Here is a 55037-nt window from a genome sequence, read left to right as displayed (position 1 = left end):
GCGGCACAAACCCCGACCGCTGACACTGCGCCGACTGATCCGACGCTCGATCCTTCTTTGCTGCCAGAACTTCAAGTTCTGGTGACGACGCCTGTTCCGGTTGCGGCGCCGGTGGTGGTGACTGCGCAGCCTCAAGTGGAGGTGCCTGCGGCCCCGGCAATCACCGCGGTGAAAACGCCCGCTACCGCACCGGCACCGGCACCTGCGGTGGCCGATGGCGATTTCGATCCCGAAGCCGATCCGCTCGATGACTTGCCGGCCGTGCGCCTGGCAATGGAGCAGAGTGGTCATATTTCCGCCTCCAGTCAGGCGCAACCAAAAGCAGCGCCGACGTCGTCACACGCTCAAGCGGATGGCGAACCCACCTCGGCGCAGAACTTTACAGCCGGCATGGCGAGCATGCTCGATGTGCAGACTGACAAGGACAGTACCGATCAGGGCGGCGAGAAAGCGTTCAGCGGGCTGATCGACGGTGGCCTCAAGGATCTGAAGTCGGCCAGCAGCGATACCCGCGTCGATGATTTCGCCAACCGTCTGGCGGCACTGACCCAGGCTGCCACGCCTAAGACCGCGAATGCGTTGCCGGTGAATCAACCCATTGCCATGCACCAGAGCGGCTGGACCGAAGAAGTGGTGAACCGGGTCATGTATTTGTCCAGCGCCAACCTCAAGGCGGCTGACATTCAGTTGCAACCGGCTGAACTGGGGCGTCTCGATATTCGGGTAAACATGGTTCCCGACCAGCAGACCCAAGTGACTTTCATGAGCGCAAACCCAAGCGTTCGCGAAGCGCTGGATGGCCAGATGCATCGCTTGCGTGACATGTTCACGCAGCAGGGCATGGGACAGGTCGACGTCAATGTGTCCGATCAGTCGCGTGGCTCGCAGGGGCAGGGTCAGCAACAGGCTCAGCAAGGGCAGCAGGGCCAGAGCGGACGCACCAGCGCCAGCGGCGGTCGCATCGATGGCATGGACGAAGAACTCGCGCCAACGGTCGCTGAAGTGACGGCCAATACGACTAGCGTGATCGGTTCGAGCGCTGTCGACTACTACGCCTGATCCACAGTTGAAATCCCCTGTGGGAGCTGGCTTGCCAGCGATGGCGGTCTGTCAGTGACATCTATGTCGTTTGGCACTCCGTCATCGCTGGCAAGCCAGCTCCCACAGGCTCGGCGTTCGCTGGACATTCGCTGTATCCCATCCCCCTCTGACATTTCTGGCATAACACTTGCTCTTGCCTTGCCGTGCGACTGTGAAAACCCGATTAGTGACGGATTATTGGCATGGCGAAGAGCGAAGCAGCAGTAAAAGACCCCGCAACCAAAGGCAAACTCAAGCTGATCATTGTGATCGTGGTGGCCCTGCTGCTGGCGATCGGCTTGTCCGTGGGAGCGACGTGGTTCTTCATGCACGGTGGCCAGAGCAAGCCTGATGTCGCGGCCGAAACCGCTCCGGCGGGCAAGCAACCTGCGATTTTCGAACCCATGGCACCGGCCTTCGTGGCCAATTACAACCAGAACGGCCGTCAGCGCTACATGCAGGTGAGCATCACCATGCAGGGCCGTAACCAAGCCGATCTCGAGGCACTCAAAGTGCACATGCCGGTGATCCGCAACAACCTGGTCATGCTGTTCTCCGGGCAGGATTTCGCCACGCTGGCATCGCCGGTCGGTCAGGAAATGTTGCGTCAGAAGGCCACGGCCAGCGTTCAGGAAGTGGCGCAGAAAGAACTCGGCAAAGTGGTCATCGAACAGTTGCTTTTCACTAATTTCGTACTGCAGTAGGAACACGACATGGCCGTGCAAGACCTGCTGTCCCAGGATGAGATCGATGCGCTGTTGCATGGTGTCGACGATGGTCTGGTACAGACCGATACCGCTGCCGAGCCCGGCAGCGTCAAAAGCTACGACCTGACTAGCCAGGATCGCATCGTCCGCGGACGTATGCCGACCCTGGAAATGATCAACGAGCGTTTCGCCCGTTACACCCGCATCAGCATGTTCAACATGCTGCGCCGCTCGGCGGACGTTGCCGTCGGTGGTGTGCAGGTCATGAAGTTTGGCGAATATGTGCACTCGCTGTACGTGCCGACCAGTCTCAACCTGGTCAAGATCAAACCGCTGCGCGGTACGGCGCTGTTCATCCTCGACGCCAAGCTGGTGTTCAAGTTGGTGGACAACTTCTTCGGCGGCGACGGCCGTCACGCGAAGATCGAAGGGCGTGAATTCACCCCGACCGAGCTGCGTGTGGTGCGCATGGTGCTGGAGCAGGCCTTCATCGATTTGAAGGAAGCCTGGCAGGCGATCATGGAAGTGAATTTCGAGTACATCAACTCGGAAGTGAACCCGGCCATGGCCAACATCGTCGGTCCGAGCGAAGCCATTGTGGTGTCGACGTTCCACATCGAGCTCGATGGCGGTGGCGGCGATCTGCACGTAACCATGCCGTACTCGATGATCGAGCCGGTACGCGAAATGCTCGACGCCGGCTTCCAGTCGGACCTCGACGACCAGGACGAACGCTGGGTCAATGCCCTGCGCCAGGACGTACTCGACGTCGACGTGCCGATCGGTGCCACGGTTGCCCGCCGCCAGCTGCGTCTGCGCGACATCCTGCACATGCAGCCGGGGGACATTATCCCGGTGGAAATGCCGGAAGAAATGATCATGCGCGCCAACGGCGTGCCTGCATTCAAGGTCAAGATGGGCTCGCACAAAGGCAACCTCGCGTTGCAAGTGATCGAGCCGATCGAGCGCCGCTGACCGGCGCTCGCCCACATTCGCTTTTAACTGACGGTTGCCCATACAAGGGTTGCCCGCCGAGGACACATGATGGCTGACGATATGAATACCCAGGACGACCAGGCACTGGCTGATGAATGGGCTGCAGCCCTGGAAGAAACCGGCGACGCCGGGCAGGACGACATTGACGCCTTGCTGGCCGCCGACGCTGCGAGCTCGCCGTCCAACCGTCTGCCGATGGAAGAATTCGGCAGCGTGCCGAAAAACAATGATCCGGTGAGCATGGAGGGTCCGAATCTGGACGTGATCCTTGACATCCCGGTGTCGATTTCCATGGAAGTCGGCAGCACCGACATCAACATCCGCAATCTGCTGCAACTCAACCAGGGCTCGGTGATCGAGCTTGATCGTCTGGCCGGCGAGCCGCTGGATGTGCTGGTCAACGGTACTTTGATCGCTCACGGCGAAGTGGTGGTGGTCAACGAGAAGTTCGGCATCCGCCTGACCGACGTGATCAGCCCAAGCGAACGTATCAAGAAGCTGCGCTGAGTGAAAAAGGTTCTGGGGTTGTTATTGGCCTTGCCGTTCAGCGTTCTGGCGGCCGAACCGGCAGCGACTGCGGCCGCGGCGGTTACACCTGCTGTCAGTAGCGGTGTGGCGGGGCAATTGACGCAACTGGTGCTCGGCTTGCTGCTGGTGCTGGGGTTGATCTTCTTCCTCGCCTGGATGCTGCGCCGGGTCCAGCAGGCCGGGCCTGCGGGCAAAGGGCAAGTGATCGAGCTGATCGGCTCCCGGGCGCTCGGCCCTCGCGACCGTTTGATGCTGGTGCAGGTCGGCAACGAACAGATTCTGCTCGGGTTGAGCCCCGGCAGCATCACTGCTTTGCATGTGCTCAAGGAGCCGGTGCAGGTGCCGGCCACCGAGAAAGCCACCCCGGAGTTTGCCCAGCGTCTGATGGAGCTGTTGGGCAAGGATCAGAAGGATAAGAAGTAATGGGTGCGCTACGCATCATTTTGACACTGGCCCTCGTGCTGGCCGCGCCGCTGGCGTTCGCCGCCGACCCGCTGTCGATCCCGGCGATCACTTTGGGAACCAATGCCCAGGGCGCTCAGGAATACTCGGTCAGCCTGCAAATCCTGCTGATCATGACCGCGCTGAGTTTCATTCCAGCGTTCGTCATGCTGATGACCAGTTTCACCCGGATCATCATTGTCTTCTCGATCCTGCGCCAGGCCTTGGGCTTGCAGCAGACGCCGTCGAACCAGATCCTCACGGGGATGGCGCTGTTCCTGACGCTGTTCATCATGGCGCCGGTGTTTGACCGTGTGAATCAGGATGCCTTGCAGCCTTATCTGGCGGAAAAACTCACCGCGCAGGATGCCGTGGCCAAGGCCCAGGTGCCGATCAAGGACTTCATGCTCGCGCAAACCCGCAGCAGCGATCTGGAGCTATTCATGCGCTTGTCCAAGCGCACTGACATCGCCACGCCGGATGCGGCGCCGCTGACCATTCTGGTGCCGGCGTTCGTTACCTCCGAATTGAAAACCGCGTTCCAGATCGGCTTCATGATCTTCATTCCGTTCCTGATCATCGACCTTGTCGTCGCGAGTGTATTGATGGCCATGGGCATGATGATGCTCTCGCCGCTGATTATTTCCCTGCCATTTAAAATCATGCTGTTCGTGCTGGTGGATGGCTGGGCGTTGATCATCGGGACATTGGCCAGCAGCTTCGGCGGTGTCTCGCCATGACGCCGGAAGTCGCGGTAGACATCTTTCGCGAAGCGCTCTGGCTGACCACCATGATGGTTGCCGTGCTGGTGATTCCGAGTTTGCTGGTGGGCTTGCTGGTGGCGATGTTCCAGGCCGCCACCCAGATCAACGAACAGACCCTGAGCTTTCTCCCGCGCCTGCTGGTGATGCTGGTCACGCTGATCGTCGCCGGTCCGTGGATGGTGCAGACTTTCATGGAATACATCGTGCAGTTGTACGGCAACATTCCTCGGGTCATCGGCTAAGCCATGTCTTTGCTGCAGCTGACCGATACCCAGATCAGTACCTGGGTCGCCTCGTTCATCTTGCCGCTGTTTCGCATCGGCGCGGTCCTCATGACCATGCCGATCTTCGGCACAACCCTCGTGCCATCCCGTGTGCGCCTGTACTTTGCTCTGGCAATCACGGTGGTCGTCGTGCCCGGCCTGCCACCGATGCCGCAGGTGCATGCGCTGGACCTGAGCGCACTGATGCTGATTGCCGAGCAGATCATTATTGGCGCCTTGATGGGCCTGTCACTCCAGCTGTTCTTTCAGGCTTTTGTCGTCGCCGGGCAGATCATCTCGATTCAGATGGGCATGGGCTTCGCCTCGATGGTCGACCCTACCAACGGCGTGTCGGCGGCAGTGATCGGACAGTTCCTGACCATGCTCGTGACCTTGCTGTTTCTCGGCATGAACGGGCATCTGGTGGTATTCGAAGTGCTGACGGAGAGCTTCACCACGTTGCCAGTTGGCAGTGCAATGCTGGTCAATCATTTTTGGGAAATGGCCAACAAGCTGGGTTGGGTGCTGGGCGCGGCGATGCTTCTGGTGATGCCGGCGATCACCGCGTTGCTGGTGGTCAACATCGCCTTCGGCGTGATGACGCGCGCGGCGCCGCAGCTGAACATTTTCTCCATCGGTTTTCCGTTGACCCTGGTGCTGGGCCTGGTGATTTTCTGGGTCAGCCTCGGCGACATTCTCAATCAGTATCAGCCGCTGGCCACCGAGGCCCTGCAGTTGTTACGTGATATGGCACAGGCGCGCTAGCCATGGCCGAAAGCGAGAGTGGTCAGGACAAAACAGAAGACCCCACGGACAAACGCAAAAAGGACTCCAGGGACAAGGGCGAGATTGCCCGATCCAAAGAGCTCAATACCCTGGCGACCATGCTCGCGGGCGCCGGCGGGTTGTTGATCTACGGTGGCGGGCTGGCTCAGGATCTGCTGGAAATCATGCGCCTGAACTTTTCCCTGCCAAGGGACGTGTTGCTTGATCCGGGGCAGATGGGCCAGTACTTGTTGCATTCGGGCAAGATCGCGATTCTGGCGGCGCAGCCGATCCTGCTGACTCTGCTGCTGGCCGCCTTTCTGGGGCCGATTTCCCTCGGTGGCTGGTTGTTCTCCCCCCAGTCCATGGCCCCGAAATTCAGCCGGATGAATCCGGCGGCGGGCCTAAAACGGATGTTCTCCAGCACAGCGTTGATCGAGTTGCTGAAGGCACTGGCCAAGTTTCTGTTGATCCTCTTCGTCGCCTTGTCCGTCCTGCGTTCGGACATTGATGATCTGTTGCGCATTGCCCACGAACCGCTGGAACAGGCGATTATCCACAGCGTGCAACTGGTGGGCTGGAGCACATTGTGGATGGCGTGCGGGCTGATCCTGATTGCGGCCGTGGACGTGCCGGTGCAGCTTTACCAGACCCACAAAAAATTGCTGATGACCAAGCAGGAAGTGCGAGACGAGCACAAGGATCAGGAAGGGCGGCCGGAAGTCAAACAGCGGATTCGCCAGTTGCAGCGCGAGATGTCCCAGCGGCGAATGATGGCTGCGGTTCCCGAGGCAGACGTGGTCATCACCAACCCGACTCACTACGCCGTGGCGCTCAAGTACGATCCGGAAAAGGGCGGCGCGCCGATGCTGATTGCCAAGGGCAGCGATTTCCTGGCGTTAAAGATTCGTGAAATCGCCGTAGCCAATGAAGTGCTGTTGCTGGAATCGCCGGCGCTGGCGCGTTCGATCTATTACTCCACCGAGCTCGAGCAGGAAATTCCTGGCGGGCTTTATCTGGCGGTCGCTCAAGTGCTGGCGTACGTCTACCAGATCCGCCAGCATCGCGCGGGCAAGGGCAAACGGCCGGAACCGCTCAAGGATGATTTGCCGATTCCGCCGGATCTGCGGCGCGATTCCTGATTTTTGTGCTGGTCGTGCTGACGCCTTCGCGGGCAAACCCACGAAGGCGTCCACCCAGACGATACAAATCCCCTGATAACCCCCTCTGTTCCAAACCCCCGCAAAAGTTGGAAGGCTTCTTGCAGTACCCCCTCTGCGCCTGCTTCGGGCGTCAAAAGTTTGCTTTAAGGAACGGGGAAAACCGGTGGATCGCTCTCAGTTTATCAACAGTGCCCGCACCAACGTCGCCGACCTGAGTCGGGGCAATCTGGGTGTGCCGCTGTTGCTGCTGGTCATGCTGGCCATGATGATGTTGCCGGTGCCGCCGTTCCTGCTGGACGTGTTTTTCACGTTCAACATTGCGCTGTCGATCGTCGTCCTGCTGGTCTGCGTCTACGCCTTGCGGCCACTGGATTTTGCGGTGTTTCCGACGATCCTGCTGGTGGCGACATTGCTGCGACTCGCACTCAACGTGGCCTCCACGCGAGTGGTCATGCTCCACGGTCAGGACGGCCACGCCGCTGCCGGTAAGGTGATCCAGGCCTTCGGTGAGGTGGTGATCGGCGGTAACTACGTGGTCGGTATCGTGGTCTTCGCGATTTTGATGATCATCAACTTCGTCGTGGTGACCAAGGGCGCCGGGCGGATTTCCGAGGTGAGCGCGCGCTTCACCCTCGATGCGATGCCCGGCAAACAAATGGCGATCGATGCCGATTTGAACGCCGGCCTGATCGACCAGAACCAGGCCAAACTGCGCCGGATGGAAGTCGCCCAGGAAGCCGAGTTCTACGGTTCCATGGACGGTGCGAGCAAGTTCGTGCGCGGTGACGCCATCGCCGGTCTGCTGATTCTGTTCATCAACCTGATCGGCGGCATGGCGGTCGGTATCTTCCAGCACGGCATGACCTTCGGCGATGCGGGGCGGGTGTATGCGCTCCTGACCATCGGTGACGGTTTGGTGGCGCAATTGCCATCACTGTTGTTATCGACAGCAGCCGCGATCATGGTGACCCGTGCTTCCGGTTCGGAAGACATGGGCAAACAGATCAATCGTCAGATGTTCGCCTCGCCCAAGGCGCTGGCCGTGGCGGCGGGTTTGATGGCAGTCATGGGCCTGGTGCCCGGCATGCCGCACTTCTCGTTCCTGAGCATGGCGGCCGTCGCCGCCGGTGGCGCTTACCTGTTCTGGAAAAAGCAGAACACCGTGAAAGTGCAGGCCCTGCAGGAGGTCAAGCGTCAGCAGGAACTGCTGCCATCGCCGGCCCGTGCTCAGGAAACCAAAGAACTCGGCTGGGATGACGTGACCCCGATCGACATGATCGGCCTCGAAGTCGGCTATCGTCTGATCCCACTAGTGGACCGCAATCAGGGTGGTCAGCTGCTGGCGCGGATCAAGGGCGTGCGCAAGAAGCTGTCCCAGGACTTGGGCTTCCTGATGCCGACTGTGCATATCCGTGACAACCTCGACCTCGCGCCGAGCGCTTACCGTCTGACCTTGATGGGCGTTATCCTCGCGGAAGCGGAGATTTACCCGGACCGCGAGCTGGCGATCAACCCCGGTCAGGTCTACGGTTCGCTTAATGGCATAACCGCCAAAGATCCGGCTTTTGGGCTGGAGGCGGTCTGGATCGAAATCAGCCAGCGTGCCCAGGCGCAATCCCTCGGTTACACCGTGGTCGATGCCAGTACGGTAGTGGCTACCCACTTGAACCAGATTCTGTACAAGCATTCCAGTGAGCTGATCGGCCACGAGGAAGTGCAGCAACTCATGCAATTGCTGGCCAAAAGCTCGCCAAAACTGGCGGAAGAGTTGGTGCCGGGCGTGGTCTCGTTGTCGCAGCTGCTCAAGGTTCTGCAAGCGTTGCTGGCCGAGCAGGTGCCCGTTCGCGACATTCGCAGCATCGCCGAGGCCATCGCCAACAATGCCGCCAAGAGTCAAGATACTGCCGCGCTGGTGGCCGCGGTGCGCGTCGGCGTATCCCGCGCAATCGTCCAAAGCATTGTAGGCACTGACTCTGAGCTACCCGTTATCACCCTGGAGCCAAGGTTGGAACAGATATTGCTCAATAGTCTTCAGAAGGCAGGACAAGGCTCGGAAGAGGGCGTTCTGCTGGAGCCAAGCATGGCAGAGAAGCTGCAGCGCTCGTTGATCGAAGCGGCGCAGCGTCAGGAAATGCAAGGTCAACCGGTGATTCTGCTGGTGGCCGGCCCGGTTCGCGCCATGTTGTCGCGATTTGGCCGACTGGCAGTCCCGGGTTTGCATGTGTTGGCTTATCAGGAAATTCCTGACAACAAGCAAGTGACCATCGTTGCGACAGTAGGGCCCAACGGCTGAGGTAGTGGTTTATGCAAGTTAAGCGTTTTTTCGCCGCCGATATGCGTCAGGCCATGAAACTGGTTCGTGATGAGCTGGGCGCTGATGCCGCCATCATTGGCAACCGCCGGATCGCCGGTGGTGTCGAGCTGACGGCTGCGCTCGATTACAAATTGTCGGCGCTGGCCCCGCGTGTTCCGAACATGGAACTCGAGGATGAGCTGCGCAAGACCCAGTCGCGGATCGTGACCGCCCAGGCCGAATTGAGCCTGCGCAGTGAAGGCGAGAGCGACAAGAGCACCAATCGCCAGTTGTTCGCCGGCCTGCCACTGACCGCCGCCGAGCCGCTGATCGAACCGACTTACGCTGAGCCTCGTCGCGCCGCACCGGCCCCTGCGCCTGCCTCGGGCGGTGTTGACCCGCGTGCATTCGACTCGATGCGTTTCGAACTCAACAGCCTGCGTGAACTGATGGAAGTGCAACTCGGCTCGCTGGCCTGGAATCAGCTGCAAGGCAGCCGTCCGGCTCAGGCCAACCTGTGGCGCCGTCTGCAGCGCATCGGTTTGTCCGGCCCGTTGTCCCGCGATCTGCTGGAGCTGATCACCGATATCGACGAACCCCGTCAGGCCTGGCGCATGCTGCTGGCGCATCTGGCGCGGATGATTGCCACACCGGAAGTCGAGCCGCTGGAAGAGGGTGGTGTGATCGCCATGGTCGGCCCTGCCGGCATGGGCAAGACCACCACGCTGGCCAAGCTCGCAGCCCGTTACGTGCTCAAGTACGGCGCGCAGAACATCGCGCTGGTGAGCATGGACAGCTACCGCATCGGTGCCCAGGAACAGCTCAAGACTTTGGGTCGAATCCTTAACGTGTCGGTGACCCACGTCGATCCGGGCCAGTCCCTGGTCCAGGCGCTGGAGCCGTTGCTGCGCAAACGCGTGGTGCTGATCGATACCGCGGGCCTGCAGGCCAGCGATCCGGCGCTGCGCATGCAGCTCGAAAGCCTGGCCGGTCGTGGCATCAAATCAAAAAATTACCTGGTTCTCGCAACCACCAGCCAGAAACAGGTTCTAACGGCCGCTTATCACAGTTACAAGCGCTGCGGGCTCGCTGGCTGCATCCTGACTAAACTGGATGAAACGGCAAGTCTGGGCGAAGTGTTGAGCCTGGCAATCAGTCATGAGTTGCCGGTGGCTTACCTGACCGATGGACCGCGGATTCCGGATGATTTGCATCTGCCGCGTCGGCATCAGTTGGTCAGTCGCGCCGTCAGCGTGCAAATGCAGGAAGAACCCAGCGAAGAAGCCATGGCTGACATGTTCGCTGATATTTACCACAGCCCGACCAAGCAGGTCGGCTGAGGTATCAATGAAAAGTTTTTGTACCTACATCGATGGTCTGCCATGCATTGTTCCGGTTGAGAACGCGCAGCCAGTAATGTGGCCTCCGTCTATGCAAGACAAGGTAAAGAAATAACATGGGCAGCATGCATCCCGTACAGGTGATCGCGGTGACCGGCGGCAAAGGTGGCGTCGGCAAGACTAACGTGTCAGTGAACTTGTCCCTGGCTCTGGCTGAGCTCGGCCGACGCGTCATGCTGTTGGACGCCGATCTGGGACTGGCGAACGTTGACGTTCTGCTGGGACTGACACCAAAACGTACCCTGGCCGACGTGATCGAAGGCCGCTGTGAGCTGCGCGACGTCCTGTTGCAGGGCCCCGGCGGCATCCGCATCGTCCCGGCCGCATCAGGCACCCAGAGCATGGTGCATTTGAGCCCGGCGCAGCACGCCGGTCTGATCCAGGCATTCAGCGATATCGGCGACAACCTCGACGTGCTGGTGATCGACACCGCTGCAGGTATCGGTGACTCGGTAGTCAGTTTTGTTCGCGCCGCGCAGGAAGTCCTGCTGGTGGTCTGCGACGAGCCGACTTCGATCACTGACGCCTACGCACTGATCAAACTGCTGAACCGCGACTACGGCATGAACCGCTTCCGCGTCCTGGCCAACATGGCCCAGAGCCCGCAGGAAGGCCGCAACCTGTTCGCCAAGTTGACTAAGGTCACGGACCGCTTCCTGGACGTCGCCCTGCAATATGTCGGCGCGGTGCCTTACGACGAAAGCGTGCGCAAGGCGGTTCAAAAGCAGCGCGCAGTCTATGAAGCTTTCCCGCGTTCCAAGTGCTCCCTGGCGTTCAAGGCCATCGCACAAAAGGTCGATACCTGGCCGCTGCCCGCCAACCCGCGCGGGCACCTGGAGTTTTTCGTCGAGCGCCTCGTGCAACAAACGGCAGGGCCCGTGCTATGACATCCAGCGGTTACAACCTCTACAAGAAGTCGGCACGTGACGCGCAGTACGAGCTGATCGAGCGTTACGCGCCATTGGTCAAACGCATTGCCTATCACTTGCTGGCGCGACTGCCGGCCAGTGTCCAGGTCGAAGACCTGATCCAGGCCGGGATGATCGGCCTGCTTGAAGTGTCGACCAAATATGACGCCAGCAAAGGCGCGAGTTTCGAGACGTACGCGGGCATACGAATCCGCGGCGCGATGCTCGATGAAGTTCGCAAGGGGGACTGGGCGCCACGTTCGGTCCACCGCAATACCCGCATGGTCAGCGACGCTATTCGCTCGATTGAAGCAAAAACCGGTCGTGACGCTAAAGATCACGAGGTTGCGGCCGAACTCCAATTGAGTCTCGACGATTACTACGGGATCTTGAACGACACCCTGGGCAGCCGGTTATTCAGTTTCGACGATCTGTTGCAGGACGGCGAACACGAAGGGCTGCACGAGGATGGCGCAAGTGCTCATCTCGAGCCGTCACGCGATCTGGAAGATGAACGCTTCCAGGCGGCGCTGGCGGACGCGATTGCCAATTTGCCGGAGCGTGAGCGACTGGTGTTGGCGCTGTACTACGACGAAGAGCTGAATCTCAAGGAAATCGGTGAAGTCCTGGGGGTCAGCGAATCTCGGGTCAGCCAGTTACACAGCCAGTGCGCGGCCCGTTTGCGGGGGCGTTTGGGGGAGTGGCGAGCGCGCTGAAGGCAGTGTGGGGACACTGCGAACGAGGCTGGTGTGGTGTTGAACTGCGCCGGTCTCGATCTGTTGTGCTCCAGACAGTCATCGAATGCTTTGCCGGATTGATTGAAATGGCGCGTCCAGGTGCTGGGCGCGTTTAAGACTGCTTGGAGGTCGAATTGGACAAGAACATGAAAATCCTCATCGTTGATGACTTCTCAACGATGCGGCGGATCATAAAAAACCTGTTGCGTGACCTTGGGTTCACCAACACGGTCGAGGCCGACGATGGCACTACTGCCATTCCGGTGCTCAACAGCGGCAGCATCGACTTTCTGGTAACGGACTGGAACATGCCCGGCATGACCGGTATCGACCTGCTGCGCCACGTGCGCGCCGATGAAAAGCTCAAGCACTTGCCAGTGCTGATGGTCACCGCTGAAGCCAAGCGCGAGCAGATCATCGAAGCGGCCCAGGCCGGTGTTAACGGCTATGTGGTCAAACCCTTCACGGCCCAGGCGTTGAAAGACAAAATCGAGAAGATTTTCGAACGCATCGGTTGAGAAGTTGCGCCACGGGGGAGCTATGGACCACAAAGAATCTTCACAGGGCGATTTTGAATCGACCCTGAAAAAACACGCGGTCGAACTGGTTGAGAGCCTCGAAAAAGGCAAGTTCGGCGACGCTGTGCAACTGATCCATGAGCTCAACCAGACCCGTGACCGCGGCCTGTATCAGGAAGTTGGCAAACTCACCCGTGAGTTGCATAGCGCGATCGTCAATTTCCAGATTGACCCGAACATGCCGCAAGCCGAGGAAGTGTCCCAGATCACCGACGCCACCGAGCGTCTGGGGTATGTGGTCAAGCTGACTGAGGCCGCGGCCAACCGCACCATGGACCTGGTGGAAAACGCCACGCCGCTGGTCAACCGCCTGAGTGATGAAGCCCAGGCATTGAGCACCGACTGGGGACGGTTCATGCGTCGCGAAGTCGGGGCTGAGGAGTTCCGCGAACTGGCCCGGCGAGTCGACGGTTTTCTACTGCGCAGCAGCGAAGACGGTCGCGCCGTGTCGAGCAACCTCAACGACATCCTGCTCGCCCAGGATTATCAGGACCTCACCGGTCAAGTGATCAAGCGTGTGACCCAACTGGTCACCGAAGTGGAAAGCAACTTGCTCAAGCTCGTACTCATGGCCAGCCAGGTGGACCGCTTCGCGGGCATCGAACATGACCGTGACGCGATGCTTGCAGAAAAAGATCCGCAAAAACATCTCTCTCAGGGTGAAGGTCCGCAGATTCATGCCGATAAAAGAGAAGACGTTGTGTCCGGTCAGGACGATGTGGACGATTTGCTATCCAGCCTAGGGTTTTAGAATTTTAGGTATTTTAGGTTTTTAGACCTGTTAGGAGCACCCCCTTAATGAGCTTCGGCGCCGATGAAGAAATCCTTCAGGATTTTCTGGTTGAGGCCGGCGAGATTCTAGAGCAACTGTCCGAACAGCTGGTCGAGCTAGAAAGCCGACCGGATGATGCGGATTTGCTCAATGCAATTTTTCGCGGTTTTCACACTGTAAAAGGGGGCGCCGGCTTCCTCCAGCTCAACGAGCTGGTGGAGTGCTGTCACATCGCCGAGAACGTGTTCGACATCCTGCGCAAGGGTGAGCGTCGCGTCGACTCGGAACTGATGGACGTGGTTCTCGAAGCGCTGGACGCGGTGAACAGCATGTTCACTGAAGTCCGCGAACGCAGCCCGATCACGCCTGCTACACCTGAATTGCTCGCGGCGCTGGCCCGTCTGGCCGAGCCGCAATCCGCCGATCAAGCCGCGCCTGTGGCTGAGCTGGAACAACCGGCTGCCGAAGCCGAATCGGGCGACATTACCGATAACGAATTTGAACAACTGCTGGACTCGCTGAACGCCGTCAAGGCTCAGGCCGAGGCGCCAGTGGCTGCTCCAGTCACTTCTGCCGATGCGGCAGCCAGCGATGAAATCACCGATGCCGAGTTCGAGTCGTTGCTCGACCAATTGCACGGCAAAGGCCAGTTCGCCGTAGATGCGGTGGCCGCATCGGCTGCACCTGCTCCCGCCGCGCCCGCTGCACCAAAAGCGCCAGGCGATAGCTCCGACATTACCGACGACGAATTCGAGGCACTGCTCGATCAACTGCACGGCAAGGGCAACTTTGCCGTCGATGCGCTGGAATCGGCGATTGCTTCGGTCCCGACCCCGGCTGCAACCGCCGCAGCGGCGGGCGGTGATCTGATCTCCGATCACGAATTCGAATCGCTGCTCGACGAATTGCACGGTAAAGGCAAGTTCACGGAAGTCGGCACCGGTTCTGCCGCGTCTTCGGTGGCAACGCCTGTCGCCAAAGCCCCGGCACCTGTCGCCAAGGCACCCGCGCCAAAAGCCGAAACACCCAAGCCTGCTGCCGCTGCTGCCGCTGCTGCACCGGCACCTGCCCGCGCACCGTCCGCGCCACCGGGGGAAAAACCGGCCAGCGAAGCCGAGACTACCGTAAGGGTCGACACCGCGCGACTCGACGAAATCATGAACATGGTCGGCGAGTTGGTACTGGTGCGTAACCGTCTGGTTCGCCTGGGTGCCAACAGCGCCGATGAGGCCATGTCCAAAGCCGTATCGAACCTTGACGTGGTCACCGCCGACCTGCAAACCGCGGTCATGAAGACCCGGATGCAGCCCATCAAGAAAGTCTTCGGGCGCTTCCCGCGCCTGGTTCGTGACCTGGCTCGCCAGCTCAAGAAAGAGATCAACCTGGAGCTGGTCGGCGAAGAAACCGACCTCGACAAAAACCTCGTCGAGGCCCTGGCCGACCCGTTGGTCCACTTGGTGCGCAACTCGGTCGATCACGGTATCGAAGAGCCGGCCGAGCGCGAAGCGATGGGCAAGCCGCGCAGCGGCAAAGTGATTCTGTCCGCCGAACAGGAAGGCGACCACATCCTGCTGTCCATCTCCGATGACGGCAAGGGCATGGACGCCGATGTTCTGCGCGGTATCGCGGTCAAGAAAGGCCTGATGGACAAGGATGCGGCAGACCGCCTCAGCGAGTCCGACTGCTTCAACCTGATCTTCGCGCCGGGCTTCTCGACCAAGACCGAGATCTCCGACGTGTCCGGTCGTGGCGTGGGCATGGACGTGGTGAAAACCAAGATCGCCCAGCTCAACGGCACCATCAATATCTACTCGACCAAGGGCAAGGGCTCGAAGATCGTCATCAAGGTCCCGTTGACCCTGGCGATCATGCCGACGCTGATGGTCATGCTCGGCAACCAGGCGTTTGCGTTCCCGCTGGTGAACGTCAACGAGATCTTCCACCTCGACCTGTCGCGCACCAACGTGGTGGACGGTCAGGAAGTGGTGATCGTGCGGGACAAGGCGCTGCCACTGTTTTACCTCAAGCGCTGGCTGGTCAGCTCCGCTGCTCACGAAGAGCAGCGCGAAGGCCATGTGGTGATCCTTTCGGTGGGCACCCAGCGGATCGGCTTCGTCGTCGATCAACTGGTGGGCCAGGAAGAAGTGGTCATCAAGCCATTGGGCAAAATGCTCCAGGGAACCCCGGGCATGTCGGGCGCCACCATCACCGGTGACGGCCGCATTGCGCTGATTCTCGATGTGCCGAGCATGCTCAAGCGTTACGCCGCACGGCGTATTTGATTCTGGAGGGCGCGGGGCGACTGAGCCTCGCTCCCGCCTAACGGAGTGTTTATGGTAGTCAAAGTCCTGGTGGTGGACGATTCGGGGTTTTTCCGCCGCCGCGTCTCGGAAATTCTTTCAGCGGATGCGAACATCCAGGTTGTCGGCACGGCGACCAACGGCAAAGAAGCGATCGATCAGGCACTGGCACTCAAGCCGGACGTGATCACCATGGACTACGAGATGCCAATGATGGACGGCATCACGGCGGTGCGGCACATCATGCAGCGCTGCCCGACGCCGGTGTTGATGTTCTCCTCGCTGACCCACGAAGGCGCCCGGGTCACCCTGGATGCGCTGGACGCCGGCGCGGTGGATTTCCTGCCGAAGAATTTCGAAGATATTTCGCGCAATCCCGAGAAGGTCAAGCAACTGCTGTGCGAGAAGATTCTCAGCATCTCGCGCAGTAATCGCCGTGTCAGCACCTACAGCGCGCCGGCCCCCGTTGCCGCGGCAGCTCTGGCAGTTCCGACACCTGCGCCTTCCAGCATTGGCAGTTATGGCCACAGCGCTGCGGCACGTCCGGCGCCAATTCCGGCTCGCGCACCTGTTCATGCGCCTGCTCATGCTTACGCACCGTCGTCGCCAGCGCCGAAACGCAAAGCCTACAAGCTGGTTGCCATCGGCACGTCCACCGGCGGACCGGTTGCCCTGCAACGCGTATTGACGCAATTGCCGGCGAATTTTCCGGCCCCGATCGTCTTGATCCAGCACATGCCGGCAGCCTTCACCAAGGCGTTCGCGGAGCGACTGGACAAGCTCTGCCGCATCAGCGTCAAGGAAGCCGAGGATGGTGACATCCTGCGTCCGGGCCTGGCGCTGCTGGCGCCGGGTGGCAAGCAAATGATGATCGACGGCCGTGGCGCGGTGAAAATCCTGCCGGGCGACGAGCGTCTGAACTACAAGCCCTGCGTGGACATCACGTTCGGTTCCGCAGCCAAAACCTACGGCGACAAAGTTCTGGCGGTCGTCTTGACCGGCATGGGCGCCGACGGTCGTGAAGGCGCGCGCCTGCTCAAGCAGGGCGGCAGTTCGATCTGGGCTCAGGATGAAGCGAGCTGCGTGATCTACGGCATGCCGATGGCAATCGTCAAAGCCGAACTCGCCGATGCGGTGTACGGCCTCGACGATATTGGCAAACACCTGGTTGAGGCGTGTATCTGATGGATGTATTGAGCCTTATCGGCATCATCATGGCGTTCGTCGCCATCATCGGCGGTAACTACCTGGAAGGCGGCCACCTCGGCGCGCTCGCCAACGGTCCGGCCGCGTTGATCGTACTCGGCGGGACCATCGGCGCGGCATTGCTGCAGTCGCCGATGAGCGCGTTCAAGCGTGCCATGCAGATTCTCGGCTGGATTCTGTTTCCGCCGCGGGTGGACCTGGCCGGCGGCATTGATCGCGTTGTGAACTGGAGCCTGACCGCACGCAAGGAAGGTCTGCTCGGGCTGGAAGGGGTGGCCGACGCCGAACCCGACAGCTACTCGCGCAAAGGCCTGCAGCTGCTGGTGGACGGTGCCGAACCGGAAGCGATCCGGAGCATCCTGGAAGTGGATTTCTACACCCAGGAAAGCCGCGACATCGAAGCCGCCAAAGTCTTCGAAAGCATGGGTGGTTACGCGCCGACCATCGGCATCATCGGTGCGGTGATGGGCCTGATTCACGTCATGGGCAACCTGGCCGATCCGACTCAGTTGGGCAGCGGCATTGCCGTAGCCTTCGTCGCCACCATCTATGGTGTGGCCAGTGCCAACCTGGTGTTGCTGCCGATTGCCTCCAAACTCAAGTCCGTCGCGCTGCGTCAGTCGCGTTATCGCGAAATGCTGCTGGAAGGCATTCTGTCGATCGCCGAAGGTGAAAACCCACGCTCTATTGAGTTGAAGCTTCAGGGCTTCATGGATTGATGGGAGTAATGGACTATGGCTCGTCGCAGGCAACCTGAAGAACACGTCAACCACGAACGCTGGCTGGTTTCCTACGCCGACTTCATCACGTTGCTGTTCGCCTTTTTCGTGGTGATGTACTCGATCTCTTCGATCAACGAAGGCAAGTACAAAGTCATTTCACAGGCGTTGATCGGCGTGTTCACCGATGCGGATCGTTCGCTCAAGCCGATTCCCATCGGCGAAGAGCGCCCGCAGACCGTGACCCCGGCCAAGCCGCTGGTCAAGGACAGCGAGCAGGTCGACGCCGGTATCGCCGGGGCCAGTGATCCGCTGAAGAGCATTGCCGACGACATCAGCGCCGCGTTCGGCGACTTGATCAGTTCCAATCAGATGACCGTGCGTGGCAACGAGTTGTGGGTCGAGATCGAACTCAACTCCAGCCTGTTGTTCGGCAGTGGCGATGCGATGCCCAGCGACGTTGCATTCAACATCATCGACAAGGTCGCCGGGATTCTGAAGCCGTTCGACAACCCGATTCACGTCGAAGGTTTCACCGACGACCAGCCGATCCGCACCGCGCAGTACCCGACCAACTGGGAGCTGTCCTCGGCCCGTTCGGCGAGCATCGTGCGCATGCTGGCGATGCAGGGTGTGAACCCTGGCCGGCTGGCGTCGGTGGGTTACGGCGAATTCCAACCCGTGGCCAATAACGCCACGGCGGAGGGCAGGGCGCGTAACCGCCGCGTGGTGTTGGTGGTGTCGCGAAATCTCGATGTCCGTCGCAGCCTCACCGGTACCGGAACCGCTCATGCGCAACCGGATGCCGCGTTGAAGCGTGCTGGCACACAAACTGCACCTGCTCCGGTCAAGTCGCCGGGACGAGAGAGCGCCGTCAATTCTCCGTCACCCGTATTAACACGCTGAGCTATTTCCCGGTCGATCCGACCGGGTGGAACAATCCGAATGAGAGTCTGGGCAGTCGCCAATCAAAAGGGTGGTGTCGGTAAAACCACTTCCTCCATCGCTTTAGCCGGGTTACTGGCCGAGGCGGGCAAGCGCGTGGTCGTGGTCGATCTCGACCCCCACGGCTCGATGACCAGCTACTTCGGTTACGACCCCGACACCCTGGAACACAGCAGCTACGACCTGTTCCTGCACAAGGGCAGCGTGCCGCAAGGTTTGCCCGGGCAGTTGCTGCTGCCCACCAGCCACGCGAGTATTTCCCTGCTGCCGTCGAGCACCGCGTTGGCGACGCTCGAGCGTCAGTCGCCGGGGCAAAGCGGCCTGGGCCTGGTGATCGCCAAGAGCCTCGCGCAATTGTGGCAGGACTTCGATTACGCGGTGATCGACAGCCCGCCGTTGCTTGGCGTGTTGATGGTCAATGCCTTGGCGGCCAGTCAGCAATTGGTCATCCCGGTGCAGACCGAGCACCTGGCGGTCAAGGGCCTGGAACGCATGATCAACACCTTGGCGATGATCAACCGTTCGCGCAAACAGCCGCTGGCCTTCAGCATCGTGCCGACCCTGTTCGACCGCCGCACCCAGGCGTCCCTCGGGACCTTGCGCGTGTTGCGCGACAAATACCCGGAAGAAATCTGGCAGGGCTACATCCCGGTCGATACCCGTTTGCGCGACGCCAGCCGGGCAGGCGTCACGCCTTCGCAATTCGACGGCAAGAGCCGTGGCGTGCTGGCTTACCGCGCATTGCTCAAGCACATGCTGATGCAGCAATCCGTTGCGCAGGTGGCCTGAGATGAATCGTCCGGTAAAAATTACTTCCCGTCCGCAACTGGCGCTCCAGTCGTATCTGGACAGCTTGCTGATGGACGCGACCGAAGAGTTGCCGGCGCAAATCGAAGCGATTCCCGAGGTGGTCGAGGCTGAAGCGGCGCTGGACGAGTTTCAGGCAGCGGTGCTAGAAGAGCAGGCCCGCGATGCGCAGAAACCGGCCGAGAAATCGCCAGCCGTTGCCGCGCCGATTGCCGCACCGGTCGTAGCAGTTGCCCCGGTCGACACAGCCCCGGCGGCGCTGACCGAGGCGCCGGCACCGGTTTTGGCGCCTGTCTCGACCATCGCGCCGCTGCTGCAAGCGTTGGTACCACCGATCGTCGAAGTTCACCTGCCACCGAGCAACACGCCGCCTCCGGTGGAAACCGACGGCCGCCCCGCGTGGGCCGCCGAGCCGTTCGAATGCCTGCTGTTCGACGTCGCCGGGTTGACCCTGGCCGTGCCGCTGGTATGCCTCGGTTCGATTTATTCGCTGGCGGGTCAGGAACTGACACCGCTGTTCGGTCAGCCGGAATGGTTCCTCGGAATCCTGCCGAGCCAGGCCGGCAACCTGAAAGTCCTCGATACCGCCCGTTGGGTCATGCCCGACCGCTATCGCGACGACTTCCGTCAAGGCCTTCAATACGTTATTTCGGTTCAGGGCTACGAGTGGGGACTGGCGGTGCATCAGGTCAGCCGCTCGTTGCGCCTGGACCCGAACGAAATCAAATGGCGCAGCCACCGTGGTCAACGGCCATGGCTGGCGGGCACGGTGATTGAACACATGTGTGCGTTGCTCGATGTATCCGCCCTGGCCGAGCTGATTGCCAGCGGTGGAGCGAAGCACATGGTCGGCCTCAAGCCGGTCCAAAAACCGACATAAAAACACGCGGGGCAAGCTGAATTGCCATCGCACAGAACACACACCGCCAGCGCGGTTTTTTCGAGGGGTCAGGGTATGAATGAGAAGGCGACGTCTGCAAAAGGTTCTGAAGATCCGATCCTGCAATGGGTAACCTTCAAGCTGGACAATGAAACCTACGGCATCAACGTGATGCGCGTTCAGGAAGTCCTGCGCTACACCGAAATCGCCCCGGTCCCGGGTGCCCCGAGCTACGTGCTGGGCATCATCAACTTGCGCGGTAACGTGGTCACCGTGATCGACACCCGTCAGCGCTTCGGCCTGATGAACGCCGAGATCAGCGACAACACCCGTATCGTCATCATCGAAGCCGACAAGCAAGTGGTCGGCATCATGGTCGACAGCGTGGCCGAAGTGGTTTATCTGCGTCAGTCGGAAATCGAAACCGCGCCGAACGTCGGTAACGAAGAGTCCGCCAAGTTCATTCAAGGCGTGTGCAACAAGAACAACGAACTGCTGATCCTTGTCGAACTGGACAAGATGATGAGCGAAGAAGAATGGTCGGACCTGGAGAACATCTGATTGATTCTTGAGGTGGCGGTCATTGTCCTGTTCCTCTTCTGGGCAGGCACCCTGGCGATGTTTCTGGCGTACATTCGCGGTCAGCGACACATCGCTGCGAAAACAGCCGAGGGCGATGCGCTGCGCGATCAGCGCATCAAGGACCTGGGCAAGCGCGTTGACAACTACCAGAGCGGCACCGTGCGCATGGGTGAAGACCTGCACGAGCTGCGTTCGGTGGTTGCGCCGTTGCCGGACAAACTGGCTCAACTGGAACAACGCGACCCGTCGAGCCTGTCGTTTGCCCAGGCGGCACGACTGGTCGGGATGGGCGCGAGTGTTGATGAACTGACTCAGTCCTGCGGGTTGACCCAGGCTGAGGCGGAGTTGATGAGCAAATTGCACAAGAACTGAAAGATCAAAAGATCGCAGCCTCCGGCAGCTCCTACGGGTGAACACATTCCCTTGTAGGCGCTGCCGGAGGCTGCGATCTTTTCATGCGTTGGCAAATCACCCCCAGCGAAACACTTAAAGCTCAGATTTGCCGGCATAGGAAATCAAACCATAAAGTGCTTTCTGTTCGCCGGTACCTCCTCTTTGCGGGTCTCCCCACGAAATCACTCTGCGGTCCGCCCTTAACGCCGTGAAAGTAAACGTCCCTCCATAGACCGCCCGCACATTGGTCAGCAGGTGTGCAACATCTAAATTGTCACCGCCGGTCGCGGGGTCTCCGAAGGCGATGGCTTCACCATTGCTACGCAGGACCGCGGCCGCTTCATGGTTGGTAGTGATCGCCACAATGTCCGACAGTCGCGCGATTGCGTCTGGCACCACAGATGTCATCCCGTCCCCCCACGCAACTACCTGGCCAGTGGCGCGCAATGCAATGAAAGAGTAGGAAGTACTTCTGACGTCAACGATGTCGAAGAGGTCGGCAATGTCCTTGGGTGGCGTGTCACGTGGCGTGGAACCCCAAGCCTTGACCTGCCCATTTGCCCTGCGCACCGCCAAGGCGCCAGATCTACCTTCGATACCAACGACGTCTTGCAAATCGGCAATATCTGGGGGTATCGGAGGAAGACCTGTCCTGCTTCCCCAAACGGCCAGCTTTCCATTGGCGCGGCGTACGGCGAAATTCCTGCCGCAGTGGGCTATTTGCACAACGTCCCTCAATTGGCGCACATCTTCAGATAATTCACCGCCATTGTCCGGGTCGCCCCACGCGTCGACTTGACCCGTTCGGCGCAAGACCGCAACCGCGTACTGAGTGCCTACAACACCTACAACATCGGTCAGCGCGGCAATCCTGTCAGGTAACTTGCCACCCGCGTCCTCCAGTCCCCATGCCACAACTTGTCCAGTCGTCAGCAGAGCAACAAACACATGATTGCCCCCGAAGACTCCAACAATATTGGTCAGTGCCGCAATATCTGGCGGTACAAACGAACTGGGGTTCAATGGGCTTCCCCACGCCTGCACACTACCGTTGGCGCGCCGTACTGCAAAAGCGGCCATCGATGACTCTATCTGCTCTGCGTCCTTAATTTGTCTGATCTCTTCGGGAAGCTCGCCACCGAACTCGTCCCACCCCCATGCGTGCAATGTTTTATCGTCACGCAGCGCGCACATCGCCGGGAAATTACCGCTGATGTTCAACGGATTAAGAGTCACGCGCTCTGTGCCTGAGCTTACGATCAGGTGCTGATCGGGTTGGGTGTCAAAAAAATCGTTGCCCAAGACGGGCCGCCCACCATTTTTGTATTGCCAGCTGACGACAATCGGCTGCAGGGTATCGGCGTCCAGCGCTACAAGCCTCCAACTGCTGGGATGGAACGCGCCGATCGCGCGATTGCAACCGCGCGCACCCATGACGAGTATCTGTCCCAAGTCTCTATCAGGTTTTTGCTGGAGTGCGCCTTTGGATTTATTGCTCATGACAGTAATCCTCCGTGAGATGAATGCGGTTCAGGACCCGCTATCAGAGCGTCCGGGAGGTTTAGTAACTACTGTCAGATATGACAGTGGTGACGAGCGGCGACACCTTCGTGGCTTTTGCGCACTTCAACAGATTGATGGCGTCCGGGTTATTCGAAAGTTCTGTAGGCGCGAGGTCTGCCCCGCGAAGGCCCCTCGCACGATCAGTAGTCGTCGCCGCGCTCGGTAATGTCTTTCTCGATCGCCGGCGCATTAGGGTCATGCCCCTCGGGGAACTTGCCTTTCAGATTCCAGGCAAACGCAATGATCTCGGCGATTGTGCGGTACAACTCCTCCGGAATACTGTCCCCCAGCTCCATCCTCGCCAGCAGTTTCACCAGCTCGGCATTCTCGTAGATCGGCACTTCGTAATCCCGCGCAATCTGCAGGATTTCTTCCGCCAGTGCTTCATCGCCCTTGGCCGTGAGAGTCGGAGCATGGGTGCCGTCGTACTTGAGGGCAATGGCCTGGCGTGGCGTATCGGGATGTCTCATGCGGTTTCGTCGACCCAGCGTTGTTCCAGTTTGGTTTGTGCGCCTTGCGGCGGTGTGCCGAGGTGGCAATCCAGATCGCCGACGTTCAGGCCTGACGCCAGCAAGCGTTCGCGCAGGCCGGCCAGGTTGCTCTCGATCAGGCTGGCGGTGTACGGCCGTTCGGCCCACAGCTGACTGGACAGGCTGCCCTGAATCAACTGCGCCTGAATCTGCAAGGGCCCCAGTGGCTCCATGTCGAAGGCCAGTTCGACGCGCCACAGTTGCTGCTTGGGTTCGCGGTCGTCACGGCGTTCGTTGGACTGTTCTTTCTCCGGTGCTTCCTCGCGCTGAAACTTGACCTGCAGTGGCACGATGTCCTGCAGGTTGCGCATCGGGATTTCCAGCTGCCAGGTGCTCATTAAACGGCCATCGTCCGTAACGCCCGTTTGCTCCAGGCTCGACAGTTGATGGGTTTGCAGGCGTGAAACCGCTGCGGCGGCCAGACGCAGCAAATGTTCCAGGTCACTTTCGCCTTCCAGGCTCTGCAAAAAGCGCTCGGGTAGAGGAAAGCTGGTGGGCAAAGGTTTGGCGCTGACCTGGCCGAGCATGCCAAGGGCGCTGCGCACGAAACTCGGCATCGCCTGGACCAGCGTGTTGGCGGCAATGATCGCATTCAGGTTGGTGTTGGCCGGCAGCCCTGGCGTCAGTTGCGCGATCAGCTTCAGCAGATCGGCTTTCATGTCCGGGGCCAGCGTCGGATTTTGCCCGGTGAGCAATTTCGTCTCCAGGAACAGGCCGCTATTGGCCAGTGCCTGGGCCAGGCCTTTGGGCGTGCTCAGTTGCTGGACGTCCGGCAGGCCGGCGAGCAACTTGTCCACCGCGACTCGCAGATCGCTGGAAGTCTGATCCGAGGTCGGCAGGTTTTGCAGGACTTTGATCAGTCCGTCCAGCGAGCCTTGGCGGCTTTGCTGGCTGACCAGTTGCTGGGTGACCGCCAGTTGTTCCTGACGATTGCTCAGCGGCACGAATTTCAGGGTCTGGGTGTCCTGCACCAGCGCGCTCAGCAAGGTGCCGATTCGAAGCGGTGTCGGGCTGTCGATGCTCAGGGTGCTGCCGCTGAGCGCCGTGTTGAGCAGGCTCACCAGCGAGCGAAATACCGTCGGCTGGCCCGGCACCTGCGGCATCACTTGCGCCGTCAGCACTTTGCCTTGCAGCAGCGTACCCACCGGCAATTGCGCAGTGTCGATGCGGGTGAGGGTGGCGACGGTGGAAGCGATGGCCTGTTGCACCACGACGGCCAGATTGCCCGCCGAGGGTTGGGTGATCGCAAGGCTCGTGCCTTGGGGCAGCGGCTGACTGCTGGTGGCCTGAACCGTGGTCTGGCGGCCGCTGTCGAGGGTGACTTTAAGCAGCAGTTGAAAAGTCTGATCCGCCTGCTTGAGCGACAGCACTTCAGCCTGGGCAGATTGCCCGGGGGTAATCAGGCCCTCCATCGGCTTCAGCAGCGTAAGCAAGTCGCCACCCAGCACCAGCGGTCGCGAGGTCGCGGGCGTGATTTGCGGTAGCGGGAGGATGTTCATTTCGCCTGTCATACGCGGTCACAACCTGAGGAAATTGCCCTCTTGAGAGTCGGGCGTGGCATGTATAATGCCGCCCGTCTTTCAGAGAGTGGCAAAAACATTGCATTTGTTTGACGCAGCTCTCTAGAACAGGCCGACCATGCATCTATGCTGCATCTCCTTAGTTAGCGGCCGCGCCGCTGCCGACTTGAACCGTAAAGGCCTCTGATCCCTTGACCAGTCCCGTCCTGCAAACCGTTGCCCTCGCCTGTGAGCGAGACCTTCGGCTGCTCTTCGAAAATCTCGAATTGAGACTGGCCAGTGGCGAAATGTTGCAAATCAGCGGCCCCAACGGCAGTGGCAAGACCAGTCTTTTACGTCTGTTGTCGGGGTTGATGCAACCGACCGCCGGTCAGGTGCTGCTCAACGGCGAACCGCTGAACGAGCAGCGCAACGAACTCGCGCGCAACCTGCTGTGGATCGGGCATGCCGCCGGCATCAAGGATTTGCTGACCCCGGAAGAAAACCTCAGCTGGCTCTGTGCGCTGCATCGACCGGCGTCCCACGAAGCCATCTGGCAAGCGCTCGCCGCCGTCGGGATGCGCGGTTTCGAAGATGTTCCCTGTCACACCCTTTCTGCCGGGCAACAGCGCCGCGTCGCCTTGGCGCGCCTGTATCTGGACAGCCCGCCGTTGTGGATCCTCGACGAGCCATTCACCGCGCTCGACAAACAGGGCGTGGCGCAACTCGAAGAACACCTGGCCGCGCACTGTGAACGCGGTGGCATGGTGGTGCTGACCACGCACCACACGCTGACCCGAATGCCGGCCGGCTATCGCGACATCGATCTGGGGAGCTGGGCCGTATGAGTGTTTTCGGCCTGCTGGTCGCCCGTGAAGCCCGTCTGTTGTTCCGCCGCCCGGCGGAATTGGCCAATCCGCTGGTGTTCTTCGCGATTGTCGTTTCCCTGTTCCCGTTGGCGGTCGGCCCCGAGTCTCAATTGTTGCAAACCTTGTCCCCGGGACTGGTCTGGGTCGCGGCCCTTTTATCGGTCCTGCTCTCGCTGGACGGGCTTTTCCGCAGTGATTTCGAGGACGGTTCCCTGGAACAGTGGGTCCTTTCGCCGCACCCCCTGCCTCTTCTGGTTTTAGCCAAGGTACTGGCACACTGGGCCTTCTCGGGTCTGGCACTGGTTTTGCTCGCTCCACTGCTGGCGTTGATGCTCGGTTTGCCAACCGCCTGTCTGCCGGTGTTGCTGCTTTCCCTGTTGCTGGGTACACCGGTGCTGAGTTTGCTCGGTGCAGTGGGCGCCGCCCTGACGGTGGGATTGAAGCGGGGTGGCCTGTTACTGGCGCTGCTGATTCTGCCGCTGTACATCCCGGTGTTGATCCTTGGCAGTGGCGCCTTGCAGGCGGCCCTTCAAGGCATGCCGGCGACCGGTTATCTCTTGTGGCTGGGTAGCCTGACCGCCCTCGCGATAACCCTGACACCGTTTGCAATAGCTGCTGGCCTGAAGATCAGCGTCGGCGAATAATGAGGTCCGGTTAAATTTTAACCACCTCTTCTATAAAAAAAGCAGACCCTGCGCTGCTTTTGATAACAAGCAGCAACCGTGATGGAAACAGCAATGAACTGGACCTGGTTTCATAAGCTCGGCTCACCCAAATGGTTCTACGGCATCAGCGGCAAGCTGCTGCCGTGGCTGAGCATCGCCGCGTTGCTGCTGATAGGCATCGGCGTCGTCTGGGGCCTGGCCTTCGCGCCGCCCGATTACCAGCAGGGCAACAGCTTTCGCATCATCTACATCCACGTGCCGGCCGCCATGCTTGCGCAGTCCGTCTACGTGATGCTGGCGGTGTGCGGCATCGTCGGGCTGGTGTGGAAGATGAAACTGGCCGACGTCGCCCTGCAATGCGCGGCCCCCATCGGTGCGTGGATGACCGCCGTGGCGCTGGTCACCGGCGCGATCTGGGGCAAACCGACCTGGGGTTCGTGGTGGGTCTGGGATGCGCGCCTGACGTCGATGCTGATTCTGCTGTTCCTGTACTTCGGTCTCATTGCGCTGGGCAACGCCATCAGTAATCGTGACAGCGCGGCCAAGGCCTGTGCGGTGCTGGCGATTGTCGGCGTGATCAACATCCCGATCATCAAATACTCGGTGGAGTGGTGGAACACCCTGCACCAGGGCGCGACCTTCACCCTCACCGAAAAACCGGCAATGCCGGCCGAGATGTGGCTGCCACTGCTGCTGACGGTGCTGGGTTTCTACTGTTTCTTCGGCGCGGTCTTGTTGCTGCGCATGCGCCTAGAAGTACTCAAGCGTGAGGCCCGCGCCAGTTGGGTCAAGGCCGAAGTACAGAACAGTCTGGGAGCCGCTCGATGAGTTTTGCTTCATTCGGCGACTTCCTCGCCATGGGCCATCATGCCCTGTATGTCTGGTCCGCCTATGGCATCTGCCTGGCAGTTCTGGTCCTTAACGTGGCGGCGCCGGTCCTGGCCCGCAAGCGGTATCTGCAACAAGAGGCGCGTCGTTTGCGCCGGGAGAACGGCAAGTGAATCCGCTGCGCAAAAAGCGTCTTATCATCATTCTCGCGATCCTGGTCGGCGTCGGCGCGGCTGTCGGCCTGGCCCTGAGCGCCTTGCAGCAAAACATCAATCTGTTTTACACCCCGACTCAAATCGCCAACGGAGAAGCGCCGCAAGACACGCGCATTCGTGCGGGCGGGATGGTCGAGAAAGGTTCGCTGCAACGTTCCGGCGACTCGCTGGACGTGAAATTCATCGTCACCGACTTCAACAAATCCGTAACCATCACCTATCGCGGCATCCTCCCGGACCTGTTCCGCGAAGGGCAAGGCATCGTCGCCCTCGGCAAGCTCAATGCGGATGGCGTGGTGGTGGCCGACGAGGTGCTGGCCAAACACGACGAGAAATACATGCCGCCGGAAGTGACCAAGGCGTTGAAAGACAGTGGTCAATCTGCTCCAACACCCGCGAAGGAGGGTTGATCAATGACGTCCGCGATCTTTATTCCCGAACTGGGCCACCTGGCCATGATTCTGGCGTTGTGTTTCGCGCTGGTTCAGGCCGTGGTGCCCTTGCTCGGTGCCTGGCGCGGTGACCGCTTGTGGATGAGCCTCGCTCAACCGGCTGCCTGGGGCCAGTTCGCATTTCTGGTGTTTGCCTTCGGTTGCCTGACCTACGCGTTCATGACCGACGACTTCTCCGTGGCCTACGTCGCCGGCAACTCCAATAGCGCATTGCCGTGGTACTACAAGTTCAGCGCCGTGTGGGGCGCGCACGAAGGTTCATTGCTGCTGTGGGCGTTGATCCTCGGCGGCTGGACTTTCGCGGTGTCGGTGTTCTCCCGGCAATTGCCGCAGGTGATGCTGGCGCGGGTGCTGGCGGTGATGGGCATGATCAGCACCGGGTTCCTGCTGTTCCTGATCCTCACGTCCAACCCGTTCGCGCGGATTCTGCCGCAGATTCCTGCGGACGGGCGTGACCTCAATCCATTGCTGCAAGACATCGGCCTGATCGTTCACCCGCCGATGCTGTACATGGGTTATGTCGGGTTCTCCGTCGCCTTCGCGTTCGCCATCGCCGCGTTGCTCGGCGGTCGCCTTGATGCGGCGTGGGCGCGCTGGTCGCGTCCGTGGACCATCGTCGCCTGGGCATTCCTCGGTATCGGCATCACCCTCGGTTCGTGGTGGGCCTACTACGAACTCGGCTGGGGCGGCTGGTGGTTCTGGGACCCGGTGGAAAACGCCTCGTTCATGCCATGGCTGGTGGGCACCGCGTTGATTCACTCATTGGCGGTCACGGAAAAACGAGGCGTGTTCAAGAGCTGGACCGTGTTGCTGGCCATCGCGGCGTTCTCGTTGAGCTTGCTCGGGACCTTCCTCGTGCGTTCCGGCGTGCTGACGTCGGTTCACGCATTTGCGTCCGACCCGGAGCGCGGCGTGTTCATCCTGATCTTCCTTCTGTTTGTGGTGGGCGGCTCGCTGACGCTGTTCGCCCTGCGCGCGCCGGTGGTGAAGAGCCACGTCGGCTTTAACCTCTGGTCCCGGGAAACCCTGTTGCTGGGCAACAACCTGGTGTTGGTGGTGGCCGCGTCAATGATCCTGCTGGGCACCTTGTACCCGCTGATCCTCGATGCGATGACCGGCGCCAAGCTGTCGGTCGGCCCGCCGTATTTCAACGCGTTGTTCATTCCGTTGATGGCGTTGCTGATGGTGGTCATGGCTGTCGGCATGCTGGTGCGCTGGAAAGACACCCCGGTCAAATGGCTGGTGGGCATGTTGACCCCAGTGTTGCTCGGCAGCGCTGCGTTGGCCGTGTTGGCGGGCGTCGCTTATGGCGATTTCAACTGGGCGGTCATCGCCACTTTTATGCTGGCAGCGTGGGTGTTGCTGGCCGGCGTGCGCGACATTCTCGACAAGACTCGCCACAAAGGTCTGATCAAAGGTCTGCCGACGTTGACCCGCAGTTATTGGGGCATGCAGGTCGCGCATCTGGGCATCGCTGTGTGCGCACTCGGTGTCGTGCTGTCGAGTCAAAACAGCGCCGAACGCGACCTGCGCCTGGCGCCGGGCGAGTCCATGAACCTGGGCGGTTACCAGTTCGTGTTCGAAGGCGCCAAGCACTTCGAAGGCCCGAATTTCACCTCCGACAAGGGCACTGTCCGGGTGATCCGCGACGGCAAGGAAGTCAGCGTGCTGCATCCGGAAAAACGCCTGTACACCGTGCAGAACTCGGTGATGACCGAAGCCGGGATTGACGCCGGTTTCACCCGTGACCTGTATGTCGCCCTCGGCGAACCTCTGGGCGATGGCGCCTGGGCCGTGCGCGTACACGTCAAGCCGTTCGTGCGCTGGATCTGGTTCGGTGGGTTGCTCACCGGTCTGGGCGGACTGTTGGCGGCGCTGGACCGGCGCTATCGAGTCAAGGTGAAAAGCCGTGTGCGCGAAGCGCTGGGCATGACGGGAGCGACGGCATGAGGCGTTGGTTGATGCTGTTGCCCCTGGCGATTTTCCTGGTGGTGGCTGTGTTCCTTTATCGTGGGTTGTACCTGGACCCGGCCGAGCTGCCGTCGGCGATGATCAACAAGCCGTTCCCGGAGTTTTCCCTGCCGGCGGTGCAGGGCGACAAGACCCTGACCAAGGCGGACATTCTCGGCAAACCGGCGCTGGTCAACGTCTGGGGCACCTGGTGCATTTCCTGCCGGGTCGAGCACCCGGTGCTGAACAAACTGGCCGAAAAGGGCGTGGTGATTTATGGCATCAACTACAAGGACGTCAACGCTGACGCCTTGAAGTGGCTGGCGGAATTTCACAACCCCTATCAACTGGACATCCGTGACGACGCAGGCACACTCGGCCTGAACCTCGGTGTGTATGGCGCGCCGGAAACCTTTTTCATCGACGCCAAAGGCATCATCCGCGACAAATACGTCGGCGTGATTGATGAGCAGGTCTGGCGTGAAAAACTGGCGGCCAAGTATCAGGCGCTGGTCGATGAGGCCAAGCCATGAAGCGCTGGATTGCTGCCGTTGTTTTGGGCTTGAGCCTGGCTGGCGTGGCGCACGCCGCCATCGACACCTACGAGTTCGCCAAGGAGGGTGATCGCGAGCGGTTCCGTGAGTTAACCAAAGAGCTGCGTTGCCCCAAGTGCCAGAATCAGGACATCGCCGACTCCAACGCGCCGATCGCCGCCGACCTGCGCAAAGAGATTTTCCGCATGCTCGGCGAGGGCAAGGACAATCAGCAGATCATCGACTTCATGGTTGACCGCTACGGTGATTTCGTCCGCTACAAACCCGCATTGAACGCCAAGACCGCTTTGCTCTGGTTCGGCCCGGCCGGCCTGTTGCTGGGCGGTTTCGTAATCATTGCCATGATCGTCCGCCGTCGTCGCGTGCAAAACGCCGGCGTCCGGGATGAGCTTTCTGCCGAGGAGCGCGAGCGCCTCGACCACCTGTTGGATAAAAACCAAGAATGATTGATTTCTGGCTTGCTGCAGGTCTGCTGCTTCTGGTTGCCCTGAGTTTTCTGTTGATCCCCGTTCTGCGCGGCCGTCGCGCCCAGCTTGAGGAGGATCGTACTGCCCTGAACGTCGCGCTGTATCAGGAGCGCGTAGCCGAGTTGCAGACTCAGCAGGCAGAGGGCGTTCTCGACACCACGCAAATGGACACCGGTCGCGCCGAAGCGGCCCGTGAACTGCTCGCGGACACTGAAGGCGTCGAGGCGCCGCGCGTTTCCCGTCTGGGCAAACCATTGCCATTGCTGGCGGCAATTCTGGTGCCGGTGCTGGGCCTGGGTCTGTATCTGCATTTCGGTGCCAGCGACAAGGTCGAATTGACCCGCGAATTCGCCCAGGCGCCGCAGTCGATGGACGAGATGACTCGTCGCCTGGAGCGTGCCGTCGCGGCGCAACCGGATTCGGCGGAAGGTTTGTATTTCCTCGGGCGTACGTACATGGCTCAGGATCGTCCCGCCGACGCGGCGAAGATCTTCGAACGCACGGTGAACCTGGCCGGACGGCAGCCGGAACTGTTGGGCCAGTGGGCTCAGGCTCAGTATTTTGCCGATGGCAAGAAGTGGTCGGACAAGGTTCAGGCCCTGACCGATGAAGCGTTGAAGGCCGATCCGAAAGAAGTCACCAGCCTTGGCCTGCTGGGCATCGCCGCATTCGAGAGCGCGCGTTATCAGGACGCCATCGATTACTGGAATCGCCTGCTGGCGCAATTGCCGCCGGACGACAATTCCCGCGCCGCACTGCAAGGCGGCATTACCCGGGCCAGTGAAAAACTCGTAGCCAGCGGTGGCAAGGTGGCCCAGGCGCCTGCGGCGAAGGTCGGGGCGCTACTCAAGGTCAGCGTCGATCTGGCGCCAGCGCTCAAGGGCAAGGTCCAGCCCGGCGACAGCGTGTTCATCTTCGCCCGCGCCACCAACGGTCCACCCGCACCGCTGGCGGCCAAACGGCTGACCGTGGCCGACTTGCCGGCGACCGTCGAACTGGGCGACGCCGACGCCATGATGCCGCAGTTGAAACTGTCGAACTTCCCTGAAGTCCAACTGGTTGCGCGCATCTCCCGCGCTGGCCAACCGACTGCCGGCGAGTGGATCGGTCGCAGCCAGCCTCTGGCCAGCAGCACCACCGCGGCACAAACACTGACCATCGACAGCCCGGACAAATAACAGGAAGCACCGCCATGACCGCCATCGCTCGAATCACCCTGCTCAGTCTCGTCATGGGGTTGAGCGCATGTGCGGTCCAGCGCCCGGAGCCGACGCCGCTGCCGCCGATCCCACCGTCGCAACCTAGCCCGACGCCTTCAACATCGCCGACCCCGGGCAAGCCCGGCGTTCCAGCCAAACCCGCCAAACCGCTGCCACGCACTTCCGCCAGCTTCGCGCCACCGCCGGGCGGTAACAGCCATTGGGATGCGAAACTCGGCGTGTATGTGCTCGATGACCAGACCAACACCTTCTACCGCCAGCGCACGTATTACCGCTGGGATAACGGTTGGAGCCGCTCGATCAGCCCGAACGGGCCATGGGAGGAAACCGATATCCATGGCGTACCCGGTGGGTTGGGACGGCAATTCGGGCAGTAAACGGGAACGGCGATCTCAGGATCGCCGTTTTGTTGTCTGGAATCCGGGAAGGATAGTTAGAGAATGGCGCGATACTCGGTCAATGCCTTGCTCGACTGAATCAGGCCCTGACGTACCAGTAGATCAAGGTAAGTACCGACGTCCACCGGCGGCAACTTCAGCTGCTTGCGTTGCCGTTGCGCCGCTGCGATCACTGCCGCCGGGTCGAGATCAAAAAGATTTTCGACGAACTCGTCAGGGTGCTGAGCTTCGATACCGAAGGAGCTGAGTGCGGAACGGGGGAAATCCTTTTGATTGAAGGTGACGATGACGCTGGCATTGCTTCGAATGGCCGCCGCCAGAACATGTCGGTCATCAACGTCCGGCAGCGATAGTCCTTCCATCAGCGTTTCATAACCGGACACGCAAGCGTCGGGCAAAGCCAGGTCCATCAATTCGGAGGTGCGATCCAGTTGTTTTGCGGACAGGTCCGGACGGTTCTTGAGCAAATTACGCTTCCATTCATTGTGTATCTCCTCGGTCCATTTCGCTCTGAAACGCCCTGATAGTGCGAGCCACATCAGGAAGTCTCGCAGGGGCGCGGGGTACAGCACACAGGCGTCATATACAGCGGTAAATGAAGATAGCCTCACTCGTATCCTGTCCTTAACGCTTGTGCCTGCTCGGCAAGAAGCATCATTGCTTGCTCGCTGGCAGCGTCGCGCCGGTTTTTATAATCCATCAAATCGGCGAAACGGACACGTCGGTGCTTGCCGGTTTTGTGGTAGGACAAGTCGCCGGATTCGAGCAGTTTGATCAGGTGCGGACGTGAGACGCTGAGCAGATCCGCCGCTTCTTGCGTCGTCAGCTCAGCATGAACCGGAACGACTTTGACAGCATTGCCCGCCGCGAGCGCTTCGAGGATGTCGGCGAGCAAGCGAAGAGCCGAGGTGGGCAGTTCAACGCTGTGAGCTTCATTCTGGTCGTCGAAAATCTGAATGCGTTGTGTGTCGAATTGAGTGGCAAGGTAGGCCGCCAAAGCGCGTTGACCTTCAACAGCAGCCTTTACTTCGCGCTCCAGGGGGAGGTTTATCGTCGGGTGGATGGCAGATGGCATGGTGGTTTCCAACTTTCTGAAAAAGCGATGCTGGCAGGCTATTCGAATTAATCGAAAATCGCAATAAACGAAACCATTGGTCAGTCACCCCTTTCTTGCCATCACCTCCTGCACATACTCCACAAACGCCCGAGCCTTGGCGCTGACCATTTTTCCAGTAGGAAACACTGCCCACAAGTCTTGAGCCGGCAGTGTCCAGTCGCTCATCACTTCCCTGACCATCCCGCTGGCCAGTTCCGGTCCAAACATCCATTGCGATGCGAGCGTCAGCCCCTGATGAGCCAGCACTGCCTCTCGCAGACCTTCAGCGGCGCTGACGCGAATCCTGCCGTTGACGGTGACGTTCTGTTCTTCCGCCGCCTTTGTGAATAACCAGGTCGGGCCACCGCCCAGCAGGTAGATGACCGTTTGATGCTGGCCAAGATCACCCGGGCAGGTGGGTTCGCCGTGTTTGTCGAAATACGCCGGCGTTCCCAGTACCACGCGCCGGCAACTGGCAATCTTGCGCGCGGTGAGGCTGGAGTCGCTGAGAGTGCCCATGCGCAGGGCGATGTCGACGCCTTCTTCCACCAGATTGACGATGCGGTCGTCGAGCATCAGCTCGATGCTCAATTCAGGGTTTTGATCGAGAAACGGCCCGAGGTGCGGAACGATGTTCATGCGGCCGAAAGTCACGGCGGCGCAAATGCGCAGGCTGCCCGTCAGGCCGTTGGCCGCGCCGCGAGCCGCATTGTCGGCTTCGTTGGCTTCGTCGATGGCGCGCTTGGCGCGTTCGAAAAACGCCAGGCCGGCTTCGGTGGGCGTCAGACCTCGGGTCGAGCGCAACAGCAGGCGGACCGCGAGCCGTGCCTCCAGTTGCGCGATGGTTTTCGACACGGCGGGCTGGCCAACATTCAGCCGCCGCGCCGCGGCGGAAAACGAACCGGTTTCCACTACGTAGACGAAGGTTTCCATGGCGGCCAGACGGTCCATCTCAAGTCCTTGTGCAAATTCAGTGTGGGAGTGAGCCTGCTCACTAAAGCGGGGTGTCAGCCAACAAATAGGCTGAATATGAGTCCGTCTTCGCGAGCAGGCTCGCTCCCACATTGATTGATGGTGTGGATTAGAACGCCGCTTTGCCTATTGAAGCTCCACCGTCGACGAACAGGGTTTGTCCGGTGATGAACCCGCTCTGCTCGGACAACAAAAAAGCAATCGCGGCGGCGATTTCCTGCGGCTGCCCCAAACGACCCATCGGCACACCGGCCAGATAGCGTGCCTCGCCCTCGCTGCCCGGTGGGTTGTTGGCGCGGAACAGTTCCGTCTCAGTCGGTCCCGGCGCCACGGCGTTCACCGTCACACCGGTTTGCGCCAGTTCCAGCGCCCAGGACCGCGTGAAGCTGATCAGCGCCGCTTTCGCCGCGGCGTATGCCGTGCGTTGGGTAATCCCGAGCACCGTCAGACTGGAAATGTTCACCACCCGACCCCAACCGCTGGCGCGCATATTCGGCAGCAGCGCCTGGGTCGCCTGCAATGCCGAATGCAGGTTGACCCGCATCACGTCATCGAAAGTGTCGAGGTCGATTTCGCCCAACACTTGCGGACGGACCAGGCCCACATTGTTGACCAGCCCGTCGAACTGATAAGTCGCGGCCAGTTCGGTCAGCACTTCCTGAGTCAACGCCCGGTCGCTCAAGTCCAGTGGAAACAGAATCCCTGGAAACGTCAGGTCGGGCGTCCGGGCAATGCCGACCACCCGGTGCCCGGCGCGGTCCAGGTGCTCGGCCACTGCGCGGCCAATGCCTTTGCTGGCGCCGGTGATGAGAAAGGTACGTCGGGTCATTGCACACTCCTTGAACAAAACATACCGCGGCTCAGGCGGTATTCGAACGGGTCAGCCGCGAATCGCATCCAGCATCGCTTCAGGCTTTGGATGGTCAGTGTAATCCGGGTTGTCCCTGTCGTAACGACTGAGAACCCTATTAAAGAAGGGGTGATAGTGATAGAGAGGTATATCTAGAGAAGTGAGGACTTTTAACATTCTGCAAAACAACGTGAACAGATCTGATTTGGTTTCTATGGTCCAGTGACATTCCAACAATACTTCACAGGAGAATCCACTGTGCACTATCCGATCAGTATCGAGTGGGGAGATGAAAGAACGGCGACTGGAATTCAGATACCCGATATTCCAGGCGCGGTAACTGCAGGGAATACGTTTGAGGAGGCGTATGAAGCAGCCGTCGAAATAGCAGATTTAATGCTGAAAAAAATGCTGGAGGATGGGTTGGACGTCCCGGTCCCGACGTCAGTGGTTGTGCATCGGGCCAATCCGGAGTTCGCAGGCAGAGGCTGGGGAATGATGAAAATTTGAAGCTTGCTGCATCTGTCGAAAGGCATGCAGGAGCAAGTCGGATGGTTATATAGATCCGACCTGCCCGAGAAGCTTTTTGCAGACTATGCCGTCGCCAGCGAACGCTCCCGCGAAACACTCAAAAACCGCAACAACGCCAGCAGCGGAAACGCGCTGCCCACGATCACGATCCACAACCAGCCGCCGTGCTCGTACACCGCACTGGCCACAGAGGAACCAAATGCGCCACCGATGAAGATGCTGGTCATGTACAACGCATTCAGGCGACTGCGGCTTTTGGCGTCGAGGGCGTAGACCGCGCGTTGGCCGAGGACCATGTTCATCTGCACGCAGAAGTCGAGCACCACGCCGGTGACGGCGAGGCCGATGACGCTGTATGCCGGATGGATGAAGGCTGGCAGAAAGCTCAGGCTGGCGAACACCAGCGCCAGCAACGAGGCGATGCGGGTGTGGCCGGCATCGGCCAGGCGACCGGCAATGGGCGCAGCGATGGCGCCGATGGCCCCGACCAGCGCGAAGATCGCGATCTGGGTTTGCGACAAACCGTGATTGCGCGCCAGCTCCAATGGCACTGCGGTCCAGAACAGGCTGAAGGTGGCAAACATGCAACCCTGATAAAACGCGCGCTGACGCAACGCCGGCTGTTTGCGCAACAACGTCCACAGCGAACCCAGCAGTTGGCCATAGGAGGCGCTGTGATCAGGCTGGCGCTTGGGGATCGTGACGGCGAGCACGACGCTGATGGCGGCCATCAACACGGCCGCAATCACGAACATCGCGCGCCAGCCAAAGTGATCGGCCACCACGCTGGACACCGGCCGCGCCAACAGGATTCCCAGTAGCAAACCGCCCATGATTCCGCCAACCACCCGGCCCCGCGTCTCTTCCGGCGCCAGGTGGGCGGCCAGGGGAATCAGGATTTGCACTGACACCGAACTGAAACCGACCAGCAACGAGATCAGCAGGAACACGTTCGGTTGATCGGTAAACGCGGCGCCCAGCAGACTGGCGATCGCCACGATAGTCGTGATGATCATCAACCGACGGTTTTCCAGCAGGTCTCCCAGCGGCACCAGAAAAAACAGACCCAGTGCATAGCCGATCTGGGTCAGGGACACGATCAGGCTGGCCATGGTGCTGGTCAGGCCGATGTCTGGCGCAATCAGGCCGATGATCGGTTGGGCGTAGTAAATATTGGCAACAATGGCGCCGCAGCAAAAGGCGAACAGCATCACCATGCCTTTGGTCATTGTCGCGGCGCCGTGGGGCGCCTGTTTTGCTGAGTTCATAATGTGTCTCGCTGAGCAAGATGGGATGGGCGCAGGCTAAACGGCTGGCCGCAACGGCGGAAGTGGGATTGAAGTGATAGCAGTCATTCCCTTGCGGAATGAGTAGACCGGGCTTGTGCGATAGGCCGATGAACCCTGCGACGGAATGCTATGTTCCGATGATACATTCACTTACATCTTGTTCGATAGCGTGCTTATGTTCCCTTCTCACGATTCATCACCGGAAGGCACTTTCATGAACGCGATGTTCCGTCACCTGATTCGCAGTGCTTCAGTTATGAGCTTGATTGGTATTTTCACGGCAAGTCTCGTCCAGGCGGCTGACGCGCCAGGTACGCGCATCGGGGTGCGCGGCGAGATCACTGGAGTGAGCACCGACGCCTTGAAGGTCCACGTCAACAGCGGCGAAAACGTGGTGATCAACCTGACCAATGACACCAAGGTCCGCGCCGTCACCCTGGCCAATATCGAAGACATCAAACCCGGCAGCTACATTGGCTCGGCGGCGATTGCGCAGGAAGATGGCACGTTGAAGGCGCTGGAAGTCCACGTCTTCCCTCCGGAACTGGCCGGCAGTGGCGATGGGCATCGACCGTTCGATTTGGTGAAGGGCAGCAGCATGACCAATGGCAGCGTCGGTGATCTGGTGGTCAGCAATGGTCGCGTGTTGACCGTCAACTACAAGGGCGGCCAGCAGAAAATTCTGGTGCCGGAAGATGTGCCGATCGTGAACCTGACACCGGGGGATCGCAGCTTGTTAAAGGTGGGCGTGAAGATCGTGACGTTTGTGACGCAAGGGGCGGATGGGACGCTGACGGCTCAATCAATTTCTGCCGGCAAGGATGGCGTCACCCCGCCGATGTAAGCCTGTCCGAATCCCTGCAGGAGTGAGCCTGCTCGCGATAGCGGTGTATCAGTCACTATTAAAGGGAATGACCCACCGCTATCGCGAGCAGGCTCACTCCCACAGAGGATCTTGATCGACAACGCCAACAAAAAAGGCGACCTTTTCAGGTCGCCTTTTTTCATGGGGCCATCAGCGATTACTGAGCGTAAATCTGATCAAAGATCCCGCCATCATTGAAGTGGGTCTTCTGCACGGTGCGCCAGTCACCAAAGGTTTTCTCCACCGACAGGAAATCCACTTTCGGGAAGCGGTCGGTGTACTTGGCCAGCACTGCCGGATCACGTGGACGCAGGTAGTTGGCCGCGGCAATTTCCTGGCCTTCCGGCGACCACAGGTACTTCAGGTATTCCTCAGCTGCAGCGCGAGTGCCTTTCTTCTCGACGACTTTTTCGACCACGGCCACCGGCGGCTCGGCTTCAGCGGAAACGCTCGGGTAGATCACTTCGAACTGGTCACGGCCAAACTCGCGGGCAATCATTTCCGCTTCGTTTTCGAAGGTCACCAGCACGTCGCCGATCTGGTTGGTCATGAAGGTGGTGGTGGCAGCACGGCCACCGGTATCGAGCACGGGTGCTTGCTTGAACAATTTGCCGACGAAGGCCTTGGCCTTGTTTTCGTCGCCGCCGTTTTTCAGCACATAGCCCCAGGCCGAGAGATAGGTGTAGCGGCCATTGCCCGAGGTTTTCGGGTTTGGCACGATCACTTGCACGCCGTCCTTGAGCAGATCCGGCCAGTCTTTCAGGGCTTTCGGGTTGCCTTTGCGGACGATGAACACGGTGGCCGAAGTGAACGGCGCGCTGTGGTTCGGCAGCAGGGTCACCCAGTTGTCCGGGACCAGCTTGCCGTTGTCCGCCAGGGCGTTGATGTCGGTGGCCATGTTCATGGTGATGACATCAGCCGGCAGGCCGTCGATCACCGACCGCGCCTGTTTGCTCGAGCCGCCGAAGGACATCTGCAGGGTAATGTTTTCGTTGTGCTCGGCTTGCCAGTGTTTCTGGAAGGCAACGTTGTAGTCCTTGTAGAAATCGCGCATTACGTCGTAGGAAACGTTCAGCAGGGTCGGTGCGGCGTGAGCCATGCTGGTCAACGCCAGGCCAGCGGCCAGAAGTGAGGCGCCTAAGAGTTTTTTCACTGCGCATTCCTTGTTCTATTAAATGTAAGGCAATTTGCCAGCGACTATAACCGGGCTCGTATAGTCATTTAAAGATTAAAAAGCACTTTGCTTATTCCAGTTTCCTGAACAGCGCGTTGCCGCACCGCGAGCAAAATGCCGCACCGTGTTCGTGGCTGTTTTTCTTGCACACCGGGCAGTCGTGCTGCAACTGTTCGCCACGCATGGCGTTGGCCAGTTCGGCGGTGAAAATCCCGGTGGGCACGGCGATGATCGAGTAGCCGGTGATCATCACCAGCGACGAAATCACCTGTCCCAACGGGGTCTTTGGCACGATGTCGCCGAAGCCGACGGTGGTCAGCGTGACGATGGCCCAGTAGATGCCTTTGGGAATGCTGGTGAACCCGTGCTCTGGACCTTCGATCACGTACATCAAGGTGCCGAACACCGTGACCAGCGTGCTGACGCTGACCAGGAACACCACGATTTTCTGCTTGCTGCCCCGCAGCGCCGACATCAGGTAATTGGCTTGTTTGAGGTACGGGCTGAGCTTGAGCACGCGGAAAATCCGCAACATCCGGATGATCCGTATAATCAGCAGGTACTGCGCATCGGCGTAATACAGCGCGAGGATGCCGGGCACGATGGCCAGCAGATCCACCAGCCCGTAGAAGCTGAACGCATAGCGCAACGGCTTGGGCGAACAGTACAGGCGCAGGCCGTATTCGATGGCGAAAATAACCGTGAAGCCCCACTCGATGTAGGCCAGCACGTCGGCGTAGTTCTGGTGGATGTTGTCGATGCTGTCGAGCATCACGACGATGATGCTGGCGAGAATGATCAACAGCAGGATGCCGTCGAAGCGCCGTCCCGCCTTGGTGTCGCTCTGGAAAACCATGACGTAAAGCTCTTCACGCCAGTTTTTGCTGCTGTCCATGGAAAACGCCTGAATCGAGAATCAGCGAAGCCTAGGTTGATTCTCCTCCAGAGCGCAAGGCGTATGGGCGACAGCCGTCTTGCCGAACAGCAGAACAACCGTGCGGATCAGCCAGCAGGCGAGGATGAACGGCGCCGTCAGCGTCGGCAGGCCGATGGCGGCAAACACTGGCGTCAGCAACACCGCTGATGCGATGCCGAGCAGCGGCAGCCACGGCTGCTGGCGCAGCGAGTTGAGGGCGAGGGCGGCGAGTAGGGCGTTATAGCCACCGAGGCCGATCAATGCTGTGTAAAAGTCGTGATGCAACATGCTCCAGCCCATGCCGGCGACAGACGCCACCAACGCCCAGCAGAAGGCGCGGCGATCAGCGATCAGCAAACCTGCGGCAATCATCGCACCGGCCAGCGGATGCCCGAGGAACATCACTTGACCGAAGCCTTTCAGCGTAGCCGCGAACATGTTCAGCGTACTGATTTCGATCATATGCGCAGTCGTCGGGGGCGTGGCGAAGCACAACAGCAGCCAGCCCAGCCCGACAAAGGGCGCCGTAAAGGCCGGCAGGTAGTGGTTGACTCGGACGCGTTTGAGCCACTGTTGCGTGATCATCGCGCTCAGCCCACCCGCCGCCATGATCAGCGGCGGCAACAACGCGGACCAGGGGAAATACAGGCTCACCAGCAAACCGAGCAGGACGCCGTTGTAACTGAACAGCCCGGCCTGACGATCAGCCTTGGCGTAGTTGCGGCGTTGCGCGGTGAGCAAACCGGCGACACCACCCAGCAAGGCGCCACCGAGCAGCGCCGGAGCGGTAAACAGAATCGCCAACAGGCACAGCAGACCGAACAGCGGATGGCGCTGGAGGAAGATCTGGCTGAAGCCGTTGAGCAGGGCAGTCGCCCAATCGGGGCAGTGGGTGTTGAAGTGGTTGGCAGGCATTTTAGTTCAGTGTGTCAGTGGGACCGTGTCGCCGGCATCGCTGGCAAGCCAGCGCCTACAGAAATACGCTGTCCCTGTAGGCGCTGTCTTGCCAGCGAAAAGGCCGGTAAGGGCGCTCTAGATCAACGTCTCGATACGCAACGAGTTAGTCGACCCCGGCTGCCCAAAGGGCACACCCGCCGTGATCAATAACGTGTCGCCGCGTTCAGCCATGCCCTGCGCCTGTGCAATCTCCAGCGCCGTCGAGCACACTTCATCCACCTGCCGCAGCCGATCGTTGACCACCGAGTGCACGCCCCAGGCCACGGTCAAGCGGCGAGCGGTTTGCAGGTTCGGCGTCAGGTTCAGAATCGGTACCGTCGGCCGTTCCCGCGCCGCACGCAGACTCGAAGTGCCGGACTCGCTGTAGTTCACCAGCACCGCCACCGGCAGCACATTACTGATGCGACGGATCGCACAGCTGATCGCATCGGAAACGGTGGCTTGCGCCTTCGGCCGGCTTACGTCCAGTTGGGCTTGATAGTCGGGACCGTCTTCCACCTGGCGGATGATCTTGCTCATCATCTGCACGGCCTCCAGCGGGTACTCGCCGGACGCGGTTTCCGCCGACAGCATCACCGCATCCGCGCCTTCGGCCACGGCATTGGCGACATCAGTGACTTCGGCACGGGTCGGCGCCGGGGAGAAGCGCATCGACTCGAGCATCTGCGTCGCCACCACCACCGGTTTACCCAGTTCGCGGCAGATACCGATGATGTTCTTCTGGATTTGCGGCACGCTTTCGGCTGGCACTTCGACGCCGAGATCGCCTCGGGCAACCATGATCGCGTCGCTCAATTCAGCGATTTCGCGGAGCTGAGTCACGGCCGATGGCTTCTCGATCTTGGCCATCAGGAAGGCTTTGTCGCCGATCAGTTCACGGGCTTCGCGGATGTCTTCCGGGCGTTGCACGAACGACAGCGCGACCCAGTCCACGCCCAGTTCCAGGCCGAAACTCAAGTCGCGGCGATCCTTGGCGGTCAGCGGGCTCAGCTCCAGCACCGCTTGCGGCACGTTCACCCCTTTGCGGTCCGACAGCTCACCGCCATTGAGCACCGTGGTGTCGATGGCATCGGCGTACTTGGTGACGACCCGCAGGCGCAGCTTGCCGTCGTCCAGCAACAGGTCCATGCCCGGTTGCAGCGCGGCGATGATTTCCGGGTGCGGCAGGTTGACCCGGCGCTGGTCGCCCGGCGTCGGGTCGAGGTCCAGGCGTAATGCCTGGCCGCGATGCAATTGCACCTTGCCTTCGGCGAACTTGCCGACCCGCAGTTTCGGGCCTTGCAGGTCCATCAGAATGCCCAGCGGATAATTCAACTGGCGCTCGACCTCACGAATCCACTGATAGCGCTGGGCGTGGTCGGCGTGATCGCCGTGGCTGAAGTTCAACCGGAAAATGTTTACCCCTGCCTGCACCAGCTCACGGATGTCGTCGATGCCGTCGGTGGCCGGGCCGAGGGTGGCGAGGATTTTGACCTTTTTATCAGGCGTCATGTTTAGGGCTCTCGAGAATCAGAATCGCGCGGAAGTCGTTAACGTTGGTGCGGGTCGGCTCAGTGACGATCAGTGCGTCGAGCGCCGAGAAATAGCCGTAGCCATTGTTGTTGTCGAGTTCATCGCTGGCGCTCAGGCCGAGGGCGGCGGCTCGGGCGTAGCTGTCCGGGGTCATGATCGCGCCGGCGTTGTCTTCGGAACCGTCAATGCCATCGGTGTCACCGGCCAGCGCGTAGACACCTGGCAGCCCTTTGAGGCTTTCAGTCAGGCTCAGGAGGAATTCGGCGTTGCGTCCGCCACGGCCATTGCCGCGCACGGTGACCGTGGTTTCACCGCCGGAGAGGATCACGCACGGCAGCGGTAAAGGCTGGCCGTGCAGGACCACTTGGCGCGCGATGCCGGCGTGGACCTTGGCCACTTCGCGGGATTCGCCTTCGAGATCGCCGAGGATCAACGGGTTGAAACCGGCCTGACGCGCTTTCACCGCAGCAGCTTCAAGCGACTGCTGCGGGCGGGCGATCAGCTGGAAATGACTGCGCGCCAGGCTCGGGTCGCCGGGTTTGACTGTCTCCGATTCCGGGCTTTGCAGCCAGGTGCGCACGGACGTCGGGATCTCAATGTTGTAGCGCTTGAGGATCGCCAGCGCTTCGGCGCAGGTGCTGGGGTCGGCCACGGTGGGGCCGGAAGCGATGACCGTGGCGAGGTCGCCCGGCACATCGGAAATCGCGTAGGTATATACAGTGGCGGGCCAGCAGGCCTTGCCGAGACGGCCGCCCTTGATCGCCGAGAGGTGCTTGCGCACGCAATTCATCTCGCCGATGGTCGCGCCGGATTTGAGCAGGGCCTTGTTGATCGATTGCTTGTCGGCGAGGGTGATGCCGGCTGCTGGCAACGCCAGTAATGCCGATCCGCCGCCCGACAGCAGGAAGATCACGCGATCGTCTTCGGTCAGGTTGCTGACCAGTTCAAACACGCGCTTGGCGACCGCCTGACCGGCCGCATCCGGCACTGGATGAGCCGCTTCGACCACTTCGATTTTTTCGCACGGGGCACCGTGGCCGTAGCGGGTGACCACCAGGCCGGAGACTTCACCTTGCCAGCAACGTTCGACCACTTGGGCCATGGCGGCGGCGGCTTTACCGGCGCCGATGACGATCACCCGACCGCTGCGGTCAGTGGGCAAATGCGCTTCGAGGACTTGCTGCGGATGGGCCGCGTCGATGGCTGTGGCAAACAGCTCGCGCAGGAATTGTTGCGGATCGACCGACATGGCGGGCTCCCGGAATTCTTGTTATTTGAAGGGCAACTCGGTCCTGTAGGAGTGAGCCTGCTCGCGAAGGCGGTGTGTCAATTGGCATCCATGTCAACTGACACAACGCCTTCGCGAGCAGGCTCACTCCCACAGGGTTTTGTGCAGGGTTTACTTCTTATCGCGAATCGAGAAATTCGCCATGTGCTCCAGACCCTTGATCAGCGCCGAGTGATCCCAGTGGCTGCCACCGATGGCCGCGCAGGTGCTGAACACTTGCTGGGCGTTGGCGGTGTTTGGCAGGTTGATGTTCAGCTCTTTGGCGCCTTGCAGGGCCAGGTTCAGGTCCTTCTGATGCAGGCTGATGCGGAAGCCTGGGTCGAAGGTGCCTTTGATCATGCGTTCGCCGTGCACTTCGAGGATCTTCGAGGAGGCGAAACCGCCCATCAGCGCTTCACGCACCTTGGCAGGATCAGCACCGTTTTTCGCGGCGAACAGCAGGGCTTCGGCGACGGCCTGGATGTTCAGCGCGACGATGATCTGGTTCGCCACTTTCGCGGTTTGCCCGTCGCCGTTACCACCGACCAGGGTGATGTTCTTGCCCATGGACTGGAACAGCGACAGTGCGCGTTCGAAGGCATCGGCATCGCCGCCGACCATGATGCTCAGGGTCGCAGCCTTGGCGCCGACTTCACCGCCGGACACCGGCGCGTCGAGGTACTGCGCGCCTTTTTCGTTGATTTTGGCGGCGAAGGCTTTGGTGGCGGTCGGCGAAATCGAGCTCATGTCGATGACGATCTTGCCTTTGCCGACACCGGCGGCGATGCCGTCGGCACGGAACAGTACGTCATCGACTTGCGGGGTATCCGGGACCATGACAATGATGAATTCGGCTTCTTGCGCGACTTCTTTCGGGTTCGCCAATGCGATCGCGCCAGCGGCAATCAGGTCGGCAGGAGCGGCATCGTGATGCGCCGACAGGAACAGGCTGTGACCGGCTTTCTGCAGGTTCAACGCCATTGGGTGGCCCATGATGCCGGTGCCGATAAATCCGATTTTAGCCATGAGAAATTCCTCTTGTTTTTGTTGCTCAAGCAAATAGGTGCATCGCTTTTTGTAGGAGTGAGCCTGCTCGCGATAGTGGAGTGCCAGACAGCATCAAGTGTTGAATGTGCGGGCCTCATCGCGAGCAGGCTCGCTCCTACAGGGTTCCGTGTTAGATCGCGTTGTGGGTTTTGAGCCAGCCGAGGCCTGCTTCCGTGGTGGTCAGCGGCTTGTATTCACAGCCGACCCAACCCTGATAACCAATCCGGTCCAGGTGTTCGAACAGGAAGCGGTAATTGATCTCACCGGTGCCTGGCTCGTTGCGCCCCGGGTTGTCCGCCAATTGCACGTGGTTGATTTCACTCAGGTGCGATTGGAGGGTGCGGGCCAGGTCGCCTTCCATGATTTGCATGTGGTAGATGTCGTATTGCAGGAACAGGTTGGCGCTACCGACCTGCTCGCGAATCGACAGGGCTTGCGCCGTGTTGTTCAGGTAGAAACCCGGGATGTCGCGTGTGTTGATCGCTTCCATCACCAGTTTGATGCCCGCCGCTTGCAGCTTGTCGGCCGCGTACTTGAGGTTGGCGACGAAGGTTTTTTCCACCGTGGCATCGTCGATGCCCTGTGGACGAATCCCGGCCAGGCAGTTGATCTGGGTGTTGCCCAGCACGTGCGCATAAGCGATCGCCAGATCGACACCGGCGCGGAATTCCTCGACCCGGTCTGGCAGGCACGCGATACCGCGCTCGCCCTTGGCCCACTCGCCGGCCGGCAGGTTGAACAGCACTTGAGTCAGACCGTTGGCGTCGAGGGTGGCCTTGATTTCGGCGGAACTGAAGTCGTAAGGGAACAGGTATTCCACACCAGTGAAGCCGGCCTTGGCGGCCGCTTCGAAACGGGCAAGAAAATCCTGTTCGGTGAACAGCATGGACAGGTTGGCTGCGAAACGCGGCATGGTGGTCTCCCGTTAGAGTTTTGTCGGATCGTTCCCGAGTTCTGCGTGGGAACGATCCGCGATCAGCTGTTAATCAAGCATCGAAATCGCGGTTGGCGCATCGTTGCCGACCAGCGCCAGGTCTTCGAATTCGTTGACGGCGTTGATCTCGGTGCCCATGGAAATGTTGGTGACGCGCTCCAGAATGATCTCGACGATCACCGGCACCTTGAACTCTTCGATCAGCTCCTGAGCCTTGCGCAGGGCAGGCTGGATCTGACTCGGTTCGAACACACGCAGTGCCTTGCAACCGAGGCCTTCGGCGACCGCGACGTGATCGACACCGTAACCGTTGAGTTCCGGAGCGTTCAGGTTATCGAAGGACAGCTGCACGCAGTAGTCCATGTCGAAACCGCGCTGAGCCTGACGAATCAGCCCCAGGTACGAGTTGTTTACCACAACGTGGATGTACGGCAGCTTGAACTGCGCGCCCACCGCCAGTTCTTCGATCATGAACTGGAAATCATAGTCGCCCGACAGTGCCACGACTTTGCGGGTCGGATCAGCCTTGACCACGCCCAGCGCCGCCGGAATGGTCCAGCCGAGCGGGCCGGCCTGGCCGCAGTTGATCCAGTGACGCGGCTTGTAGACGTGCAGGAATTGCGCGCCGGCAATCTGCGACAAACCGATGGTGCTGACGTAGCAGGTGTCTTTGCCGAACACCTGGTTCATCTCTTCGTAGACGCGTTGCGGCTTGACCGGCACGTTGTCGAAGTGGGTCTTGCGCTGGAGGCTGGCTTTACGCTGCTGGCAATCTTGCAGCCAGGCGCTGCGGTTTTTCAGTTTGCCGGCAGCTTGCCATTCGCGAGCGACTTCGATGAACACGGTCAGCGCGGCAGCGGCGTCGGACACGATGCCCAAGTCCGGGTTGAACACGCGGCCAATCTGCGTGCCTTCGATGTCGACGTGAATGAATTTTCGGCCTTCGGTGTAGACGTCGATCGAGCCGGTGTGACGGTTCGCCCAGCGGTTACCGATGCCCAACACCACGTCGGATTTGAGCATCGTCGCGTTGCCGTAGCGGTGCGAGGTTTGCAGGCCGACCATGCCGACCATCAACGGGTGATCGTCGGGAATGGTGCCCCAGCCCATCAGGGTCGGGATGACTGGAATACCGGTCAGTTCGGCGAACTCCACCAGCAAATCGCTGGCGTCGGCATTGATGATGCCGCCACCGGCCACCAGCAATGGACGTTCGGCCTGATCCAGCAAGGCCAGGGCTTTTTCCACCTGAAGCCGGGTTGCGCTTGGCTTGGCCAATGGCAGCGGCTGGTAGGCGTCGATGTCGAATTCGATCTCGGCCATCTGCACGTCGAACGGCAGGTCGATCAGCACCGGGCCCGGACGGCCGGAGCGCATTTCATAGAAGGCCTTCTGGAATGCGTACGGCACCTGGCCTGGCTCCATGACGGTGGTTGCCCACTTGGTCACGGGTTTGACGATGGTGGTGATGTCGACGGCCTGGAAGTCTTCTTTATGCATACGGGCGCGGGGGGCTTGCCCGGTAATGCACAGAATCGGGATCGAGTCGGCCGAGGCGCTGTACAGCCCGGTGACCATATCGGTACCGGCCGGGCCGGAAGTGCCGATGCACACGCCGATGTTGCCGGCCTTGGTGCGGGTGTAGCCCTCGGCCATGTGCGAGGCGCCTTCAACGTGGCGAGCGAGGACGTGATCGATGCCGCCGACCTTCTGCAAGGCGGAGTACAGCGGGTTGATCGCGGCGCCCGGGATGCCAAAAGCGGTTTCAACCCCTTCACGGCGCATCACCAGGACGGCGGCTTCGATTGCTCTCATTTTGCTCATTGTTTTGTGCCTCTTACGTTTTGTAATTGTATACAAGTGGCTTTGCGCAGAGTGTATTCATGGCGGACGGCGCAGGTCAATCCATTTTATCAAGCGACTGTTTTATTCGGCGGAAGCCTGTAGTGCTGTGGCTTTTCGTCGCGTGTGGCGCTTTTCGATAATTATTGTATACAAAAAAATATCTCATTGTGTTCTATTTGTTGGATCGGACTGCGTCACTTGCGCACAGTCCACCCGCTCTCCCAATAACAAAATGAGGACGGCACCATGAGCGCTTTAACCTTGAAAGTTGCAGTCAACCTGACCAGTCAGGCCATCTCCGCCGCGCGTGCAATCAACGCGGCGCCCTTGACCATTGCCGTGCTGGACGCCGGCGGGCATTTGATTTCGCTGCAACGCGAAGACGGCGCCAGCCTGCTGCGCCCGCAAATCGCCATCGGCAAAGCCTGGGGCGCCATCGCCTTGGGCAAAGGCTCCCGCCTGCTGGCACTGGACGCCCAGCAACGTCCGGCTTTTATCGCGGCTTTAAACAGTCTGGGGCAGGGCAGCGTGGTGCCGGCACCGGGTGGTGTGTTGATCCGGGATCAGGACGGGCATGTGCTGGGCGCGGTGGGTATCAGCGGGGATCTGTCGGATGTTGATGAACAGTGCGCGATCAATGCGATCGAGGGGTTGGGGTTGCGGGCGGATGCGGGGGTGAGTGCTTGATCTTCATCGCCTGAACAAATGCCATCGCGAGCAGGCTCACTCCTACAGAATCGTGGTCTGACACAAAATGTCTGAACACCTGAAACCCCTGTAGGAGTGAGCCTGCTCGCGATAGCTAACTACCAGAAACATCCAGCCAATAGTTTGTCCAACCCACTTCTATCCACAGAGCTAGCCTTTCCATGACCTGATCACGGGAGGCTAAGGAATGCCGGATTTACCCGCCGCAAATCGATTGCGAATCGGTCGCTACGCCCAAGCCAGTCGGATTTATCTGTTAACTACCAACACAGCTCACCGAATCCCGGTTTTCAAGGACTTCACCTTGGGCAGGCTCGTAGTCGATGAATTCCGGAATGCACAGGATTCTGGCTTGGCGAATTCACTGGCCTGGGTGGTTATGCCAGATCATTTTCATTGGCTAATCGAGTTACAGCAGGGTTCGCTGAGTGAGCTGATGCAAAAGACAAAGTCGATGAGTACCAAAGCCATCAAGCAGTCTACCGGTCGTAGCATCAGTCTCTGGCAGAAAGGTTTTCATGATCGGGCACTGCGGTCTACCTGTCCGGCTCACACCCTTTCAACACCAACCGAATAATCGTCTGCGCTGCCGCTTCATAATCCTCATCATCCAGCTTGGCCTTGCCCGTGATGGCGGTGATCTGCCAGTCGAAGTCGGCGTAGGTCTGGGTCGCGGCCCAGATGCTGAACATCAGGTGATTGGGGTCGAGGGGGGCGATCTGGCCGCGGTCGATCCAGGTCTGGATGCAGTCGATGTTGTGTTTGGCCTGGCTGTTCAGTTGGTCGACCAGGTCGGCGCTCAGGTGCGGGGCGCCGTGCATGATTTCACTGGCGAACACCTTCGAGGCGAAAGGCAAATCGCGGGAGATACGGATTTTCGAGCGGATGTAGCCGCTCAGCACGTCACTGGGCACACCGTCGGCGTTGAACGGCGTCGACGCCTGCAGAATTGGCTCGATGATGCTTTCCAACACCTCGCGGTAGAGGTTTTCCTTGGATTTGAAGTAGTAGTAGACGTTGGGCTTGGGCAAACCCGCCTTGGCTGCGATGTCACTGGTTTTGGTCGCAGCGAAGCCCTTGTCGGCAAATTCTTCACTGGCGGCACGCAGGATCAGTTCTTTATTGCGCTCGCGGATAGTGCTCATAAACCAGGGGGTTCCTTGCCTGTTCTGGCGGTTGCGCATGGTAGCACCCGCCTCGCGGGGCGCTCAAGAATGCCCCGTGCGGCGCCGGGCCGCGCTATGCTGCGCGGCATTCATTCAAGAAGGAAACCTGATCCATGGCAGGAAGCAGTTTGCTGGTGCTGATCGACGACATCGCCGCGGTTCTCGACGATGTCGCGCTGATGACCAAAATGGCCGCCAAGAAAACCGCTGGCGTACTCGGCGATGATCTGGCGCTGAATGCCCAGCAAGTCAGCGGCATGCGCGCCGAGCGGGAAATCCCGGTCGTGTGGGCGGTGGCCAAGGGTTCGTTTCTGAACAAACTGATCCTGGTGCCGTCGGCGCTGGCGATCAGTGCATTCATTCCGTGGCTGGTCACGCCGTTGCTGATGGTCGGTGGCGCTTACCTGTGCTTCGAAGGTTTCGAAAAACTCGCGCACAGCTTCCTGCACAGCAAGGCTGAAGACCAGGCCGGGCATGCCGAACTGGCCGAGGCCGTCGCCGATCCGGCGGTCGATCTGGTGGCGTTCGAGAAGGACAAGATCAAGGGCGCCATTCGCACGGACTTCATCCTCTCCGCCGAAATCATCGCCATCACCCTCGGCACCGTGGCGGGTGCTTCGCTGACCCAGCAAGTCATCGTGCTGTCGGGCATTGCCATCGTCATGACCATCGGCGTTTACGGTTTGGTGGCCGGCATTGTCAAGCTCGATGACCTTGGCCTATGGCTGACCCAAAAGCCTGGGCAGATGGCCAAAAGCATCGGCGGCGGGATTTTACGCGCGGCGCCGTACATGATGAAAAGCCTGTCCGTGATCGGGACCGCGGCGATGTTCCTGGTCGGCGGCGGGATTCTGACCCATGGCGTGCCGGTGATTCATCACTGGATCGAAAGTGTCAGCGCCGGGGCGGGCGGTGCTGCGTTTATCGTGCCGACGTTGTTGAATGCGGTGGCGGGGATTGTGGCGGGGGCGGTGGTGTTGGCGGTGGTGATGGTTGTCAGCAAAGTTTGGAAAGCGATGAAAGGCTGAAGCCAGACACAGTACAACTGTGGCGCGACCATCGCGCATTAATAAAGGCCATTCGATCTGCACCGAATGGCCTTTTTTTGTGCCCGATAAATTACTCGGCGATCTGCAACTTGCGTGACTCGGTATACACGTAACGCACTTTTTCGTACTCGAACGGTGAGTTCAGCTGGCCATAGCGGAAGCTGGTCTGATTGCGTTTGTCGATGCTGCGCAACACCCAGATTTCCGGATGGTTGGAGCTGACTTCGGCGACGTTCAGGAAGTTGATTGCGTTCTCGGCGGTGAAGTCCACGGCCAGGCCGCCGGTGTCGCGGATGTTGGAAGGGCCGAGAATCGGCAATACGAAGTAGGCGCCGCCCGGTACGCCGTAGAAACCCAGCGTCTGGCCGAAGTCTTCGCTTTGGCGCGGCAGGCCCATGGCGGTGGCCGGGTCCCACAGGCCGGCGATGCCGATGGTGGTGTTGAGCAGCAGGCGCGCGGTGGTTTCCATCGAGCGCTTGCCTTTGAACTGCAGCAGGCTGTTCACCAGGTTCGGCACGTCGCCGAGGTTGTTGAAGAAGTTGCTGACGCCGGTGCGCAGGAAACTCGGCGTGATGTAGCGATAACCGTCGACCACCGGCAGGAACACCCATTCGTCGAAGCGGTAGTTGAAGTGGTAGACCCGGCGGTTCCACTCTTCCAGCGGGTCATAGACGGCCAGCGCGTTGAGCGTCGAGCGTTCGAACTCGCGCTGATCCAGCCCCGGGTTGAATTTGAGTTTGGTCAATGGCTCTTTGAAGCCATCGTTGTCGATGACAATCGGGGCATTGGCTTTGCTGTTGTCGGCATTGGCGACGCCTGCACAGAGTAACGCTGCGATAAGCAGGAGATATTTAGCCACGGAAGAACTCCAGCATGGCGTCGCTGTTGACGCGATAGTTAAGGTTGCCGCAATGGCCGCCCAGTGGATAAACGGTCAAGCGGTCGCCGAAGGTCTTGCGCAAGAAACCGAGGTCGCCGGGGCCGAGGATCACGTCGTCGGCGTTATGCATGACCGCGATTTTCGGGCTGTCGTGCAGGTAATCCTTCAAGGCATACAGGCTGACCTGGTCGATCAACTGCAACAGGCTGCCGCCATCGGTGCGCGCTCGCCACATCGGGATCACTTGCTCGGTGATGTAGCAGTCGAAGTCACACTGCAGCGCACGCTTGAGGTACGGCGTCAGGCTGGTGCCTTCGGTGATCGGCGTTTTCGGTGGGGTGATCAGGCCGCGGCGGTTGATCAGGTCCGAGGTGAACGCGATGTCGGCTGCCGAGAAGCGGAATGACGTGCCGATCAGCATGGCCATCTGTTCGTTGGTCAGGTGCTGCTTGGACTGCTGGAAGTCATAGAGCAGCGCATCGTTGAGGTCGATGTAGCCTTTCTGCTGGAAGTAACGGGTCAGTTTGTTCAGCACCAGTTCGTAGAAAGTGGTGCTGTTGTTGATGCCTTTGACTTCGGTCTGGACCAGCTTGTCGAGGTTGGTGATCGAGGTGTAGAGGTTGACCGGCGGGTTCAGCAACAAGACTTTCTTGAAGTTGAAGCTGCGGCGGGTTTCGTCCAGGTGGGCGACAAATGCCGCATCCAGCGCGCCGAGGCTATAGCCCGTCAAGTAGTAATCGGTGACGGCCACTTTCGGGTTTTGCGCGCGCACGGCCTGCATCACCCGGTACATGTCTTCGGCATCGTCTTTGGTGATGCCGGGTGTGGCAAAGCGTGAGGCGGCACTCATGAAGTCGAAGCTGGTGGGCGACGACAGTTGCACCACGTGGTAACCGGCCTTGTAGTAGAGCTTTTTCAGGTATTCGTTGAGGCTGCTGTCATAGCGCGCGCCCGTACCAGCGATCAGGAAGATCAACGGGGCGGCTTTATCCTGGGTGGCGATCCGGTAGGTGAGTTTCTTCACCGGCCAGAAGTTGTCCGGCAGTTCGAACTCACGCTCCGGGCGCAACGTGACGGTGCGGGTTTCCTGATTGATGTCTTCATCAAGCGGCAACTCCGGACGCAGGTCCGGCGGGGTCGTGGCAATGGTCGCCTCGAACGGGTTGGTCAAGGGATAGCCATAACTGGCGGCGTCGATGTCGACCGCCAGTGCAGACGCACTCAAAATAAGGCCGCCAAACAGGGCGGCGAAGCGCAAGGAACGGAGCATGACTAGATCCCTTAGAGAAAGGTGCCGAATGAAGTTCGCAGGCTATGACCACCGGGTGTCCGCCAAAGTGCCATGGATCGGCACCAATCAGGCCTAATTTCGGAGTAATAGTAGCTGGACGATACACTTTGCGGTGATTGACTGCCCAGTTAACTGTTGTTAACGCTTGCGTAAGGCTGTCGGGAGATTAAGCTGGCCGCCGTTTTCGTCTATTGGAGTGCTTCATGTCCCGCTGCCTGCCCGTGATTTTGCTGCTTGTTTTGCTGCCTCTATGGCTGGCCGCCAGTTATGGCGCGCGTTATGGCTTCATGGAGGACGCGCAGTGGGTCGGCCTCTGTGTGGACGACGCAAGTCGCTGGGAATGCCAGTTCCGTTCGAACCTGGGGCTGATGATTCATTTCCAGGTGTTGGGCTGGGCAGCGTTGGCGTCGGCCGTGATTGGCTTCGTGCTGCCGGGGCGGGCAGGGTGGTGGCTGGCGGTGCTGGCGCTGGTGTTCGGATTTCCGGCGCTGGCGTTGTACAACACCACCATGGCGGTGTTTGCGGTGGTAATTGCTGCGCTGCGCCTGGTCCGGGCCTCTCGTAGCGCCTGATAGTCAGTCTTCGCGGGCAAGCCTCGCTCCTACAGGGATTACACAAATCCTGTGTTCGCCGCATAACCCCGTGGGGGCGGGCTTGCCCGCGGAGAGGCCAGTAGCCACGCTGAAGACCAAGCAGCCATTTTCACTCCGTGGCCTAGCAGTTCTGATAGTAGACGGGCGCGCCGATAACTCCGAATCTAGACGTCCCGGTACTTGGACAGGAAGCGGAGCGACGCCATGGCAAATAAGCGAGAAATCATCCTTCGCCACTATCACTACGATCCATTGGATCGCCTGAATGGATTCGCGTCGCCGGGTCAGCCCGGTGTTCAATGCTTTTACCGAAATGATCGACTGGCCACTGAAATACACGGGCAAAAGCAATATTCCTTCTTTGAGCATGAATCCCAGGTACTGGCTCAACAACAGCGCGAGGCGGGCACGGTGGAATGCGCGCTACAGGCTACCGATTTTCAAGGTTCGGTTTTGCATTCGGTGGTGGGAGGTCAGCACCAGCACACTGCTTATTCCGCTTATGGCCATCAATCCCCTGAGAGAGGTTTGATCAGCCTGCTTGGTTTCAATGGGGAGCGGCGGGACTCGGTGACCGGGCTCTATATGCTCGGGAAGGGGCATCGTGCGTTTAGCCCCGTGTTGATGCAGTTCTATAGCCAGGACCGATTGAGTCCGTTCGGGAAGGGTGAAAAGCATGCGTATGCATATTGCGGGCGTGATCCGATAAATCGTGTGGATCCGACGGGACAGTTTGCGATGCTTGCCCGTGGAATTGCTCGGCTTACTTCCGCGCCTGTATCAGCGCTACAACAGGCAGGCAAGGGATTGCGTGCAGCGAAAAAAAATCTAACGAGCATTTTTACCAACGCGCCGACGCCACCTCGCCACCGCAGCCCGGTAAATAAGCTAATTGACGAGTCTTTTGATCTTGTAGAACTCCGGAAGATCGGTGATGAATTCAAAATGGTCAGGGACGCAGATCAGCCACCGCCAATCCCCAGGTATGCCCAATCTAAGGGGTTCAGTGAGGACGCGTTGTTTGCACAACGCGGGTATCAGGACTTTCCTGAAGTGCAAAAGCATTATCTCCATTCGCAACAGCCTGAGGTTCTGGAGCGTTTACAGCTAGCAGAAGGAACGTTGATGGTTGCGACAGAGATCTACAAAAAGAAATATCCCGATTGGGGGCCAGTGGCGCGAGATATAATTCGAAATACCCGTTCCTGATGGATCGAAGCCTCCCGATTCAGGCTTCGATCATGCGGATCAGTTATTACGCTAGTGGCGTGCGAACCCGCAAACTGCGCCACAACGCCGCCACCATCAACCCGCACACCAGCGCCCAACCCCAGGCTTGCTGGTTCTGCCATCCTTCACGGAACAGCTGCGGCGCAATGCCGGCGCCGATGATGAAGGTCAGCAGCGCGATTTCACGACGCGGCACAATGACCGGGCGGCACAGGTAAACCAGTGCTGGAAGAATGAACGCGACACTCGGAAAGCTGCGATAGCGCGGGTCGAACACCAGTTCCAGCATCATCACTGCGGCCGCGAAGCCAGCGACCGCCAGCAACCCACCCGCCCGTCGCTCGAGTACATTGAAGGCTCGTTCACGCCATCCGGTCCGATCGCTCAGCGTCAGCGCGGCATGCGCCAGCACCAGCAGGTTCAGCCCC

The 55037-nt window shown here is 59.9% G+C and carries 58 protein-coding genes and 2 pseudogenes (2 of these 60 cut by a window edge); 40 read left to right on the top strand and 20 right to left on the bottom strand.

Annotation, left to right across the window (positions count from 1 at the left end; genetic code table 11):
* From ACYZT4_RS13320 to ACYZT4_RS13210, 23 genes are all read left to right on the top strand, one after another.
* Positions 1-1059: the 3' portion of a flagellar hook-length control protein FliK gene (locus ACYZT4_RS13320; RefSeq protein ID WP_461988397.1), read on the top strand. Its footprint begins 333 nt before the window's first position; 1059 of the gene's 1392 nt are visible here — the last part of the coding sequence; its start codon lies beyond the left edge, outside the window; it ends in the stop codon at positions 1057-1059.
* Positions 1060-1283: 224 nt separating this feature from the next.
* On the top strand, positions 1284-1784 hold the full coding sequence (fliL, locus tag ACYZT4_RS13315; protein ID WP_461988396.1) for a flagellar basal body-associated protein FliL: 501 nt from the start codon (positions 1284-1286) through the stop codon (positions 1782-1784).
* A 9-nt stretch (positions 1785-1793) separates the two neighbouring features.
* On the top strand, positions 1794-2762 hold the full coding sequence (gene fliM / locus ACYZT4_RS13310) for a flagellar motor switch protein FliM (protein ID WP_123409179.1): 969 nt from the start codon (positions 1794-1796) through the stop codon (positions 2760-2762).
* A gap of 69 nt (positions 2763-2831) precedes the next feature.
* The gene (fliN, locus tag ACYZT4_RS13305; RefSeq protein WP_461988671.1) at positions 2832-3290 is read left to right on the top strand and encodes a flagellar motor switch protein FliN; all 459 of its coding nucleotides are present in this window, start codon (positions 2832-2834) and stop codon (positions 3288-3290) included.
* Entirely contained in the window at positions 3291-3734 is a 444-nt protein-coding gene (fliO, locus tag ACYZT4_RS13300) for a flagellar biosynthetic protein FliO (RefSeq protein WP_461988394.1), read from the top strand.
* Complete coding sequence (gene fliP / locus ACYZT4_RS13295; protein ID WP_461988392.1) at positions 3734-4492, top strand: flagellar type III secretion system pore protein FliP; 759 nt, start codon at positions 3734-3736, stop codon at positions 4490-4492. The genes fliO and fliP overlap by 1 nt, the downstream gene beginning before the upstream one ends.
* Positions 4489-4758, top strand: a complete 270-nt coding sequence (fliQ, locus tag ACYZT4_RS13290) for a flagellar biosynthesis protein FliQ (RefSeq protein WP_461988391.1) — start codon at positions 4489-4491, stop codon at positions 4756-4758. Before fliP ends, fliQ begins: the two co-directional genes overlap by 4 nt.
* Before the next feature lie 3 nt (positions 4759-4761).
* Positions 4762-5544 (top strand): flagellar biosynthetic protein FliR, encoded by a 783-nt coding sequence (gene fliR, locus ACYZT4_RS13285; protein ID WP_461988389.1) that lies wholly within the window; start codon positions 4762-4764, stop codon positions 5542-5544.
* A 2-nt stretch (positions 5545-5546) separates the two neighbouring features.
* The gene (gene flhB / locus ACYZT4_RS13280; protein ID WP_461988387.1) at positions 5547-6686 is read left to right on the top strand and encodes a flagellar biosynthesis protein FlhB; all 1140 of its coding nucleotides are present in this window, start codon (positions 5547-5549) and stop codon (positions 6684-6686) included.
* A 184-nt stretch (positions 6687-6870) separates the two neighbouring features.
* Positions 6871-9000, top strand: a complete 2130-nt coding sequence (flhA, locus tag ACYZT4_RS13275) for a flagellar biosynthesis protein FlhA (RefSeq protein ID WP_461988386.1) — start codon at positions 6871-6873, stop codon at positions 8998-9000.
* An 11-nt stretch (positions 9001-9011) separates the two neighbouring features.
* On the top strand, positions 9012-10340 hold the full coding sequence (gene flhF, locus ACYZT4_RS13270) for a flagellar biosynthesis protein FlhF (RefSeq protein WP_461988384.1): 1329 nt from the start codon (positions 9012-9014) through the stop codon (positions 10338-10340).
* A gap of 116 nt (positions 10341-10456) precedes the next feature.
* Positions 10457-11287, top strand: coding sequence for a flagellar synthesis regulator FleN (gene fleN, locus ACYZT4_RS13265; protein ID WP_008001746.1), 831 nt, complete (start codon positions 10457-10459; stop codon positions 11285-11287).
* Positions 11284-12024: an RNA polymerase sigma factor FliA gene (gene fliA / locus ACYZT4_RS13260; RefSeq protein ID WP_415765170.1), complete on the top strand. Its 741-nt coding sequence runs from the start codon at positions 11284-11286 to the stop codon at positions 12022-12024. Before fleN ends, fliA begins: the two co-directional genes overlap by 4 nt.
* A gap of 167 nt (positions 12025-12191) precedes the next feature.
* Positions 12192-12563 (top strand): chemotaxis response regulator CheY, encoded by a 372-nt coding sequence (locus tag ACYZT4_RS13255; RefSeq protein WP_024012118.1) that lies wholly within the window; start codon positions 12192-12194, stop codon positions 12561-12563.
* Between the two features lie 22 nt (positions 12564-12585).
* Positions 12586-13374: a protein phosphatase CheZ gene (locus ACYZT4_RS13250; protein WP_461988382.1), complete on the top strand. Its 789-nt coding sequence runs from the start codon at positions 12586-12588 to the stop codon at positions 13372-13374.
* 47 nt (positions 13375-13421) lie between these two features.
* Entirely contained in the window at positions 13422-15677 is a 2256-nt protein-coding gene (locus tag ACYZT4_RS13245) for a chemotaxis protein CheA (RefSeq protein ID WP_461988380.1), read from the top strand.
* A 51-nt stretch (positions 15678-15728) separates the two neighbouring features.
* Positions 15729-16880 (top strand): protein-glutamate methylesterase/protein-glutamine glutaminase, encoded by a 1152-nt coding sequence (locus tag ACYZT4_RS13240; protein ID WP_461988379.1) that lies wholly within the window; start codon positions 15729-15731, stop codon positions 16878-16880.
* Complete coding sequence (locus tag ACYZT4_RS13235) at positions 16880-17620, top strand: flagellar motor protein (protein WP_027922374.1); 741 nt, start codon at positions 16880-16882, stop codon at positions 17618-17620. The genes ACYZT4_RS13240 and ACYZT4_RS13235 overlap by 1 nt, the downstream gene beginning before the upstream one ends.
* 15 nt (positions 17621-17635) lie before the next feature.
* Positions 17636-18526 (top strand): flagellar motor protein MotD, encoded by an 891-nt coding sequence (gene motD, locus ACYZT4_RS13230; protein ID WP_461988376.1) that lies wholly within the window; start codon positions 17636-17638, stop codon positions 18524-18526.
* A 39-nt stretch (positions 18527-18565) separates the two neighbouring features.
* A complete protein-coding gene (locus tag ACYZT4_RS13225; RefSeq protein ID WP_461988373.1) occupies positions 18566-19354 on the top strand; it encodes a ParA family protein in 789 nt (262 codons plus the stop codon).
* A 1-nt stretch (position 19355) separates the two neighbouring features.
* Positions 19356-20252: a CheW domain-containing protein gene (locus ACYZT4_RS13220; RefSeq protein ID WP_461988372.1), complete on the top strand. Its 897-nt coding sequence runs from the start codon at positions 19356-19358 to the stop codon at positions 20250-20252.
* A gap of 75 nt (positions 20253-20327) precedes the next feature.
* A complete protein-coding gene (locus ACYZT4_RS13215) occupies positions 20328-20813 on the top strand; it encodes a chemotaxis protein CheW (protein WP_461988370.1) in 486 nt (161 codons plus the stop codon).
* A complete protein-coding gene (locus tag ACYZT4_RS13210; protein ID WP_461988369.1) occupies positions 20814-21206 on the top strand; it encodes a DUF2802 domain-containing protein in 393 nt (130 codons plus the stop codon).
* 114 nt (positions 21207-21320) lie between these two features.
* Here the strand turns inward: ACYZT4_RS13210 and ACYZT4_RS13205 are convergent, their stop codons facing one another.
* The 3 genes from ACYZT4_RS13205 to fliK all read right to left on the bottom strand — a co-directional run bounded on the left by ACYZT4_RS13205 (position 21321) and on the right by fliK (position 24831).
* On the bottom strand, positions 21321-22727 hold the full coding sequence (locus ACYZT4_RS13205) for an RCC1 domain-containing protein (protein WP_461988367.1): 1407 nt from the start codon (positions 22725-22727) through the stop codon (positions 21321-21323).
* A gap of 203 nt (positions 22728-22930) precedes the next feature.
* A complete protein-coding gene (locus ACYZT4_RS13200; protein ID WP_461988365.1) occupies positions 22931-23260 on the bottom strand; it encodes an EscU/YscU/HrcU family type III secretion system export apparatus switch protein in 330 nt (109 codons plus the stop codon).
* Positions 23257-24831 (bottom strand): flagellar hook-length control protein FliK, encoded by a 1575-nt coding sequence (fliK, locus tag ACYZT4_RS13195; RefSeq protein WP_461988363.1) that lies wholly within the window; start codon positions 24829-24831, stop codon positions 23257-23259. Before fliK ends, ACYZT4_RS13200 begins: the two co-directional genes overlap by 4 nt.
* Positions 24832-25031: 200 nt before the next feature.
* Here fliK and ccmA point away from each other — a divergent pair, with 200 nt between their 5' ends.
* The 10 genes from ccmA to ACYZT4_RS13145 all read left to right on the top strand — a co-directional run bounded on the left by ccmA (position 25032) and on the right by ACYZT4_RS13145 (position 32416).
* Positions 25032-25667: a cytochrome c biogenesis heme-transporting ATPase CcmA gene (gene ccmA, locus ACYZT4_RS13190; RefSeq protein WP_461988361.1), complete on the top strand. Its 636-nt coding sequence runs from the start codon at positions 25032-25034 to the stop codon at positions 25665-25667.
* Positions 25664-26332 carry a heme exporter protein CcmB gene (gene ccmB / locus ACYZT4_RS13185; protein ID WP_084320586.1) on the top strand — a complete coding sequence of 223 codons (669 nt, stop codon included), beginning with the start codon at positions 25664-25666 and terminating at the stop codon, positions 26330-26332. Before ccmA ends, ccmB begins: the two co-directional genes overlap by 4 nt.
* A 93-nt stretch (positions 26333-26425) precedes the next feature.
* Complete coding sequence (locus tag ACYZT4_RS13180; RefSeq protein ID WP_461988358.1) at positions 26426-27181, top strand: heme ABC transporter permease; 756 nt, start codon at positions 26426-26428, stop codon at positions 27179-27181.
* The gene (ccmD, locus tag ACYZT4_RS13175; RefSeq protein WP_392886510.1) at positions 27178-27354 is read left to right on the top strand and encodes a heme exporter protein CcmD; all 177 of its coding nucleotides are present in this window, start codon (positions 27178-27180) and stop codon (positions 27352-27354) included. The genes ACYZT4_RS13180 and ccmD overlap by 4 nt, the downstream gene beginning before the upstream one ends.
* Complete coding sequence (gene ccmE / locus ACYZT4_RS13170; RefSeq protein WP_054596313.1) at positions 27351-27806, top strand: cytochrome c maturation protein CcmE; 456 nt, start codon at positions 27351-27353, stop codon at positions 27804-27806. Before ccmD ends, ccmE begins: the two co-directional genes overlap by 4 nt.
* A 3-nt stretch (positions 27807-27809) precedes the next feature.
* Positions 27810-29798, top strand: a complete 1989-nt coding sequence (locus tag ACYZT4_RS13165; RefSeq protein ID WP_461988356.1) for a heme lyase CcmF/NrfE family subunit — start codon at positions 27810-27812, stop codon at positions 29796-29798.
* Complete coding sequence (locus ACYZT4_RS13160; protein ID WP_461988355.1) at positions 29795-30331, top strand: DsbE family thiol:disulfide interchange protein; 537 nt, start codon at positions 29795-29797, stop codon at positions 30329-30331. Before ACYZT4_RS13165 ends, ACYZT4_RS13160 begins: the two co-directional genes overlap by 4 nt.
* On the top strand, positions 30328-30798 hold the full coding sequence (locus ACYZT4_RS13155; RefSeq protein ID WP_461988353.1) for a cytochrome c-type biogenesis protein: 471 nt from the start codon (positions 30328-30330) through the stop codon (positions 30796-30798). The genes ACYZT4_RS13160 and ACYZT4_RS13155 overlap by 4 nt, the downstream gene beginning before the upstream one ends.
* Positions 30795-31997: a c-type cytochrome biogenesis protein CcmI gene (gene ccmI / locus ACYZT4_RS13150; protein ID WP_461988351.1), complete on the top strand. Its 1203-nt coding sequence runs from the start codon at positions 30795-30797 to the stop codon at positions 31995-31997. Before ACYZT4_RS13155 ends, ccmI begins: the two co-directional genes overlap by 4 nt.
* Positions 31998-32011: 14 nt before the next feature.
* Complete coding sequence (locus ACYZT4_RS13145; RefSeq protein WP_461988350.1) at positions 32012-32416, top strand: hypothetical protein; 405 nt, start codon at positions 32012-32014, stop codon at positions 32414-32416.
* A gap of 56 nt (positions 32417-32472) precedes the next feature.
* Here ACYZT4_RS13145 and ACYZT4_RS13140 read toward each other — a convergent pair whose 3' ends face one another.
* The 4 genes from ACYZT4_RS13140 to ACYZT4_RS13125 all read right to left on the bottom strand — a co-directional run bounded on the left by ACYZT4_RS13140 (position 32473) and on the right by ACYZT4_RS13125 (position 35334).
* The gene (locus ACYZT4_RS13140; RefSeq protein ID WP_461988348.1) at positions 32473-33048 is read right to left on the bottom strand and encodes a PIN domain-containing protein; all 576 of its coding nucleotides are present in this window, start codon (positions 33046-33048) and stop codon (positions 32473-32475) included.
* A complete protein-coding gene (locus ACYZT4_RS13135) occupies positions 33045-33512 on the bottom strand; it encodes a helix-turn-helix domain-containing protein (protein WP_461988346.1) in 468 nt (155 codons plus the stop codon). Before ACYZT4_RS13135 ends, ACYZT4_RS13140 begins: the two co-directional genes overlap by 4 nt.
* An 84-nt stretch (positions 33513-33596) precedes the next feature.
* The gene (locus tag ACYZT4_RS13130) at positions 33597-34484 is read right to left on the bottom strand and encodes a LysR family transcriptional regulator (RefSeq protein WP_461988344.1); all 888 of its coding nucleotides are present in this window, start codon (positions 34482-34484) and stop codon (positions 33597-33599) included.
* 130 nt (positions 34485-34614) lie between these two features.
* Entirely contained in the window at positions 34615-35334 is a 720-nt protein-coding gene (locus ACYZT4_RS13125) for an SDR family oxidoreductase (RefSeq protein ID WP_461988343.1), read from the bottom strand.
* Between the two features lie 279 nt (positions 35335-35613).
* On the opposite strand from ACYZT4_RS13125, the pseudogene ACYZT4_RS13120 reads away from it, so the two are divergent.
* Positions 35614-35862 (top strand): annotated as a pseudogene (locus ACYZT4_RS13120) (type II toxin-antitoxin system HicB family antitoxin); the annotation flags it as partial.
* Positions 35863-35948: 86 nt separating this feature from the next.
* On the opposite strand, the gene ACYZT4_RS13115 reads toward ACYZT4_RS13120, so the two are convergent.
* The gene (locus ACYZT4_RS13115) at positions 35949-37154 is read right to left on the bottom strand and encodes an MFS transporter (RefSeq protein WP_461988341.1); all 1206 of its coding nucleotides are present in this window, start codon (positions 37152-37154) and stop codon (positions 35949-35951) included.
* Between the two features lie 235 nt (positions 37155-37389).
* Here ACYZT4_RS13115 and ACYZT4_RS13110 point away from each other — a divergent pair, with 235 nt between their 5' ends.
* Positions 37390-38019 (top strand): hypothetical protein, encoded by a 630-nt coding sequence (locus ACYZT4_RS13110; RefSeq protein WP_461988339.1) that lies wholly within the window; start codon positions 37390-37392, stop codon positions 38017-38019.
* 178 nt (positions 38020-38197) lie between these two features.
* On the opposite strand, the gene ACYZT4_RS13105 is transcribed toward ACYZT4_RS13110, so the two are convergent.
* The 8 genes from ACYZT4_RS13105 to gcl form a co-directional block, all read right to left on the bottom strand.
* On the bottom strand, positions 38198-39193 hold the full coding sequence (locus tag ACYZT4_RS13105; protein ID WP_461988337.1) for a sulfate ABC transporter substrate-binding protein: 996 nt from the start codon (positions 39191-39193) through the stop codon (positions 38198-38200).
* Between the two features lie 91 nt (positions 39194-39284).
* Complete coding sequence (locus ACYZT4_RS13100; RefSeq protein ID WP_461988335.1) at positions 39285-40109, bottom strand: ion transporter; 825 nt, start codon at positions 40107-40109, stop codon at positions 39285-39287.
* 21 nt (positions 40110-40130) lie between these two features.
* Complete coding sequence (locus ACYZT4_RS13095) at positions 40131-41045, bottom strand: urea transporter (RefSeq protein WP_461988333.1); 915 nt, start codon at positions 41043-41045, stop codon at positions 40131-40133.
* Positions 41046-41162: 117 nt separating this feature from the next.
* A complete protein-coding gene (gene pyk / locus ACYZT4_RS13090) occupies positions 41163-42578 on the bottom strand; it encodes a pyruvate kinase (protein WP_461988332.1) in 1416 nt (471 codons plus the stop codon).
* Positions 42568-43848, bottom strand: a complete 1281-nt coding sequence (locus tag ACYZT4_RS13085; RefSeq protein ID WP_461988330.1) for a glycerate kinase type-2 family protein — start codon at positions 43846-43848, stop codon at positions 42568-42570. The genes pyk and ACYZT4_RS13085 overlap by 11 nt, the downstream gene beginning before the upstream one ends.
* Before the next feature lie 150 nt (positions 43849-43998).
* The gene (locus ACYZT4_RS13080; protein WP_461988328.1) at positions 43999-44892 is read right to left on the bottom strand and encodes a 2-hydroxy-3-oxopropionate reductase; all 894 of its coding nucleotides are present in this window, start codon (positions 44890-44892) and stop codon (positions 43999-44001) included.
* 151 nt (positions 44893-45043) lie between these two features.
* Positions 45044-45826 carry a hydroxypyruvate isomerase gene (gene hyi, locus ACYZT4_RS13075; RefSeq protein ID WP_461988327.1) on the bottom strand — a complete coding sequence of 261 codons (783 nt, stop codon included), beginning with the start codon at positions 45824-45826 and terminating at the stop codon, positions 45044-45046.
* Positions 45827-45895: 69 nt separating this feature from the next.
* On the bottom strand, positions 45896-47671 hold the full coding sequence (gene gcl / locus ACYZT4_RS13070) for a glyoxylate carboligase (protein WP_461988326.1): 1776 nt from the start codon (positions 47669-47671) through the stop codon (positions 45896-45898).
* Positions 47672-47938: 267 nt separating this feature from the next.
* Between gcl and ACYZT4_RS13065 the strand changes: the two genes are divergently transcribed.
* On the top strand, positions 47939-48379 hold the full coding sequence (locus ACYZT4_RS13065; protein ID WP_461988325.1) for a GlcG/HbpS family heme-binding protein: 441 nt from the start codon (positions 47939-47941) through the stop codon (positions 48377-48379).
* 208 nt (positions 48380-48587) lie between these two features.
* Positions 48588-48935, top strand: a pseudogene (locus ACYZT4_RS13060) (REP-associated tyrosine transposase); the annotation flags it as partial.
* A gap of 1 nt (position 48936) precedes the next feature.
* Here ACYZT4_RS13060 and ACYZT4_RS13055 read toward each other — a convergent pair.
* Positions 48937-49545: a TetR/AcrR family transcriptional regulator gene (locus ACYZT4_RS13055; protein ID WP_461988324.1), complete on the bottom strand. Its 609-nt coding sequence runs from the start codon at positions 49543-49545 to the stop codon at positions 48937-48939.
* Positions 49546-49679: 134 nt separating this feature from the next.
* Between ACYZT4_RS13055 and ACYZT4_RS13050 the strand changes: the two genes are divergently transcribed.
* Positions 49680-50594 carry a DUF808 domain-containing protein gene (locus tag ACYZT4_RS13050; protein WP_461988323.1) on the top strand — a complete coding sequence of 305 codons (915 nt, stop codon included), beginning with the start codon at positions 49680-49682 and terminating at the stop codon, positions 50592-50594.
* Between the two features lie 91 nt (positions 50595-50685).
* Here ACYZT4_RS13050 and ACYZT4_RS13045 read toward each other — a convergent pair whose 3' ends face one another.
* Both ACYZT4_RS13045 and ACYZT4_RS13040 read right to left on the bottom strand, forming a co-directional pair.
* The gene (locus ACYZT4_RS13045) at positions 50686-51474 is read right to left on the bottom strand and encodes an MlaA family lipoprotein (RefSeq protein WP_461988321.1); all 789 of its coding nucleotides are present in this window, start codon (positions 51472-51474) and stop codon (positions 50686-50688) included.
* Positions 51467-52765, bottom strand: a complete 1299-nt coding sequence (locus tag ACYZT4_RS13040) for a serine/threonine protein kinase (RefSeq protein WP_461988319.1) — start codon at positions 52763-52765, stop codon at positions 51467-51469. Before ACYZT4_RS13040 ends, ACYZT4_RS13045 begins: the two co-directional genes overlap by 8 nt.
* A 224-nt stretch (positions 52766-52989) precedes the next feature.
* On the opposite strand from ACYZT4_RS13040, the gene ACYZT4_RS13035 reads away from it, so the two are divergent.
* Together ACYZT4_RS13035 and ACYZT4_RS13030 are read left to right on the top strand one after the other, a co-directional pair.
* Positions 52990-53358, top strand: coding sequence for a hypothetical protein (locus ACYZT4_RS13035; RefSeq protein ID WP_461988317.1), 369 nt, complete (start codon positions 52990-52992; stop codon positions 53356-53358).
* A gap of 225 nt (positions 53359-53583) precedes the next feature.
* The gene (locus tag ACYZT4_RS13030; protein ID WP_461988315.1) at positions 53584-54588 is read left to right on the top strand and encodes an RHS repeat-associated core domain-containing protein; all 1005 of its coding nucleotides are present in this window, start codon (positions 53584-53586) and stop codon (positions 54586-54588) included.
* Positions 54589-54634: 46 nt separating this feature from the next.
* Here ACYZT4_RS13030 and ACYZT4_RS13025 read toward each other — a convergent pair whose 3' ends face one another.
* Positions 54635-55037: the final stretch of a glycoside hydrolase family 17 protein gene (locus ACYZT4_RS13025; RefSeq protein ID WP_461988314.1), read on the bottom strand. It continues 1205 nt past the right edge of the window; the window shows 403 of its 1608 coding nt (coding positions 1206-1608); its start codon lies off the right edge, out of view; its stop codon occupies positions 54635-54637.

The sequence above is a fragment of the Pseudomonas sp. GB2N2 genome (assembly GCF_054897705.1).
The sequence above is the reverse complement of the archived record's forward strand: the minus strand, read 5'-3'. Positions and strand labels throughout refer to the sequence as shown.

What these genes read in the sequence shown, in the direction of transcription:
- fliL (WP_461988396.1), top strand. Translation starts at nt 1,284, where the DNA reads ATGGCGAAGAGCGAAGCAGCAGTAAAAGACCCCGCAACCAAAGGCAAA.
- fliM (WP_123409179.1), top strand. Translation starts at nt 1,794, where the DNA reads ATGGCCGTGCAAGACCTGCTGTCCCAGGATGAGATCGATGCGCTGTTG.
- fliN (WP_461988671.1), top strand. Translation starts at nt 2,832, where the DNA reads ATGGCTGACGATATGAATACCCAGGACGACCAGGCACTGGCTGATGAA.
- fliP (WP_461988392.1), top strand. Translation starts at nt 3,734, where the DNA reads ATGGGTGCGCTACGCATCATTTTGACACTGGCCCTCGTGCTGGCCGCG.
- fliQ (WP_461988391.1), top strand. Translation starts at nt 4,489, where the DNA reads ATGACGCCGGAAGTCGCGGTAGACATCTTTCGCGAAGCGCTCTGGCTG.
- fliR (WP_461988389.1), top strand. Translation starts at nt 4,762, where the DNA reads ATGTCTTTGCTGCAGCTGACCGATACCCAGATCAGTACCTGGGTCGCC.
- flhB (WP_461988387.1), top strand. Translation starts at nt 5,547, where the DNA reads ATGGCCGAAAGCGAGAGTGGTCAGGACAAAACAGAAGACCCCACGGAC.
- flhF (WP_461988384.1), top strand. Translation starts at nt 9,012, where the DNA reads ATGCAAGTTAAGCGTTTTTTCGCCGCCGATATGCGTCAGGCCATGAAA.
- fleN (WP_008001746.1), top strand. Translation starts at nt 10,457, where the DNA reads ATGGGCAGCATGCATCCCGTACAGGTGATCGCGGTGACCGGCGGCAAA.
- fliA (WP_415765170.1), top strand. Translation starts at nt 11,284, where the DNA reads ATGACATCCAGCGGTTACAACCTCTACAAGAAGTCGGCACGTGACGCG.
- ACYZT4_RS13255 (WP_024012118.1), top strand. Translation starts at nt 12,192, where the DNA reads ATGAAAATCCTCATCGTTGATGACTTCTCAACGATGCGGCGGATCATA.
- ACYZT4_RS13250 (WP_461988382.1), top strand. Translation starts at nt 12,586, where the DNA reads ATGGACCACAAAGAATCTTCACAGGGCGATTTTGAATCGACCCTGAAA.
- ACYZT4_RS13245 (WP_461988380.1), top strand. Translation starts at nt 13,422, where the DNA reads ATGAGCTTCGGCGCCGATGAAGAAATCCTTCAGGATTTTCTGGTTGAG.
- ACYZT4_RS13240 (WP_461988379.1), top strand. Translation starts at nt 15,729, where the DNA reads ATGGTAGTCAAAGTCCTGGTGGTGGACGATTCGGGGTTTTTCCGCCGC.
- ACYZT4_RS13235 (WP_027922374.1), top strand. Translation starts at nt 16,880, where the DNA reads ATGGATGTATTGAGCCTTATCGGCATCATCATGGCGTTCGTCGCCATC.
- motD (WP_461988376.1), top strand. Translation starts at nt 17,636, where the DNA reads ATGGCTCGTCGCAGGCAACCTGAAGAACACGTCAACCACGAACGCTGG.
- ACYZT4_RS13225 (WP_461988373.1), top strand. Translation starts at nt 18,566, where the DNA reads ATGAGAGTCTGGGCAGTCGCCAATCAAAAGGGTGGTGTCGGTAAAACC.
- ACYZT4_RS13220 (WP_461988372.1), top strand. Translation starts at nt 19,356, where the DNA reads ATGAATCGTCCGGTAAAAATTACTTCCCGTCCGCAACTGGCGCTCCAG.
- ACYZT4_RS13215 (WP_461988370.1), top strand. Translation starts at nt 20,328, where the DNA reads ATGAATGAGAAGGCGACGTCTGCAAAAGGTTCTGAAGATCCGATCCTG.
- ACYZT4_RS13205 (WP_461988367.1), bottom strand. Translation starts at nt 22,727, where the DNA reads ATGAGCAATAAATCCAAAGGCGCACTCCAGCAAAAACCTGATAGAGAC.
- ACYZT4_RS13200 (WP_461988365.1), bottom strand. Translation starts at nt 23,260, where the DNA reads ATGAGACATCCCGATACGCCACGCCAGGCCATTGCCCTCAAGTACGAC.
- fliK (WP_461988363.1), bottom strand. Translation starts at nt 24,831, where the DNA reads ATGACAGGCGAAATGAACATCCTCCCGCTACCGCAAATCACGCCCGCG.
- ccmB (WP_084320586.1), top strand. Translation starts at nt 25,664, where the DNA reads ATGAGTGTTTTCGGCCTGCTGGTCGCCCGTGAAGCCCGTCTGTTGTTC.
- ACYZT4_RS13180 (WP_461988358.1), top strand. Translation starts at nt 26,426, where the DNA reads ATGAACTGGACCTGGTTTCATAAGCTCGGCTCACCCAAATGGTTCTAC.
- ccmD (WP_392886510.1), top strand. Translation starts at nt 27,178, where the DNA reads ATGAGTTTTGCTTCATTCGGCGACTTCCTCGCCATGGGCCATCATGCC.
- ACYZT4_RS13165 (WP_461988356.1), top strand. Translation starts at nt 27,810, where the DNA reads ATGACGTCCGCGATCTTTATTCCCGAACTGGGCCACCTGGCCATGATT.
- ACYZT4_RS13160 (WP_461988355.1), top strand. Translation starts at nt 29,795, where the DNA reads ATGAGGCGTTGGTTGATGCTGTTGCCCCTGGCGATTTTCCTGGTGGTG.
- ACYZT4_RS13155 (WP_461988353.1), top strand. Translation starts at nt 30,328, where the DNA reads ATGAAGCGCTGGATTGCTGCCGTTGTTTTGGGCTTGAGCCTGGCTGGC.
- ccmI (WP_461988351.1), top strand. Translation starts at nt 30,795, where the DNA reads ATGATTGATTTCTGGCTTGCTGCAGGTCTGCTGCTTCTGGTTGCCCTG.
- ACYZT4_RS13145 (WP_461988350.1), top strand. Translation starts at nt 32,012, where the DNA reads ATGACCGCCATCGCTCGAATCACCCTGCTCAGTCTCGTCATGGGGTTG.
- ACYZT4_RS13135 (WP_461988346.1), bottom strand. Translation starts at nt 33,512, where the DNA reads ATGCCATCTGCCATCCACCCGACGATAAACCTCCCCCTGGAGCGCGAA.
- ACYZT4_RS13130 (WP_461988344.1), bottom strand. Translation starts at nt 34,484, where the DNA reads ATGGACCGTCTGGCCGCCATGGAAACCTTCGTCTACGTAGTGGAAACC.
- ACYZT4_RS13125 (WP_461988343.1), bottom strand. Translation starts at nt 35,334, where the DNA reads ATGACCCGACGTACCTTTCTCATCACCGGCGCCAGCAAAGGCATTGGC.
- ACYZT4_RS13115 (WP_461988341.1), bottom strand. Translation starts at nt 37,154, where the DNA reads ATGAACTCAGCAAAACAGGCGCCCCACGGCGCCGCGACAATGACCAAA.
- ACYZT4_RS13110 (WP_461988339.1), top strand. Translation starts at nt 37,390, where the DNA reads ATGAACGCGATGTTCCGTCACCTGATTCGCAGTGCTTCAGTTATGAGC.
- ACYZT4_RS13100 (WP_461988335.1), bottom strand. Translation starts at nt 40,109, where the DNA reads ATGGACAGCAGCAAAAACTGGCGTGAAGAGCTTTACGTCATGGTTTTC.
- ACYZT4_RS13095 (WP_461988333.1), bottom strand. Translation starts at nt 41,045, where the DNA reads ATGCCTGCCAACCACTTCAACACCCACTGCCCCGATTGGGCGACTGCC.
- pyk (WP_461988332.1), bottom strand. Translation starts at nt 42,578, where the DNA reads ATGACGCCTGATAAAAAGGTCAAAATCCTCGCCACCCTCGGCCCGGCC.
- ACYZT4_RS13085 (WP_461988330.1), bottom strand. Translation starts at nt 43,848, where the DNA reads ATGTCGGTCGATCCGCAACAATTCCTGCGCGAGCTGTTTGCCACAGCC.
- ACYZT4_RS13080 (WP_461988328.1), bottom strand. Translation starts at nt 44,892, where the DNA reads ATGGCTAAAATCGGATTTATCGGCACCGGCATCATGGGCCACCCAATG.
- hyi (WP_461988327.1), bottom strand. Translation starts at nt 45,826, where the DNA reads ATGCCGCGTTTCGCAGCCAACCTGTCCATGCTGTTCACCGAACAGGAT.
- gcl (WP_461988326.1), bottom strand. Translation starts at nt 47,671, where the DNA reads ATGAGCAAAATGAGAGCAATCGAAGCCGCCGTCCTGGTGATGCGCCGT.
- ACYZT4_RS13065 (WP_461988325.1), top strand. Translation starts at nt 47,939, where the DNA reads ATGAGCGCTTTAACCTTGAAAGTTGCAGTCAACCTGACCAGTCAGGCC.
- ACYZT4_RS13055 (WP_461988324.1), bottom strand. Translation starts at nt 49,545, where the DNA reads ATGAGCACTATCCGCGAGCGCAATAAAGAACTGATCCTGCGTGCCGCC.
- ACYZT4_RS13050 (WP_461988323.1), top strand. Translation starts at nt 49,680, where the DNA reads ATGGCAGGAAGCAGTTTGCTGGTGCTGATCGACGACATCGCCGCGGTT.
- ACYZT4_RS13040 (WP_461988319.1), bottom strand. Translation starts at nt 52,765, where the DNA reads ATGCTCCGTTCCTTGCGCTTCGCCGCCCTGTTTGGCGGCCTTATTTTG.
- ACYZT4_RS13035 (WP_461988317.1), top strand. Translation starts at nt 52,990, where the DNA reads ATGTCCCGCTGCCTGCCCGTGATTTTGCTGCTTGTTTTGCTGCCTCTA.
- ACYZT4_RS13030 (WP_461988315.1), top strand. Translation starts at nt 53,584, where the DNA reads ATGGCAAATAAGCGAGAAATCATCCTTCGCCACTATCACTACGATCCA.